General features: G+C 66.7%; 47 protein-coding genes. 8 read left to right on the top strand and 39 right to left on the bottom strand.

Annotated elements, in window-relative coordinates:
* Nucleotides 1-147 precede the first annotated feature (147 nt).
* The 25 genes from QMX79_RS05690 to QMX79_RS05570 form a co-directional block, all read right to left on the bottom strand.
* Nucleotides 148-1,302, bottom strand: a complete 1,155-nt coding sequence (locus QMX79_RS05690) for a YadA-like family protein (protein ID WP_282245253.1) — start codon at nt 1,300-1,302, stop codon at nt 148-150.
* 226 nt (nt 1,303-1,528) lie between these two features.
* On the bottom strand, nt 1,529-3,022 hold the full coding sequence (locus QMX79_RS05685; RefSeq protein WP_282245252.1) for a sigma-54 dependent transcriptional regulator: 1,494 nt from the start codon (nt 3,020-3,022) through the stop codon (nt 1,529-1,531).
* On the bottom strand, nt 3,019-3,396 hold the full coding sequence (locus QMX79_RS05680; protein WP_282245251.1) for a response regulator transcription factor: 378 nt from the start codon (nt 3,394-3,396) through the stop codon (nt 3,019-3,021). The genes QMX79_RS05685 and QMX79_RS05680 overlap by 4 nt, the downstream gene beginning before the upstream one ends.
* A gap of 14 nt (nt 3,397-3,410) precedes the next feature.
* Entirely contained in the window at nt 3,411-4,820 is a 1,410-nt protein-coding gene (rpoN, locus tag QMX79_RS05675; RefSeq protein ID WP_282245249.1) for an RNA polymerase factor sigma-54, read from the bottom strand.
* Between the two features lie 264 nt (nt 4,821-5,084).
* Nucleotides 5,085-5,717: a response regulator transcription factor gene (locus QMX79_RS05670; protein ID WP_282245246.1), complete on the bottom strand. Its 633-nt coding sequence runs from the start codon at nt 5,715-5,717 to the stop codon at nt 5,085-5,087.
* 57 nt (nt 5,718-5,774) lie between these two features.
* Entirely contained in the window at nt 5,775-6,359 is a 585-nt protein-coding gene (locus QMX79_RS05665) for a PilZ domain-containing protein (RefSeq protein ID WP_282245243.1), read from the bottom strand.
* A complete protein-coding gene (locus tag QMX79_RS05660) occupies nt 6,356-6,670 on the bottom strand; it encodes a hypothetical protein (protein WP_282245241.1) in 315 nt (104 codons plus the stop codon). Before QMX79_RS05660 ends, QMX79_RS05665 begins: the two co-directional genes overlap by 4 nt.
* Nucleotides 6,670-7,086: a flagellar export chaperone FliS gene (fliS, locus tag QMX79_RS05655; RefSeq protein WP_282245239.1), complete on the bottom strand. Its 417-nt coding sequence runs from the start codon at nt 7,084-7,086 to the stop codon at nt 6,670-6,672. The genes QMX79_RS05660 and fliS overlap by 1 nt, the downstream gene beginning before the upstream one ends.
* Nucleotides 7,087-7,187: 101 nt before the next feature.
* Nucleotides 7,188-8,546: a flagellar filament capping protein FliD gene (gene fliD / locus QMX79_RS05650; protein ID WP_282245237.1), complete on the bottom strand. Its 1,359-nt coding sequence runs from the start codon at nt 8,544-8,546 to the stop codon at nt 7,188-7,190.
* Nucleotides 8,547-8,743: 197 nt separating this feature from the next.
* The gene (locus QMX79_RS05645) at nt 8,744-9,964 is read right to left on the bottom strand and encodes a flagellin (protein ID WP_282245235.1); all 1,221 of its coding nucleotides are present in this window, start codon (nt 9,962-9,964) and stop codon (nt 8,744-8,746) included.
* A gap of 208 nt (nt 9,965-10,172) precedes the next feature.
* On the bottom strand, nt 10,173-11,414 hold the full coding sequence (locus QMX79_RS05640; RefSeq protein ID WP_282245233.1) for a flagellin: 1,242 nt from the start codon (nt 11,412-11,414) through the stop codon (nt 10,173-10,175).
* Nucleotides 11,415-11,610: 196 nt separating this feature from the next.
* Nucleotides 11,611-12,840, bottom strand: a complete 1,230-nt coding sequence (locus tag QMX79_RS05635; protein WP_282245231.1) for a flagellin — start codon at nt 12,838-12,840, stop codon at nt 11,611-11,613.
* A 193-nt stretch (nt 12,841-13,033) separates the two neighbouring features.
* Complete coding sequence (locus QMX79_RS05630; RefSeq protein ID WP_282245229.1) at nt 13,034-14,212, bottom strand: flagellin; 1,179 nt, start codon at nt 14,210-14,212, stop codon at nt 13,034-13,036.
* A gap of 247 nt (nt 14,213-14,459) precedes the next feature.
* On the bottom strand, nt 14,460-15,665 hold the full coding sequence (gene flgL / locus QMX79_RS05625; protein ID WP_282245227.1) for a flagellar hook-associated protein FlgL: 1,206 nt from the start codon (nt 15,663-15,665) through the stop codon (nt 14,460-14,462).
* Nucleotides 15,662-17,539 carry a flagellar hook-associated protein FlgK gene (gene flgK, locus QMX79_RS05620; protein ID WP_282245225.1) on the bottom strand — a complete coding sequence of 626 codons (1,878 nt, stop codon included), beginning with the start codon at nt 17,537-17,539 and terminating at the stop codon, nt 15,662-15,664. Before flgK ends, flgL begins: the two co-directional genes overlap by 4 nt.
* Nucleotides 17,540-17,547: 8 nt before the next feature.
* Nucleotides 17,548-18,774 (bottom strand): flagellar assembly peptidoglycan hydrolase FlgJ, encoded by a 1,227-nt coding sequence (gene flgJ, locus QMX79_RS05615; RefSeq protein WP_282245223.1) that lies wholly within the window; start codon nt 18,772-18,774, stop codon nt 17,548-17,550.
* Nucleotides 18,774-19,889, bottom strand: coding sequence for a flagellar basal body P-ring protein FlgI (locus tag QMX79_RS05610; RefSeq protein WP_282245221.1), 1,116 nt, complete (start codon nt 19,887-19,889; stop codon nt 18,774-18,776). Before QMX79_RS05610 ends, flgJ begins: the two co-directional genes overlap by 1 nt.
* Nucleotides 19,890-19,896: 7 nt before the next feature.
* Complete coding sequence (gene flgH, locus QMX79_RS05605; protein WP_282245219.1) at nt 19,897-20,589, bottom strand: flagellar basal body L-ring protein FlgH; 693 nt, start codon at nt 20,587-20,589, stop codon at nt 19,897-19,899.
* A 22-nt stretch (nt 20,590-20,611) separates the two neighbouring features.
* A complete protein-coding gene (gene flgG, locus QMX79_RS05600) occupies nt 20,612-21,397 on the bottom strand; it encodes a flagellar basal-body rod protein FlgG (RefSeq protein WP_068851734.1) in 786 nt (261 codons plus the stop codon).
* A gap of 105 nt (nt 21,398-21,502) precedes the next feature.
* Entirely contained in the window at nt 21,503-22,255 is a 753-nt protein-coding gene (locus QMX79_RS05595) for a flagellar basal body rod protein FlgF (protein WP_282245214.1), read from the bottom strand.
* Nucleotides 22,256-22,290: 35 nt separating this feature from the next.
* Entirely contained in the window at nt 22,291-23,514 is a 1,224-nt protein-coding gene (flgE, locus tag QMX79_RS05590) for a flagellar hook protein FlgE (RefSeq protein WP_282245211.1), read from the bottom strand.
* 31 nt (nt 23,515-23,545) lie between these two features.
* The gene (locus QMX79_RS05585; protein ID WP_282245209.1) at nt 23,546-24,226 is read right to left on the bottom strand and encodes a flagellar hook capping FlgD N-terminal domain-containing protein; all 681 of its coding nucleotides are present in this window, start codon (nt 24,224-24,226) and stop codon (nt 23,546-23,548) included.
* 26 nt (nt 24,227-24,252) lie between these two features.
* On the bottom strand, nt 24,253-24,660 hold the full coding sequence (gene flgC, locus QMX79_RS05580) for a flagellar basal body rod protein FlgC (RefSeq protein ID WP_214903342.1): 408 nt from the start codon (nt 24,658-24,660) through the stop codon (nt 24,253-24,255).
* Between the two features lie 3 nt (nt 24,661-24,663).
* Nucleotides 24,664-25,059 carry a flagellar basal body rod protein FlgB gene (flgB, locus tag QMX79_RS05575; RefSeq protein WP_282245203.1) on the bottom strand — a complete coding sequence of 132 codons (396 nt, stop codon included), beginning with the start codon at nt 25,057-25,059 and terminating at the stop codon, nt 24,664-24,666.
* Nucleotides 25,060-25,577: 518 nt separating this feature from the next.
* The gene (locus QMX79_RS05570; protein WP_282245200.1) at nt 25,578-26,522 is read right to left on the bottom strand and encodes a chemotaxis protein; all 945 of its coding nucleotides are present in this window, start codon (nt 26,520-26,522) and stop codon (nt 25,578-25,580) included.
* 106 nt (nt 26,523-26,628) lie between these two features.
* Between QMX79_RS05570 and flgA the strand changes: the two genes are divergently transcribed.
* From flgA to QMX79_RS05550, 4 genes are all read left to right on the top strand, one after another.
* On the top strand, nt 26,629-27,291 hold the full coding sequence (gene flgA, locus QMX79_RS05565; RefSeq protein WP_282245198.1) for a flagellar basal body P-ring formation chaperone FlgA: 663 nt from the start codon (nt 26,629-26,631) through the stop codon (nt 27,289-27,291).
* A gap of 81 nt (nt 27,292-27,372) precedes the next feature.
* Nucleotides 27,373-27,675 (top strand): flagellar biosynthesis anti-sigma factor FlgM, encoded by a 303-nt coding sequence (gene flgM / locus QMX79_RS05560; RefSeq protein ID WP_068851758.1) that lies wholly within the window; start codon nt 27,373-27,375, stop codon nt 27,673-27,675.
* Nucleotides 27,672-28,010, top strand: a complete 339-nt coding sequence (locus QMX79_RS05555) for a flagellar protein FlgN (protein ID WP_093532818.1) — start codon at nt 27,672-27,674, stop codon at nt 28,008-28,010. The genes flgM and QMX79_RS05555 overlap by 4 nt, the downstream gene beginning before the upstream one ends.
* A 61-nt stretch (nt 28,011-28,071) precedes the next feature.
* Nucleotides 28,072-29,301, top strand: a complete 1,230-nt coding sequence (locus tag QMX79_RS05550; protein WP_282245255.1) for an ATP-binding protein — start codon at nt 28,072-28,074, stop codon at nt 29,299-29,301.
* Between the two features lie 243 nt (nt 29,302-29,544).
* Here the strand turns inward: QMX79_RS05550 and QMX79_RS05545 are convergent, their stop codons facing one another.
* Complete coding sequence (locus tag QMX79_RS05545) at nt 29,545-31,302, bottom strand: EAL domain-containing protein (RefSeq protein WP_282245194.1); 1,758 nt, start codon at nt 31,300-31,302, stop codon at nt 29,545-29,547.
* 3 nt (nt 31,303-31,305) lie between these two features.
* Nucleotides 31,306-33,408 (bottom strand): PAS domain S-box protein, encoded by a 2,103-nt coding sequence (locus QMX79_RS05540; RefSeq protein WP_282245192.1) that lies wholly within the window; start codon nt 33,406-33,408, stop codon nt 31,306-31,308.
* A gap of 143 nt (nt 33,409-33,551) precedes the next feature.
* Here QMX79_RS05540 and QMX79_RS05535 point away from each other — a divergent pair, with 143 nt between their 5' ends.
* The gene (locus QMX79_RS05535) at nt 33,552-36,356 is read left to right on the top strand and encodes a bifunctional diguanylate cyclase/phosphodiesterase (protein WP_282245190.1); all 2,805 of its coding nucleotides are present in this window, start codon (nt 33,552-33,554) and stop codon (nt 36,354-36,356) included.
* 66 nt (nt 36,357-36,422) lie between these two features.
* Here QMX79_RS05535 and QMX79_RS05530 read toward each other — a convergent pair whose 3' ends face one another.
* The 6 genes from QMX79_RS05530 to QMX79_RS05505 all read right to left on the bottom strand — a co-directional run bounded on the left by QMX79_RS05530 (nt 36,423) and on the right by QMX79_RS05505 (nt 40,818).
* Nucleotides 36,423-36,704, bottom strand: coding sequence for a hypothetical protein (locus QMX79_RS05530; RefSeq protein WP_282245188.1), 282 nt, complete (start codon nt 36,702-36,704; stop codon nt 36,423-36,425).
* A 98-nt stretch (nt 36,705-36,802) separates the two neighbouring features.
* Complete coding sequence (locus QMX79_RS05525; RefSeq protein WP_068851775.1) at nt 36,803-37,993, bottom strand: methyl-accepting chemotaxis protein; 1,191 nt, start codon at nt 37,991-37,993, stop codon at nt 36,803-36,805.
* A 150-nt stretch (nt 37,994-38,143) separates the two neighbouring features.
* Entirely contained in the window at nt 38,144-38,758 is a 615-nt protein-coding gene (hflD, locus tag QMX79_RS05520) for a high frequency lysogenization protein HflD (RefSeq protein ID WP_282245185.1), read from the bottom strand.
* Nucleotides 38,755-39,894, bottom strand: coding sequence for a tRNA 2-thiouridine(34) synthase MnmA (gene mnmA / locus QMX79_RS05515; protein WP_282245183.1), 1,140 nt, complete (start codon nt 39,892-39,894; stop codon nt 38,755-38,757). Before mnmA ends, hflD begins: the two co-directional genes overlap by 4 nt.
* Nucleotides 39,891-40,352, bottom strand: coding sequence for an NUDIX hydrolase (locus QMX79_RS05510; protein ID WP_282245181.1), 462 nt, complete (start codon nt 40,350-40,352; stop codon nt 39,891-39,893). Before QMX79_RS05510 ends, mnmA begins: the two co-directional genes overlap by 4 nt.
* A gap of 1 nt (nt 40,353) precedes the next feature.
* Nucleotides 40,354-40,818, bottom strand: coding sequence for a hypothetical protein (locus QMX79_RS05505; protein WP_282245179.1), 465 nt, complete (start codon nt 40,816-40,818; stop codon nt 40,354-40,356).
* Nucleotides 40,819-40,912: 94 nt separating this feature from the next.
* Here QMX79_RS05505 and clpS point away from each other — a divergent pair, with 94 nt between their 5' ends.
* A complete protein-coding gene (gene clpS / locus QMX79_RS05500) occupies nt 40,913-41,242 on the top strand; it encodes an ATP-dependent Clp protease adapter ClpS (protein ID WP_068851786.1) in 330 nt (109 codons plus the stop codon).
* A 325-nt stretch (nt 41,243-41,567) separates the two neighbouring features.
* The gene (gene clpA / locus QMX79_RS05495) at nt 41,568-43,850 is read left to right on the top strand and encodes an ATP-dependent Clp protease ATP-binding subunit ClpA (protein ID WP_282245174.1); all 2,283 of its coding nucleotides are present in this window, start codon (nt 41,568-41,570) and stop codon (nt 43,848-43,850) included.
* Between the two features lie 77 nt (nt 43,851-43,927).
* Here clpA and QMX79_RS05490 read toward each other — a convergent pair whose 3' ends face one another.
* From QMX79_RS05490 to QMX79_RS05475, 4 genes are all read right to left on the bottom strand, one after another.
* Complete coding sequence (locus QMX79_RS05490) at nt 43,928-44,296, bottom strand: hypothetical protein (RefSeq protein WP_282245172.1); 369 nt, start codon at nt 44,294-44,296, stop codon at nt 43,928-43,930.
* Nucleotides 44,297-44,513: 217 nt separating this feature from the next.
* Complete coding sequence (gene infA, locus QMX79_RS05485) at nt 44,514-44,732, bottom strand: translation initiation factor IF-1 (protein ID WP_005409596.1); 219 nt, start codon at nt 44,730-44,732, stop codon at nt 44,514-44,516.
* Between the two features lie 99 nt (nt 44,733-44,831).
* Nucleotides 44,832-45,566, bottom strand: a complete 735-nt coding sequence (gene aat / locus QMX79_RS05480) for a leucyl/phenylalanyl-tRNA--protein transferase (RefSeq protein WP_282245170.1) — start codon at nt 45,564-45,566, stop codon at nt 44,832-44,834.
* A complete protein-coding gene (locus QMX79_RS05475; protein WP_282245168.1) occupies nt 45,563-46,693 on the bottom strand; it encodes a GNAT family N-acetyltransferase in 1,131 nt (376 codons plus the stop codon). Before QMX79_RS05475 ends, aat begins: the two co-directional genes overlap by 4 nt.
* A 193-nt stretch (nt 46,694-46,886) precedes the next feature.
* On the opposite strand from QMX79_RS05475, the gene QMX79_RS05470 reads away from it, so the two are divergent.
* Complete coding sequence (locus tag QMX79_RS05470) at nt 46,887-48,410, top strand: N-acetylmuramoyl-L-alanine amidase (RefSeq protein WP_282245165.1); 1,524 nt, start codon at nt 46,887-46,889, stop codon at nt 48,408-48,410.
* A gap of 78 nt (nt 48,411-48,488) precedes the next feature.
* On the opposite strand, the gene QMX79_RS05465 is transcribed toward QMX79_RS05470, so the two are convergent.
* Both QMX79_RS05465 and QMX79_RS05460 read right to left on the bottom strand, forming a co-directional pair.
* Entirely contained in the window at nt 48,489-48,791 is a 303-nt protein-coding gene (locus QMX79_RS05465; protein WP_282245163.1) for an addiction module antidote protein, read from the bottom strand.
* Nucleotides 48,792-48,846: 55 nt separating this feature from the next.
* Nucleotides 48,847-49,134 (bottom strand): type II toxin-antitoxin system RelE/ParE family toxin, encoded by a 288-nt coding sequence (locus QMX79_RS05460; protein ID WP_282245254.1) that lies wholly within the window; start codon nt 49,132-49,134, stop codon nt 48,847-48,849.
* Nucleotides 49,135-49,271 lie beyond the last annotated feature (137 nt).

The raw sequence follows: 49,271 nt of genomic DNA, 5'->3' as shown, positions 1-49,271 counted from the left end.
GATCGATGCCGGTACCCGGTAGCGCCGGCCGTCAGCCGGCCCACTGAGCCGACGGAGGCGGCGTGGGGCAGCAGAAGGCGCGTAGTGCCAATAGAAACGAAGACGCCCGGAACACCCGGGCGTCTCCGCGAACCCTGTGGGAAAGGGCTACCAGGTAAACCCAGCGCCAATGGCTACTGAGCTTTCGTTGCCGCTTGTCGCGCCGCCCACCGAACCGGTGAAGCGTTCGGTGAAGCGGCGCCGGAACGAGGCGGCAAAGGCATTTTCCCCCTCGGACCAGCCCACGCCCACGCCCAGGTAGTTTGCACCGACGTCCGGCATGCCCGAGCTCTGCACCAGTGCGGCCGTCATGGCGCCTTGACGGCTGATCCTACGATCCATCAGGCGCAGGCTTTCATCCATGCCGTTTAGACGGTCGTCAATGCCGGCGAAGCGGTCATTGGCTTCGGCCTTGAACTGCGCCAGATCCGCAGCCGCGCTGTTGGCCAAGCCCCCGACCTGGTTGATCTGCTGGTCGGTGTAGGTGTTGGCCGCCGTCAACGTATCGCCGGCCACTGTGTCGGTGTACGTGTTGGCTTCGGTCAAGGTCGCATCGGCCTGTTCGTCGGTGTAGGTGTTCGCCTCGGCCAACGTGGCGTCTGCCTGCGCGTCTGTGTATGCGTTGGCCGAGGCAAGCGTGGTCGCGGCCGACTCCTTCAGCTGGCTGACATTGACACCATCGGTATCGGCCACGCCGGCCGCCATGTTGGTGATCTTGCGTTCGGCACCGGCGGCACCGATGGACACCGTGTTGGCTTCACTGGCTACCGAGCCGGCACCGAGCGCGATGGCGTTTGCCGCAGACGAGTTGGCGCCCTGGCCGATGGCGATTGAGTTCTGTTGACCCGCTTGGGTACCCACGCCGAATGCCATGCCGCCTTCGCCCACTGCACTGCTGTTGACACCGATCACTACCGTGTCACGGCCAGACGCGGTGTTGTTGTAACCAATGGCCGTGGAGGCGAAGCCGCTTGCGTTCGCGTTGCGCCCGACGGCGGTTGCGAACTGATCACCTGCGCTTGAACCGCCACCGACAGCGGTGGCATTGGCGCCCGCGGCGGTTGCACCGTCGCCGCAGGCGAACGCGGCGGCGCCGGTTGCAGTGGGTGCAGCGCCACCGGTCTGGGTGCAGACGGTCTGCGCCAATACAGGCGAGCCCGTTGACAGGAACACGCCCAGCGCTGCGCCGATGATGAAGAGGGAACGGGCGAGGGGAGCGCGCGAAACACCACGCAAAGCAATGCGATACCAGGAACGATCCATGGCGGAGATCCTCGGGTGACAGCGCACCCGGCCGGTGCTTCCGGTCGAGCGAACTGCGTGAATCCCCCGATTCCCCGTGAGCCGGAGCGTGTTGGAAGCCCCTGCACGCGGCTGTTGGCGACGCTATGCCCGTGCCCGTCATGGCGAGGTGAAGGCGGTAGAGCCACGCCCTGCGTGGCTTTGCGGTGTTCGACGGGGAGCAGCCACGCAGGGCGTGGCGCTACGGTCAACCGGTCAGTTCGGCCTGGTCGCGCTCGATGCCGTACTTGCGCAGCTTTTCCACCAGCGTGGTGCGGCGCAGGCCAAGCAGCTGGGCCGCGTGGGCGACCACGCCCTGCGTGCGCTCCAACGCCTCGTTGATCAGGTTCAACTCGATGTTGGCCATGTGGTTGCGCAGGTCCAGGCCGGCGTCGGGCAGGGCAGGTGCCTTGCCATTGACCGCAGTACCGTTGGCCGCGGCGCCCGCTTCCGCCGCCGGGGCGTGGAACGAGAAGCTGCGCAGGTCCAGGCGGTCATCGCCGGCCGGTACCGGAGTGGCCACCGCAACCGGTGCTGCCACCGCGAAATCACCGCGATAGCGTGCCGGCAGGTCCTGCACGCGCACGTTGCCGCCCGGATGCAGCACCGCCAGGCGCTCCACCAGGTTGGTCAGCTCGCGCACGTTGCCCGGCCATTCGTAACTGGCCAGCGCCTGCAGTGCTTCGGGGCTGAAACGCACTTCGCCGCGCCCGGTGCGGGCCAGCTGGCCGGCAATGGTGGCCACCAGCGCCGGCAGGTCTTCACTGCGCTCGCGCAGGGCCGGCACGTCGATCGGGAACACGTTGAGCCGGTAGAACAGGTCCTCGCGGAACTTGCCATCGGCAATGCGCGATTCCAGGTCGCGATGGGTTGCGGCAATCACCCGCACGTTGCAGCGGATGGTCTGGTTGCCGCCCACGCGCTCGAAGCTGCGTTCCTGCAGCACGCGCAGCAGCTTCACCTGCATCGGCAGGCTCATGTCGCCGATTTCATCCAGCAGCAGGGTGCCGCCTTCGGCCATTTCGAAACGGCCCTTGCGGGCGCTCAGCGCGCCGGTGAAGGCGCCTTTTTCGTGACCGAACAGCTCGCTTTCCAGCAGGTCGGCCGGGATCGCGCCGCAGTTGATCGCCACGAACGGACCATCGCGGCGCGGTGAGCGCTGGTGGATCGAACGCGACACCACTTCCTTGCCGGTACCCGATTCGCCCAGCACCAGCACGGTGGTGTCGAAAGCGGCCACCTGCTCGATCATCTGGCGCAGCGCGCTGACCGCCGCGCCGTCGCCGGTCGGGCCCTGGTCCTGCACGGCACCGGCCTGGTGTTCGGCATCCAGCCGCTTCAGGCTGGCACGGCGCAGCAGCGCTTCCATCTGCGCATGCCGCAGTGGCGCTTCCAGCGGCCATACGTTGGCTTCATGCAGGCCGTGGCGCTGGGCGAACGCGGCGGCATCGCCGTCAATCAGCATCACCGGCGGCGGCAGCGCGCCCTGGCCAGCCCAGGCAAACAGCGCTTCGCTGCGCGCGCCCGGTTCCAGCCCGCCGATGATCACGGCCATCCAGTCGGTGGCGCGGTGGCGGGTGGTATCGAAATCGGCCGCGTCGGCAATCCAGCGGGGGTTGAAGTCCATGAATTCCAGCAGGCCAACGGTGCGCTCGGCACGCACGGCGTCGTTGTCCAGCACCAGGATGCGCGACTCGCTCATGGCGTCGGCTCCTTCAAGCCCTCCAGGATCGGCATGACCTCCTGGATGTAGGACAGCTTGCTGACGAAGTTGTCGGCGCCGGCGCGCAACGAGTGCTCGCGGTGCTCGACGTCGTCGAAGTGGCTGGCGATGACGATGTACGGGGCATCATCCTGCGACTTGATCAGGCGGGTGGCCTGCAGCCCGCCCATTTCGGGCATGGCCAGGTCCATCAGCACGACCTGCGGGCGCAGTGCTTCGGAGCGCTCGATGGCTTCCAGGCCATTGGCGGCGCTGCCGACCACATCCAGCCACTCGACCTTGCGGAAGTGGCGCATGGCGGCGTTGATGAAACCTTCGTGGTCATCGACCAGCAGGACGGTGAGCTTGTTCATGTCGTGTACTTCCTTCAGCCCACCCGGGCCAGTAGCGGGGTGCGGGCATTGTGCCGGCGGCGTTCCCGGGCCGGGGCGATGTCCAGTTGTTCGCGGTATTTTGCAACGGTTCGGCGTGCAATGTTCACACCCTGACGTGACAGAAGTCCCGCAATGGCTTCATCAGCCAGCGGACGACCCGCCGGTTCGGCATCGATCAGGCGCCGGACCATGGCCTTCACGGCCTGGCCGGAGACGCTGGCGCCTTCCAGGCGCACGGCGAAGAAGTGCTTCAGCTCCAGGGTGCCGCGCGGGGTCTGCAGGTACTTGCCGGTGGTGATGCGCGAAACGGTGGACTCGTGCATGCCGATCGCATCGGCCACTTCCTTCAGGGTCAGCGGCGCCATCGCCTCTTCGCCGCGGGTGAGGAAGCCGGCCTGGCGCTCGATGATGACCCGGGTGGTGCGCAGCAGGGTGTCGTAGCGCATGGACAGGCCACGGGTCAGCCAGCGGGCTTCCTGCAGCATGTCGCGCAGCGGCTGGGCGCTGTCGCCGGCATCGGCCAGGGCACTTTCGTAGGTGGCGTTGATGCTCAGGCGGCGGCTGGTGGCCGGGTTCAGGGCCACGCGCCACTGGCCGTCGGCGTGCCACGCCACCACATCGGGGATGACCGCGCCGGACGTATCCGGCAGCAGGCTGTCGCCGGGGCGCGGCTGCAGCGAGAGGATCAGGCGCACCGCTTCGTGGATGTCGGCCACTTCGGCATCCAGCTGGCGGGCCAGGGCAGGGTAGTCGTGCGTGGCCAGGGCTTCCAGGCCGTGGTCCAGCACGCGCAGGGCCAGGTGGCGGGCCGGCACGCGGCCGTGCAGGGCGCGCAGCTGGACCGACAGGCATTCGTGCAGGTCGCGGGCGGCCAGGCCGGTCGGGTCGCCGTGCAGGATCTGCTGGCGCACCGCTTCCACGCCGGCCGCGTCCACATCGCAGTGGGCGCTGGCCAGCAGGGTCAGCTGCTCCAGCGGGGCGTCCAGGTAGCCGGCATCGTCGCAGTGCTCCAGCCAGAAACGGGCCACGGCCAGTTCGCGTGCATCCAGTTCCAGCGACAGGCGCTGCAGGGCACGCAGCTGCGGGTCGCTGGATTCGTCGGCGGCAATGCGCTGCAGGCGGTCGTCGTCGCCGTCGTGCCAGCTGGCCCCGGCCACGTCCCACATCGCCGGCTCGGGCAGTTCGTCGAAGGCGGCCACTTCCACGGTGGTGCCGGCTTCGCCGGTCTCGGCGGTGTCGGGCGCGGGCGCTTCTTCCAGCTCCAGCAGCGGGTTGGTCTCCAGTGCGCGGCGGATTTCCAGCTCCAGCTGCATGCCGTCCAGCTGCAGCAGTCGGATCGACTGCAGCAATTGCGGCGTGAGGTGCAGCTGCTGACCCATCTGGGTCGACATCATCGGCTTCATGCGGTGTATCCCCGTCGCCCCGAGTCCCCGGTGCGTTATGGAACACATCTTGCTTGTGATCTCGTGGGGACGAAATCAGGGGGTTCCCTAGCGGGGTCGTCAGGTTCCCGACAGTGTGTGGGGAGATTCCTGACGGTATGTCTGGTTATTTGACGCTGCGCGCGGCGGGAATCGCTGTTTCCGGGGCCGGCGCGGGTGTGTCCGGTTCAAAAATCCGACGGCGATGGCCGGCGTGGCCAGCGGGTGTCGGGGAATCGACGCCGGTTATTCCAGCTCGTGCTGGTGGCGTGCCGCCAGCAGCAACAGGTCGTTGGCGCGGCGGCAGCCGAGGGATTCCATCATGCGCGCACGGTGGGTTTCCACCGTCTTGACGCTGATGCCCAGGTCGGCGGCGATTTCCTTGTTGCTTTCGCCCTTGCCGATCTGGCGCAGGATCTCGCGCTGGCGCGGCGAGAGCGCGGCAACGCCGACCGGCTTTTCCTTGCCCAGCATGGGCGCAAGCATCTTGGCCGAGATCTGCGGGCTGAGGAACACCTGGCCGGCATGGGCCGCACGCAGGGCCAGGTCCAGCTCCTGGGGGGCGGCATCCTTGACCACGAAGCCAACCGCACCGCGGTCCAGCGCGTCGCGCACGTGCACCGCGTCGTCGTGCATGGTCATCATCACCACGCGGGTGCCGGGCGCGCGTACCAGGATGTCGCTCAGGGCTTCCAGCCCGGTACGGCCGGGCAGGGACAGGTCCATCAGGATCACGTCGGGCGAATGCAGCAGCGCCATTTCCAGCGCCTGCTGTGCATTGCTGGCCTCTGCGGCGACCTCCACGTCGGCAAAGCCCTGGAGCAGGCGGCTGAGGCCGGCGCGGACCAGGGTGTGATCGTCGACGATGAGAACGCGCACGGGCAGAGGGGATGTGAAGAAAGGAAGTTCTTCACATTATCCTAGCGCGGGGCTTTATTAAAGACCGCGCCGCCGGGAATCCGCCACCTGGCGCCGGTGCAGGCGGAACAGGTGCCGCTCCAGGGCCATTTCCAGCCCGTCGCTCATGGGCTCGAAGCGCAGCCAGAGGAAACACGAGCCGGAACCGGTGGCCGCTTCGGCCAGCACGGCCACGGGCAGGTCGATATGGTCGGGCAGCCAGTCGCAGGGCTGCAGGCGGATCACGCCCAGGCTGCCGGCCGGCGCCCCGGTGCGGGCGCCCAGCTCAAGCCGGATGCCCCGGCGCGACCAGCGCAGCGGGCGCAGGTCCAGGTCCTGCGCGCTCTGCCGCACCAGGCGGCCGAGCAGGACCATGGTCAGGTCCAGCTTGGCTTCCAGGCGCTGCAGCTGGGTGCTGGACTCGCCGCGGTCGTCATGGCCGTCATCGCCCCGGGAATCCTCGACCAGGGCCACGCTGCGCAGCAGGGTTTCGGCGCTGCCCGGGCGGATCACGCTGCTGCCCAGGCGGAATTCGGCGGGCAGGGCGACATCGCAGCTCAGCGTTTCATCGAACAGCTCGCTTTCGGCCGGATGATGGATGTCGCTGGGGCGAAGGTCGCTCATGTCAGGGATTCTGCCCGGAGGTAGGCGAGGGACGCGCGAACGGCGCGTCGGTCGGCGGTGATGTGGGTGCCCGCTTCGTCGCGGCGGGCGGCCATGCGGATGCTGACCTGCTGCTGGCGGGCGATCAGCCCGCGCAGGGAACCGGCGTCGATGCGGGCATCGTGTTCGTCCAGGTACGCCCGGACCTGCTGGTCGTAGGCGTCCATCAGGCGCTGGGTGAGGTCGTGGTCTTCACCTTCGACGGCGCGCGACAACTCGTCCAGCGCGTCGTGCAGCGGTTGCAGTACGTCGGTGGCGAGTGCGGCGTGCATCAGGCGCCTGCCGCAGCGGGCTGGCGCTGGTCGTGCGGGATGGCATTCCACGCAGCATCGATCTCGGTCAGCAGCTGCAGGGCTTCTTGCAGGGCGGCGCCGTCGTTGTGCAGGTTGGCATCGGTCAGGCGCTGCATGACGTAGTCGTACAGGGCCGACAGGTTGCCGGCGATGTCGCCGCCGGCTTCGTGGTCGAGCGAGCCATTGAGGTGGCCTACGATGGCACAGGCCTCGCCGATCGCCTTGCCCTTGCGGGCCTGGTCATTGCGCTCAAGGCAGGCTTCGGCCAGGCGGATGCGCTCGCAGGCACCGGTCAGCAGCATGGCGACCAGCTTATGCGGGTCGGCATCGTTGACGGCGCTGGAAACGCCGACCTTGCGGTACTGCTCTGCGTACTGACGGCTGGAACCGTACATTGGAAATTTCTCCTCAGGGACCCACGCCAGACATCAGGTGGTGGGTGCTGCCATGAATATCGGCGGTGCGGTACGGAAACTTGAGCGCTGCCCGCGACGGATCAGCTGCTGGTCTTCTTCGCCAGCGCCTGGGTCAGGCTGTCGCTGGTGGTCTGCATCTGGGTGACCAGGGTTTCCATGGCGGTGAACTGCTTGGTGTAGCGGTCGGAAACTTTCTCCATGCGCGCATCGAGCGCGTCCAGGCGGCTTTCCAGGTCCTTGATCTGCTTGTTCAGCGAATTGGTGCGCTGGGTGAGGGTGCCGGTTTCCTTGTCCAGGTTGCTCTTGATGAGCGTGTCCATGGGCTTGGCGATGGCGCCTTCCTTGCCGAACAGGCGCGCGACGGCGTCCGGGTCCTTGCCGATGGCGGTTTCCATCTTGCCGGTGTCCAGGGTCAGGCTGCCGTCGGCGGCCATGGTGACGCCCATGTCCTTGAGGCCGTTGATGTTGGTGCTGAACTGGCTGCGCAGCTGCTGCTGCAGGCCACGCACCATGGCATCGCCGGTCAGGGCGGCGGCGGTCTTGCTGGTGGCGTTGTAGGCACTGGTGGACTTCAGCGCGGTGTTCATCGCGTTGTAGGCGGCGACGAAGGTGGCCATGTCCGCCTTGACCGAGGTGTTGTCGCGGGTGATGGTCAGCGTCTGGGTCTTGCCCGCCTCGGTACCGGCCTTGGTCAGGGTCAGGTTCACGCCCGGGACGATGTCGCTGATGGTGTTGGAGCTGGAGGTGCGGGTGAAGCCGTCCACGACCACCACGGCATCCTTGGGCTCGACGGTCTGGGTCATGCCCGAGCCGGCGGTGCCGTCGTAGGTAAGGCCGCTGAGGCCGCCGTTGCCGCCGCTGGCGGTGATCTTGACGGCGCCGGCCAGGCCGGTGTCGACGGCGCTGAGCACGAGGTGCTGGCCGTCGTCGGCGGTGATGACGCTGGCGGTGACGCCCTTGCCACCGGCCGCCTTGTTGATGGCAGCGGCGATGTCGGTGAGCTTGCTGTCTTCGTTGACGACGACATCGAAGGTCTTGTCGCCATAGGCCACGGTCAGGGTGCCATCACCCACGACCGCATCCTTGCCATAGGCACCGGAGCTGAGCTTCTGGCCCTGCGCCAGTGATTTGACTTCGACCTGGTGGGTACCGGCCGAGGCCGAGGCGGCGCCGTCGGAGGTGTCGATGCTGGCGGTGAAGTTGGAATCGGTGATGGTGCTGGTCTTGAACGACGGTTTGTCGGCGTTCTTGATCAGGCTGGCCAGGGTGGTCTGCAGGTTGGTCATGCCACTGGTGAGGGTGGCGAGTGCCGACAACTTGGCACTGGCGGCAGTGCCGGCGGAATTGATCTGGTTTTCCTGGGGCTCGCGCTCCTTGGCGACCAGCTGGGCCACCAGGGTGGGAATATCGAGGCCGGTACCAATGGTGCCAATCGCCATGTCTGCAGTCCTGTCTTCAAAAGTGGGCACGCAACCGCCTGCGCTTCCTGCAGGTGGTATCGGCCCGGAACGGGGAGGCTTGAGCGCCACCGCCATCCGGCGGGCGCGCTGATGCCAAAGCAGGTGCAAGCGCCATGCCAAGACCATGAAAAAACCCCGCCGGAGCGGGGTTTCCTGTTACGCACCCTCTGCAGGCATCAGCCCTGCAGCAGGCTCATGACGCTCGAGGGCGACTGGTTGGCCTGGGCCAGCATCGCGGTGCCGGCCTGCTGCAGGATCTGCGTGCGGGTCAGTTCGGCGGTTTCCTTGGCGTAGTCGGTGTCGCGGATACGGCTGCGCGAGGCCGACAGGTTTTCCGAGGTGGTGTTCAGGTTGGCGATGGTGGAGGTGAAGCGGTTCTGGATCGCACCCATGTCGGCGCGCGAGGAGTTCACGGCCTTCAGGGCGTTGTCGACGATCGCCAGCGAGCGCTGGGCACCGGCAACGGAGCTGATGTTCAGGTCGCCGACCGAGGTCTTGGTGGTCGACACGGTGCCGCTGTTGGCTGCGGTGCTGGTTTCGGTCAGGCCAACGTTGGCGGCGGTGACTGCGGTGGCGCCAGCGGTGACGGTGCCGCCGTAGGCGACGTCGAAGGCCTGGCCGTCCTTGATGCCGCCCAGGGTGATCACGCCGCTCTTGACCGAGGCGTAGACGCCGGTGGTGTCCATCTTTTCGTTGATCGCGGCGGCGGTGGCAGCGGTGATCGACTGGCCGGCCTTCACGTTGAAGTCGGCGATGGTGACGGTCTGCGCGGTGCCACCCTTGGGGGTGTAGGAGATCTGCAGGCCGCTGAACTTGGTGTCGGCGGTGGCGGCATCGGCGCCAGCCAGGCTGGTGCCGACGTAGTCGCCGGCGAAGAACCCGCTGCCGAGCTTGCTGGTGCTGGAGTCGACGATGCTGTTGATGCCGATGGTCTGGCCCGAGTCAGCGCCGACCTGGAACAGGGCGCCGGAGAACGAGCCGTCCAGCAGCTTGGTGCCGTTGAAGTTGGTCTGGCGCGAAACGCGGTCGATTTCCGAGGTCAGCTGCTTCACTTCGGCGTTCAGCGCTTCACGGTCGCTGTCGGAGTTGGTGGCGTTGGCCGACTGCACCGACAGTTCACGGATACGCTGCAGGTTGTTGCCGATTTCAACCATCGCACCTTCGGCGGTCTGGGCCAGCGAAATGCCGTCGTTGGCGTTGCGCACGGCCACGTCCAGGCCACGGATCTGGGTGCTGAAACGCTCGGAGATGGCCAGGCCGGCCGCGTCGTCCTTGGCGCTGTTGATGCGCAGGCCCGAGGACAGGCGCTGGATCGTGGTGGCCAGGCTGGAACCGCTGGTGGACAGGTTGCGCTGGGCGTTCAGCGACATCACGTTGGTATTGATGACTTGTGCCATTTTCTTGCTCCTGGTGGCGATGATGTCGCCGGTGGTAGAGGTGTTTCCCCTTGCGGGGAGGCCACGCGTTAGGTCATGCCATGGCTGAAATCATTAGCGACACTTTGTCAACAAGCTTTAATCAATTGATGCGGAAAATCGTGGAAAAATCCGGAACAAAAAACCCCGCCGAAGCGGGGTTTTTCGTAGTGCGTACCACGCGCAGGGATCAGCCCTGCAGCAGGCTCATCACGCTCGAGGGCGACTGGTTGGCCTGGGCCAGCATCGCGGTACCGGCCTGCTGCAGGATCTGCGTGCGGGTCAGTTCGGCGGTTTCCTTGGCGTAGTCGGTGTCGCGGATACGGCTGCGCGAGGCCGACAGGTTTTCAGAGGTGGTGCCGAGGTTGGCGATGGTGGAGGTGAAGCGGTTCTGGATGGCACCCATGTCGGCACGCGAGGAGTTGACCGCCTTCAGGGCCTTGTCGACCACGTCGATGGCCTGCTGGGCGCCCACCACCTTGGAGATGTCCAGGCCGGCGGCGAAGCTCTTGGTGGTCGGCGCGGCGGGGGAGGTGGTGAAGGTCGGGGCGGTCTTGGTGGCCGGGGTGGCGGCGGTGTCGGTCCAGGTGCCTGCGGTGACCACGAAGGCCTTGAAGGCGCCGGTGGCGTCGGTGCTGTCCTTGATCGCGGTCAGGTTGACCTTGGTGGGGTCGGTCTTGTCGACTTCGGCGTAGACGCCGGACTGGTCCATCTTTTCATTCAGCGCGGCGGCCACGGCCTTGGCGGCGGCGCCCTGCATGTCGGCGGCGGTGGTGCCGGTGGCCTTGACATTGATGGTGTCCAGATCGATGGCCTTGCCGTCCGAACCGGTCACCTTCATGCCGGTGATGGTCAGGCCAAGGCCGGCGGTCACGCCTGCTGCGGCGACGGTGAGCGAGTTCTTGTCGAACTGCGAGCCGCCCAGCGAGGAGCTGCTGGCGTTGACGATGCTGTTGATGCCGATGGTCTGGCCCGAATCCGCGCCGACCTGGAACAGGGCGCCGGAGAACGAGCCGTCCAGCAGCTTGGTGCCGTTGAAGTTTGTCTGGCGCGAAACGCGGTCGATTTCCGAGACCAGCTGCTTGACTTCGGCGTTCAGCGCTTCACGGTCGCTGTCGGAGTTGGTGGCGTTGGCCGACTGCACCGACAGTTCACGGATACGCTGCAGGTTGTTGCCGATTTCGACCATCGCGCCTTCGGCGGTCTGGGCCAGCGAGATGCCGTCATTGGCATTGCGCACGGCAACGTCCAGGCCGCGGATCTGGGTGCTGAAGCGTTCGGAGATGGCCAAGCCGGCGGCATCGTCCTTGGCGCTGTTGATCCGCAGGCCCGAGGACAGGCGCTGGATGGTGGTGGCCAGGCTGGAACCGCTGGTCGACAGATTGCGCTGTGCGTTCAGCGACATCACATTGGTGTTGATGACTTGTGCCATTTCCGTGCTCCTGGGTGATGCGGGTTGGGTGGGCTGCCGTGAGGGGCAGCGGGCGATGTGCCCTGCTTGAGATCAATAACGACACGCCGGGGGGAACCTTTAGGGGTCCACGGCAGAAAATGTTCGGGTGTCAATGGCTGGAACGAAAAAACCCCGCCGGGGCGGGGTCTTTCGTAGAGCGAATGCCGTGCAGGGATCAGCCCTGCAGCAGGCTCATCACGCTCGAGGGCGACTGGTTGGCCTGGGCCAGCATCGCGGTACCGGCCTGCTGCAGGATCTGCGTGCGGGTCAGTTCGGCGGTTTCCTTGGCGTAGTCGGTGTCGCGGATACGGCTGCGCGAAGCGGACAGGTTTTCCGAGGTGGTGCCGAGGTTGGCGATGGTGGAGGTGAAGCGGTTCTGGATCGCACCCATGTCGGCACGCGAGGAGTTCACCGCGGTCAGCGCCTTGTCGACGATCGACAGGGCCTGCTGGGCGCCGGCGACCTTGGAGATGTCCAGGTCGGAGGCGTAGTTGGTCTTGAGCAGGGCCTGCGCGCCAGCGTTGGTCGGGGCGTAGGCGGCACCCGGCAGGGCAACACCGGTGGTGGTGCCGACGCTGCCGAAGGTCACGTCAATGGCATTGAACACGCCCTTGTCGTCCACGTTGTTCTGCACCGAGGTGAGCTTGACCGCACCGGAGGCGCCGGCTTCGGCATAGACGCCGGTCTGGTCCATCTTTTCATTGATGGCGGCGGCGACGGCAGCGGTGGCGGCCTTCTGGGTGGCAGCCAGGTCGACGCCGGCCTTCACTTCGATGTCCGACAGCTTGTAGGAGTTGCCGTCGGCGCCCTTGATTTCCATGCCGGTGATCTTGACGTCGCCATTGGCGGCGCCCTGGGCAAGGGTGAACGTGCCGGTATCGAACTTGGCGCCGCCCAGCGCGCTGGCGCTGGCGTTGACGATGCTGTTGATGCCGATGGTCTGGCCCGAATCGGCGCCGACCTGGAACAGGGCGCCGGAGAACGAGCCGTCCAGCAGCTTGGTGCCGTTGAAGTTGGTCTGGCGCGAAACGCGGTCGATTTCCGAGACCAGCTGCTTCACTTCGGCGTTCAGCGCTTCACGGTCGCTGTCGGAGTTGGTGGCGTTGGAGGACTGGACCGACAGTTCACGGATGCGCTGCAGGTTGTTGCCGATTTCGACCATCGCGCCTTCGGCGGTCTGGGCCAGCGAGATGCCGTCGTTGGCATTGCGCACGGCAACGTCCAGGCCACGGATCTGGGTGCTGAAGCGTTCGGAGATGGCCAGGCCGGCGGCATCGTCCTTGGCGCTGTTGATCCGCAGGCCCGAGGACAGGCGCTGGATGGTGGTAGCCAGGCTGGAACCGCTGGTCGACAGATTGCGCTGTGCGTTCAGCGACATCACATTGGTGTTGATGACTTGTGCCATTTCCGTGCTCCTGGATACGAAGGTATTGCGGTTTTTTGGGGTGCCCCGGGGGAGGCAGTGGGCGATGTGCCCTGGTTGAAATCATTAACGACACCCCGCCGGGAACCTTTAGGGTCGACAGGGGGATTTTTGCGCTTGTCAACAAAAAAACCCCGCCGGGGCGGGGTTTTCTGTGATGCATCTACTGCCGGGATCAGCCGTTCAGCAGGCTCATCACGCTGGAAGGCGACTGGTTGGCCTGGGCCAGCATCGCGGTGCCGGCCTGCTGCAGGATCTGCGTGCGGGTCAGTTCGGCGGTTTCCTTGGCGTAGTCGGTGTCGCGGATACGGCTGCGCGAGGCCGACAGGTTTTCGGAGGTGGTGTTCAGGTTGGCGATGGTGGAGGTGAAGCGGTTCTGGATCGCACCCATGTCGGCGCGCGAGGAGTTGACCGACTTCAGCGCATCATCGATGACCGACAGAGCGCGCTGGGCGCCAGCGACGCTGGAGATGTTCACGCCGCTCACGGTGTCGCTGACCGCGGCATCGACCTTGGTCGCCGAAATGCCGGCGAAGGCCGGGGCCAGGTCGGCGTCGGTGGTAGTACCGGCGGTGAACTCGAAGGCCTGGCCCGACTTCAGCGAGGTCAGCGTCATCACGCCAGCCTTGTCCAGCGAGGCGTAGACGCCGGTCTGGTCCATCTTGTCGTTCAGCGCGTTGACCGTCTTCTTGGCAACGTCGATGGCCGATTCGCCCGCCTTGAAGGACACGTCGCCGATATCCACGTTGTTCACCTTCAAGCCGGTGACCTTGCCGTCTGCCGCTGCGGCATCGCCGTAGATGGCGCCCGTGCTCTTCTGCTCCGCGGCGTACTTGCCGCTGCCCAGCGTATCGGTGCTCGCGTCAACGATGCTGTTGATGCCAATGGTCTGGCCCGAATCGGCGCCGATCTGGAACAGCGCGCCCGAGAACGAGCCGTCCAGCAGCTTGGTGCCGTTGAAGTTGGTCTGGCGGGAAACGCGGTCGATTTCCGAGGTCAGCTGCTTCACTTCGGCGTTCAGCGCTTCGCGGTCGCTGTCGGAGTTGGTGGCGTTGGCCGACTGCACCGACAGTTCACGGATGCGCTGCAGGTTGTTGCCGATTTCGACCATCGCGCCTTCGGCGGTCTGGGCCAGCGAAATGCCGTCGTTGGCATTGCGCACGGCCACGTCCAGGCCGCGGATCTGGGTGCTGAATCGCTCGGAGATGGCGAGGCCGGCCGCGTCGTCCTTGGCGCTGTTGATGCGCAGGCCCGAGGACAGGCGCTGGATCGTGGTGGCCAGGCTGGAACCGCTGGTCGACAGATTGCGCTGTGCGTTCAGCGACATCACGTTGGTATTGATTACTTGTGCCATTTATCTCTTTCCTGTGGGCAAGTTCCGGCCGCGGCGTGCACCCGGAGTTGACGCAGAGTCCGCACCCGTGGCGGATGCAGCTGTTGCAGGAGAGATAACGGCGGTTGGCGCGAAGCCTTGAGAAAAAATACGCGGAAAACATCACCCGGGAGGGGTGATGGTCGGTGGTCGCGCGCGTCCGGCAGGGGCCGGAACACGCGCGAAAGCCTGCAGCGCGGGGCGTCTGGCGCCCGGCGTGCGCGCTATGTCAGCGGATCGCGTTGAACAGCGACATCTGCTGCATCTGGGTGAAAATCGTCTGCGCGGCCTGCAGGGAAATCTGTTCCAGCTGGTACTGGCCGATGGCTTCGGCGTAATCCAGGTCGCGCATGGCCGACAGGGTGGTCTTCAGGGTCACGCCGTTGGCCTCGCGCAGAGCGCCGGCATCGTCGATGGCCTTGAGCTGGGCACCGCCGGCGGCGCGGGCGTCGATGAACTTCTCCGAGGCACGGGCCACGTCACGGATGCCGGCCTGCAGGATGTTCTGCTGGCGGGCCACGGCGGTCGGGTCGTCGGCGGCGTTGTCCAGGGCGTTGATCATGCCGTCCAGGGTGGAGAAGATGTCGCGGGCATCGGCAGCGCCGATCCCGAAGCTGTCGCCCGCCTTGGGTTCACCTTCGATCCGCATGGAAACGCCTTCGAACGTGATGTCTTCGCCGGCCTTGAAAGCGCCGGTCTTGACCACGGTGTTGGTCGCATCGACCACTTCATAGGCGTCCGGCCCGGTGAAGCGCAGGGTGTAGCTGGCGCCATCCCAGCTGCCCGAGGCCGGGTCGCGGCCGAAGGTGGTGAGCACGCCGGTGCCGGTGTTGGTGCCGGCGGCGCTGCCGTCCAGGGTGCCATCACCGGTGCGGATGCGCAGGAAGATCTCGCTGCCGGGCAGGGCATCCTTGACGAAGGTGTCCGGCGCCACTTCCACCTGGCGCTGGGTCTGGTCGCCGTTGTAGGTGACCACGCCGTTGCTGAGCTTGAACGGCGCATCGGCGTCGTCGGTGCCGCCGAACAGGTAGCGGCCGGTGCCGTCGGTGGAATTGGCCAGCGACAGCAGGCCGTCGCGCACGCTCTTCAGTTCCGAGGCGATCGACTTCAGGTCGGCCGCCGACAGCGCCGGGTTGTTGGCCTGGATGGTCAGTTCGGTGATGTGGGCCATCATCTCGCCGGCCTGGGCCAGCGCGTTTTCCTGCAGGCCCAGGCGGTTTTCCACCACGTCGCCATTGCGGGCGAAGCGGTCCAGTTCGGCCACGGCGCGGTCCAGGCCGACCGCGGTGCCGGCGGCGACCGGGTCGTCCTTGGCGCTGACCAGTTTCTTGCCAGTAGCCAGCTGCTGCTCCAGGTGGTTCATCTTGCTCTGCTTGGCCATCATCATCGAGATGGACTGGTTGAACATCATCCCGGTGGAGATTCGGTTGTTCATCGCGAAACGGCTCCCAGGATGGTCTGGAACATGGTGTCGGCAGTGGAAATCAGCTGCGAGGCGGCCTGGTAGGCCTGCTGCAGCCGGAGCATGTCGGCGGCTTCTTCGTCCAGGTTGACCCCGGACACCGAGTCGCGCGAGGCCTGTGCCTGGTCGGTGATGACCTGCTGGGCCTGCAGCGAGTAGTCGGCTGCGCGCGCGGCCGAACCGACCAGGGTGGTCAGGCCGCCGAGCGCGCCGTTCAGGGTGACCGTGCCGGCATTGAAGCTCTTGGCGTCTTCCACCTTGGCCAGCAGCAGGGCGTTGGTGTTGTCGCTGGACCCGGCCGGGGTGGGGCTGATGTTGAAGCTGTCGCCGACCTTGGGCGCACCGTCCAGCACGAAGCTCCAGCCGTTGGCGCTGATGGTCTGGCCGGCGGTGTAGGTGAACGGGCCGGTGCCATCGATGGTGTATTCGGTGGCGCTGGTGAACACGATCGCGGCCGGGTTGCGCAGGTTCGCGTTGGTGTAGTCGCCCACTGCCACGCCACTGACCTTGCCGGTGCCGGTGTTGCCCAGGCCGGCGGCGGCCTTGATCGGCGCGGCGGCGGCAATGCGTGAGGTATCGGTGATCGCCACCGACAGGGTACCGGCGACGCCGGCGGTGGGCTGGAGCAGGAAGCGGTCGTTCTGCGCCGGGGTGCCGGACATCACCATTTCCACGCCGTTGAGCACCAGCGGGTCGGCCGCGGTGCCGGTGCCGGTCATCGGCACGGCAGCACCGGTATCGGCACGCGTGGCCTGCCAGGCACCGCCGTCGAACTTCAGCACGATGTTCTGGCCGTCCAGCTTGGACAGGTCGCCGAAGCTGGCGCTGAAGCTGGCGGTGCCGGTATTGCCGGTGTTGCCGGTAACGCGCGGGCTGCCGTAGTTGAAGAAGTCGCCGCCCATGTTGCCGTACAGGTCGACGCCCTGGTGGTGGGTGTCGTTGAAGTTGCTGGCCAGGCCCACGGCAAGCTTGCCCAGCTCGGCCTGGGTGGGGGTGAGCACCGAATCGCGGAACTCGAGCAGGCCGCCGATCTGGCCGCCCAGGCTCTTCGGGTCCAGGGTGATCTTCTGGCCCTGGGTTTCCATCGCCAGCTGCAGGCGCTCGGGCTGGTAAGGGTCGGTCACCGTGGTGACCTTGCTGGCGGTGGTGCCTACCACCACGGCCTGGCCGCCGGCGGTATAGACGTTCATGAAGCCGCCGTCCTGGATCACCGCGGTACCGCCGGTGTAGCCGATCAGGTTGGCCACCAGCTGGTCGCGGCGGTCGAGCAGGTCCGGTGCGGCGGTATTGGCGTTGCTGCCGATGGCACCGTTGAGCTGGGCGATTTCCGCTGCCAGCCGGTTGACCTCGGAGGCGCCGGCGATGAGGCCGTTGTTGACCTCGCCATTGAGCGAGTTGAGGCTTTCGTTGAGCTGCTTGAAGCGGCTGGCCAGGGTGCCGGCGTTGTCCAGCACGTTCTGGCGGTCGGCGGTGCCCGAGGCATTCGAGGACAGGCCGCTGACCGTATCGAAGAAGTTCGACCACACGCCGGAGACATTGGTGGCGGTATCGGAGAACAGCGAATCCACGCGGTCGGCCAGGGTGGACAGCTGCTTCAGCCGCGCCAGTTCGCCACTGCTGTCGAGCAGCCGCGAGATCGCCAGCTGGTCGGCCACGCGGCGCACGTCGGTGATGCGGGTGCCGTTGCCGATATCGCCATAGCCCAGGTTCTGCGGGCTGGCGGTGGCGAAGTCCACCTTCTGCCGGCTGTAGCCGGGCGTGTTGATGTTGGCGACGTTATGGCTGGTGGTGGCCAGTGCGCGCTGGAAGGCGAGCAGGGCGCTGGTGCCGGTGGAAAGTACGGACATGGTTTACCTCAACGACGGATTGCCCCCAGCCCGGCGGGGCTGGCGGTGCTGGCAAAGGTGCGGCCCAGGCGCTGGCTGGCATCGCCCACGGCGGCGATGGCGCGCTCGATGGTCGGGCCGCCGGCGATCGCGGCGATCTTGGCCGCGTAGCTGGGGTCGGTGGCGTAGCCGGCCTTCTGCAGGCCCTGGGCGAAGCCGCGGACATCGCCGCCGGCCTGCAGCGCGTTCTGGTAGCGCGGGCTGTTCTTGAGCAGTTTCACGTAGTCGGCAAAGCTGTCGCCAACCGAGGTGTAGGCACGGAAGCTGGCGGTTTCGTTGCGGCGCACGCCATCCACGTACTCGTGGGTGCCGCTGGTGGCGCGTTCGCCACTCCAGCCGCTGGCCTTGATGCCGAACAGGTTGTGCGAGCTGCCGCCGCCATTGCGCTGCACCAGCTTGCGGCCCCAGCCGGTTTCCAGCGCGGCCTGGGCGACCAGCGCCTTGGCATCCACGCCCAGTTCGCGCGCGGCCTGCTGCGCGTGGCCCCAGATGCTGGCCACGAAGCCTTCGGGGGTATGTGCGCCCAGCTGGGCGGCGGCGGTGCTGCCGGCCAGCGTGTCCACGGCACTGGGGCCGGTGTTGGCGGCGGCGGTGGTGCCGACATCGCGCCAGCGGTCGTCGGCCATCGCCCAGTTGTCGCTGGACGGATCGGTGGCGGGCGCGGCCCCATACGGATCGCTGCGGCCGATTGCTTCATGCATCTGGCTGCTTTCGCGGCCGGCAATCAGGTCCAGGGCGCGTTCCATCGGTTGCAGCACCGCCGACGGCGCCTGCCCGCCGAGCTGCTGCAGCAGCTCCACTTCGCTTGGTGCGGACGGCGCTGCACCGGACGCGGGCAGGGCCATCGGCGCGGCGGCCGGCGCGTTGAGCCGGTAGGCGCGCAGCGCCGCGGCCGGATCGAGACGGGTGTCGGTGGGCTTGGTGGCCTCGGTTTCGCCGCCGCCGAGCTGGCGCGAGATCATCGCCGACAACCCCAGGCCGCGGCCCTTGGTCATCGCTTCGGCGATCTTCTGGTCGTACATGTCGCGGAACATCTGGTTTTCGCCGGGTAGCAGCGAATCGCCGAAACTGGCATCGCGCATGCTCTTGACCAGCATCTGCGCGAACTGGCCTTCCAGCTGGCGCGCGACCTTGTCGACCTTGGCCGGGCTGTTGGCCTGGGCCGGATTGAGCTCCAGTGACGGTTGGATGCGCATCAGATCACCTCGAGTTCGGCACTCAGCGCGCCGGCCTGCTTGAGCGCCTCCAGGATCGCGATCAGGTCGCCCGGGGCGGCGCCCACGGCATTGACCGCGTGCACGATCTCATCGAGGGTGCTGCCGCCGTTGAACTTGAACATGCGGCTGCCGTCGTTGGTGGCGGTGATGGTGGACTGCGGCGTGGCCACGGTCTGGCCACCGGCGAAGGCATTGGGCTGGCTGACGTTGGTGTTTTCGTTGATCGTCACGGTCAGCGAACCGTGCGAGATGGCGGCGGCGCCGACCCGTACCTGCGAACCGATCACCACGGTGCCGGTGCGCGAATTGACCACCACCTTGGCCGGCGCGGTGCCGGGGGTGAGTTCGAGGTTCTCGATGCGGGCCAGCAGGCCGATGCGTGCGCCGGGGTCCTGGGGCGACTGCACCGCCACGGTGACGCCATCCACGGCGCGCGCGGCGCCATCGCCGAATGCGTTGTTCAACGCGGCGACCATGCGCGACACGGTGGTGAAGTCGTTCTTGTGCAGGTTGAGCGTGATCTCGCCGCCGGCGCTGAACACGTCGGGCAGGGCACGTTCGACGGTAGCGCCGTTCGGAATGCGGCCGACGCTGGGCACGTTGACCGACACCCGCGAGCCATCCTTGCCCTGTGCGCCAAAGCCACCCACCACCAGGTTGCCCTGGGCGATGGCGTAGACCTGGCCGTCGGCACCCCGCAGCGGTGCCATCAGCAGCGAACCGCCACGCAGCGACACCGCATTGCCGATCGACGACACGGTGATGTCGATCGGCTGGCCCGGCTTGGCGAACGGCGGCAGCTCGGCGTGGATCGCCACGGCGGCCACGTTCTTCAGCTGGGGGTTGACGTTGGCCGGCACGTTCACGCCCAGCTCGCCCAGCAGGTTCTTCAGGCTCTGCACGGTGAAGGGGGCCTGGCTGGTGCGGTCACCGCTGCCATCCAGGCCGACCACCAGGCCGTAACCGACCAGCGCATTGCCGCGCACGCCGCCGACCTGGGCCAGGTCCTTGATCCGCTCAGCCGAGGCCGGCGCAGCAACGAACAGCAGGGCCATCAACGCGACGGCAACACGGGGGAACCGGGAAAATTTCATATGCATCTCAGAACGGCACCAAAGCCGAATTGAAGAAACGACTCAGCCAGCCCATCGCATTGGACTGGGCCACCGGGCCGCGGCCGCCGTAGACGATGCGCGCATCGGCCACGCGGCTGGAGGGAATGGTGTTGTCCGGGGAAATGTCCGCCGCGCGCACGACGCCCTGCACCTGCACCAGCTCATCACCCTGGTTCAGCCGCAGGTTCTTGGCACCCTGCACGACCAGGTTGCCGTTCGGCAGGCGCTGCATCACGGTCACGGTCACGCTGCCCTGCAGGCGGTTGCTCTGCGCGCTGGTGCCCTTGCCGGTGAAGTCGCGCGAGCCGGTCGCGCTGGCGCCCAGGATGTCCTTGCCGCCCAGGGTCACCGGCGCACCGAACAGCGTGGGCGTGCCCAGCGCGAGGTTGGATTCCTTGTCGGTGCTGGTGTTGGCGGTGGTCTGCGCGGTGGTGCTTTCGGTCAGGGTGATGGTCAGCAGGTCGCCGACATCGCGTGCGCGGCGGTCGGAATACAGCTGCAGGCCGGGGCCCGAGGCGTAGATCGCCCCGGCCGTGGCCGGTGCGCTGGGCGCGACCACGGGCACGACCGGCGCCATTGCCGGATACGGGCGCACATCGCCCGCGATGACGCAGCCGCCGAGCAGGGCGGTCACGGCGCTGGCGAGCAGCAGGCGAAGGGTAGGGCGCAGAGGCGACATGGCAGGTTCCCGGTTCAACCGATCAGACGTTGTTGTTGAGGTAGCCGAGCATGGAGTCGGTGGTGGAGATCGCCTTGGCGTTCATTTCGTAGGCGCGCTGGGTTTCGATCATCGACACCAGCTCTTCGACCACGTTGACGTTGCTGCCTTCCAGCGCACCCTGCACCACGCTGCCCAGGCCGTTCAGGCCGGGGTTGCCGTTCTGTGCGGGGCCGGAGGCGGTGGTTTCCAGGAACAGGTTCTCACCGCGTGCCTGCAGGCCGGCCGGATTGACGAAGTCGGTCAGGGTCAGCGCGCCGATTTCCACCGAGGCGGCGTCGTCGGCCATCTTCACGCTGATGGTGCCGTCGGTGCCGATGGTGAGCGACTGCGCGCCTTCGGGAATCTGGATGCCCGGCTGCACCGGGTAGCCGCTGTTGGTGACCAGTTCGCCCTGCTGGTTGCGCTGGAACGAGCCGTCACGGGTGTACGCCGACGAACCATCGGGCATCTGCACTTCGAAGAAGCCGCGGCCGTTGACCATCACGTCCAGCGCGCGGCCGGTCTGCTGCTGGCTGCCCTGTTCGAAGTTCTTCGAGGTAGCCACCACGCGCACGCCGGTACCCAGCTGCAGGCCGGTCGGCAGCTGCGTCTGGGCAGACGAAGAACCGCCAGGCTGGCGCACCTGCTGGTACAGCAGGTCTTCGAAGCTGGCACGGTCCTGCTTGAAGCCGGTGGTGTTGGTGTTGGCGAGGTTGTTGGAAACCACCGACATGCGCGTCTGCTGCGCATCCAGTCCGGTCTTGGCGATCCACAATGCCTGGTTCATGGCCTTGTTCCTGTGTTGATGCGGGTGGCCACGCGGGGTGGCCGTTGTCCTGGCTGATGCATGGCGCGTGCCACAACCGCGCCGGGATTACGTCGGGGGCGCCGGTCAGCTGCCCAGGCGCAGCAGGGAGTTGGCGCTGCGGGCGTTTTCGTCGCCGTGCTTGATCACCTTCACCTGCATTTCGTACTGCCGCTGCAGCTGGATCATCTGCACCAGCGCGCCGGCGGCATCCACGTTGCTGCCTTCCAGCTGGCCGCTGTCCAGCGACTTGCCCTGGGCCTGCACGAACGGCTGCTGCGGGTCGGTGTTGCGCATCAGGCCGTCCAGCCCGCGCTCCAGCCGCGCATCCTCGGCGGCGACCACGCGCAGGCGGCCGATCACCGCCATGGTCTGCGGGCCTTCCCCCTGCGGGATGATCGAGATGGTGCCGTCGTTGCCGATGTCCATCGCCTGGTACGGCGGAATCGCGATCGGGGCGCCGTTCTCGTCCAGCACCGGATGGCCGCCGGCGGTTACCAGCTGGCCATTGGGCGTGATCGACAGCGATGCACCGCGGGTATAGGCCTCGCCGCCCCCGGTGGGCGCCTGCACGGCCAGCCAGTTGCCGGCGTCCAGCGACAGGTCCAGCGCGTTGCCGGTGATGTGCTGGGCACCCTGGCGCCGGTTGAAGCCGGCATCCACGTGCAGCGCGTCCACGCGCGAGGCGTAGCCGGCACCCTTGATCGGGAAGGCCTCGGTGTTGGCGAGGGCTTCCTTGAATCCGGGGGTATCGGTGTTGGCCAGGTTGTGCGACAGCGTGCCCTGCGCCTGCAGGGACGCACGTGCACCGGTCATCGCGACGTAGAGCGCCTTGTCCATCGTTGTATTCCCGTGCTGCTGCGATCAGTGGCTCATCAACGGATGTTGATGATGGTCTGGGTGATCTGGTCCATCGTGGAGACCATCTGCGAGTTGGCCTGGAAGTTGCGCTGGGCGGTGATCATGTTGACCAGCTGCTCGGTCAGGTCGACCGTGGAGGACTCCAGCGAACCGGCCTGGACCTTGCCCAGGTTGGAGCTGTCGGGTGCGCCGGTACGCGGGGTGCCGGAGCTGAAGGTTTCCACCCACAGGTTGTTGCCCTTGGCTTCCAGGCCCTGCGAGTTGTTGAAGGTGGTCAGCGCGACCTGGCCCAGCGGCTTGTCGTCGCCGTTGGTGTAGCGGGCGTAGACCACGCCGTCTTCGGACACGGTAATCTCATTGAGCTTGCCGGCCGCGTAGCCGTCCTGCTGGGTGTTGCGCAGTGCGAACTTCTCGCCGTACTGGGTCGACCCGGTGACATCCAGGGTCATCGCCAGGGTGCCGGCGCCGGTAGTCGGGGTGAACGGGTCCATCACGATCTGGCCGTTGGCCGGGTTGGTCAGCGCGCCGGCATCGTTGAAGCTCAGCGTGGTCGGGGTGCCCACGGCCTGGCCGTCGACGTAGTTGTAGACCTGCCATTCGTTGGCGGTGGCGGTCTTGACGAAGTACGAGGTCTGGGTGTGGCTCACGCCCAGCGAGTCGTACACGGTGATGCCGCCGGTGGACTGGTTGTAGCTGTTGGAATCGGTCGGGTCGAAGGTGGCCAGGGTCGGTTGCTTGGCGTTGGCCGGCAGGGTGAAGGCCACGTTGACCTTGCCGGTCTGCTTGGGCGGGCTGTCGGTGGTGAGCAGCTGCAGGTCGGTGAGGCGGCCGCTGTCGAAGCTGGTGCCGTCGGCATTGGGCGCGAACACCTGCAGGCGTGCACCCTGCGGGTTGGTCACATAGCCGGCCTGGTCGGTCTGGAAGTTGCCGGCGCGCGAATACACGCGGGCGCCGTTCATGTTCATGGTGAAGAAGCCCTCACCGGAGATCGCCATGTCCAGGCTGCGCCCGGTCTGTTCGTTGTTGCCCTGCGAGAACTGCTGGGCCACGTTGGTCAGGCGCACGCCCGAGCCGACCGCGTTCTTGGACAGGCCGTAGCTGGTGGCCGAGAACAGGTCGGCGAACTCGGCGCGCGATTCCTTGAAGCCGGTGGTGTTGACGTTGGCGATGTTGTTCGCGGTGACGTTCAGGTCGGCATTGGCGGCATTGATGCCGGACAGCGAAATGTTGAAGCCCATGGGGTTCTCCTTGGATGCGTGACGAAGGGACTCAGCTGACGCGCAGCACGTAGTCGATCGGGGCCGTGCCCAGGCCCTTGAGGTTGAGGTACAGGCCGTCCGAGCCGACGGTGACGCTTTCCACCGGTGCTTCGACGTAGGTATTGATCTTGGTCTGGGTGCCGGCACTGTCGGTGTGGGTGGCGGCGATGGTGTAGCTGCCGGCGGCCATGCGGTTGCCGTTGGCATCCTTGCCATCCCAGTCGAAGGTCACTTCGCCGGCTTCCTTGGCTTCCACGCTGAGCTGGGTGACCTTCACGCCGTTGGCGTCGGTGATGTCCACGGTGACGTAGCCGGCGCCGGGCGCGGCGACCATGCCGCTGGTATCGCCTTCGGCCTCCAGCTGCCACTTGGTGGAGGGCACCAGTACGTCGTGGCCGACCAGCGCGGCGCCGCGCAGCACCTGGTCGCCGGCCATCGATTCCTGGAAGCCCTTGACGGTGCTGTTGAGGTCGTTGATGCCCTGCACCTGCGACAGCTGCGCCATCTGCGCCACCATCTGGGTGTTGTCCATGGGCTTGAGCGGATCCTGGTGCTGCAGCTGCTCGGTCATCAGGCGCAGGAAGTCGGCCTGGTCCAGGGTGTCCTTCTTCTTGGTGGTGCTGCTGTTGGGTGCGTTCAGGCCCAAGGCGCTGTAGATGTCGGTGTTGCCGACGCCGCTGGTGCTGCTCATGACGGTATGTCCTGCAATAAGAAGGGTCAGCGACCCATGGTCAGGGTGGCCAGCGCCAGTTCCTTGGCGGTGGTGAGCATCTCCACGCCGGCCTGGTAATTGCGCGAGGTCGAGATCAGGTTGACCATCTGGGCAACGGGGTCGACATCGGGCTGGTAGATGTAGCCATCGCCATCGGCCAGCGGGTGGCCGGGTTCGTAGCGCTTGATCGGCGCGGCGTTGCTCTGGCTGATTTCCTTGACCTGGACGGTGGTGATGTTCGGGTCGGTGCGGCTGGTGACCGACTGGAAGATCGGTTCCAGCGGCTTGTAGACGGCATCGGCCGAGCCGGCGATGGTGTCGGCGTTGGACAGGTTGGAGGCCAGCGTGCTCATGCGCACGGACTGGGCCTGCAGCGCGGAGCCGGCGATATCGAAAATGGGCAGGTTGCTCATGGCTTATTGCCCCGTGATCGCGGTGAGCATGGAGCGCACCTTGGATTCGACGAAGCTCAGCGAGGCGCGGTATTCCAGCGCGGCGCGGCCATAGGCGGCGCGCTCGGCATCGGGATCGACGGTGTTGCCGTCGATGCTCGGCTGCACGCCTTCCTTGGTGATCTGGAACGGGTTGAGCCCACCACCGATGGTGAAGTGCTGCTCATTGGTGGTCCGCATGAGACCGTTGCTGTCGGCACCCTGGGCGTTGCGCAGGGCGGCATCGAAGTCCAGGTCCTGGGCCTTGTACCCGGGGGTATCGGCATTGCTCAGGTTGCTGGCAATCAGCTTCATCCGCTGCTCGCGCAACGGCATGGCCTGGGCATGGACACCCAGATAGTCGGAAATCAGGTTGGGCATGGCGCTCTCCCACGGGACGATGTGGGGGAGGGTGCAAGGTGTGTGCCAGAACGTGGGATGGGCCCGTAACGGTTACTCGCCCATGGTTGATTGATCCGGATCCCGATGGGCCCGTAATGGGTATGTGCCCATGGTTGATTGATCCGGATCCTGATGGGCCCGTAACAATTCGTAGCCCCGGCCGTTGGCCGGACACCGCGCGCAGCGCGGCCCAAGTATCCGGAGGCGTTTACGTAAGGGTTGCGACCAACACCCCGGCGTTTATACGTTCCGAAGAAGCCCGTCAGGCGTTCATGACCCCGGAACGAAGAGCAGCCGGCCAACGGCCGGCGCTACCGCTTCGGACGCTTTAAACGCCGGAGGGATGACCGGAACCGCGGTTTGCCGTGCCCGGACGCTTGGGCCGCGCTGCGCGCGGTGTCCGGCCAACGGCCGGGGCTACGAATTGTTACGGACCCATCAGGATCCGGATCAATCAACCATGGGCCCAGCAACCGTCACGGGCCGTTTCCGGCGCCTCAGGCCGCCAGGGCGACCTTCCGGAGGCGGTCGAGTACGAAATCGGCCAGTTCGTGCGGGGAATACTTCGCCACGAAGGCGTTGGCGCCGACCCGTTCGACCATGGCGTTGTTGAATACGCCCGAGAGGGAGGTGTGCAGCAGCACGTACAGGCCGGCCAGGCCCGGGTGGCGACGGATTTCCGTCGTCAGGGTGTAGCCGTCCATGGCCGGCATTTCGATGTCCGAAATGACCATGGCGTAACGCTCGGCCGGGTTTTCGCCGGCGGCGTGGATCTGCAGCAGGTGGTCCAGCGCCTGCTTGCCGTCCGAGAGCAGGGTGGCACCCACGCCCAGCTGGTCCAGCACGCTGCGGATCTGCTGGCGGGCCACGCGCGAGTCGTCCACCACCAGTACCTGCAGCTGCGGGGCGTCGGCCGGCAGCGCCATCGAGGGGTCCAGGACCGCCTCGCCACGCACCTGGGCGATGTCGGCCAGCACGCTTTCCACGTCGATCACCTGGATAAGCTCACCCTGGAAGCGGGTGACGGCGGTCAGGTAGCTCGATTCGGCGCCCAGCTCCGGCGGCGGGTGGATGTCCTCGACCGCGATGTTGACGATGCGCTCCACGCCGCTGACCAGGAAGCCCTGGATAGAACGGTTGAACTCGGTCACCACCAGGTAGCCCGGCGCCTTGTCAGCGTCCGGCTCGCGCTCGGGGTGGCCGATCGCCAGGCCCAGGTCCAGCACCGGCACCGAGCGGCCGCGCACGTCGGCCACGCCGGCGAACTGGCTGGGCAGCCCGGGCACCTGGAACAGGTCCGGCCGGCGCAGGACTTCCTGCACCTTGAACACGTTGACGCCAAAAAGCTGACGTCCGCCTAGGCGGAACAGCAGCAGGGCCAGGCGGTTGTGGCCAGCCAGGCGCGTGCGCTGGTCGATGCGGTTGAGCAGGTCATGTGACATGGGAGTGGTATCGGCGCCAACCGCGTTCACTTGAGCGGGCAGATGACCGCGTGAACGGCACGGCGCTTGCATGGTGCTGCGCATGTGCCATGCCCCCGGAGCCGCCATGCGTATCCTTCTTATAGTTGTCACGCTGATCGCCTTGGCAGGTGCGTCCCCGCACGCCCGGGCCGCCGGCGGCTGGCAGCCTGTAGACAGCATCCGCGCCGCCGCGCTGTCCACGTTGCCGGCGGGCAGCGAAGGCGACACGACCCTGGATTCGGCGCTGCGCCTGCCGGCCTGCGGCCAGGACCTGCGCGCCCAGCCCACCGGCACCAGCACCGTGGAGGTCAGCTGCCCCGACGCGGGCGGCTGGCGCCTGTTCGTGCCGGTGAAGGTGCGCCGCAACCAGACCGTGCTGATCCTCAATCGTGGCATTGCCGCTGGAGAAACCATCGGGGTGGCCGATATCACCACTGCACAGCGTGACGTGGCCCGCATTGCCGGTGCTGCCCTGGCCGATCCGGCCGTGGCGGTGGGGCGGGTGGCGCGGCGTACGCTGAGTGCCGGCAGCCTGCTGTCGGCCAACGACCTGGTCGCCCAGCGTCTCATCCGCCGCGGCGACAGCGTCGCACTGGTCTCCCGTTTTGGCGGGGTCGAAGTCCGGGTGGCGGGCAAGGCACTGGCCGATGCAGGTGAAAATGAACGCGTATCCGTGGAAAATCTGTCGTCACGCAAGGTGGTCCAGGGCACGGTGGCGGCCAGTGGCGACGTTTTTGTGACGCGCTGACCACTCCAGCACGCAAAATCTCCTAAAGATGCCGGCCCCCGTGCCGTTATCCCTTGTGAACCGTAACTCCCAGGACAACCCATGAGCCAGAAAATCGACGGCAACCTGCAGGCGACCGCCCATCTGCGCAGCATTGCGCCGGGCAACAAGCCCAGCGTGAGCACCGATGCCCCGGCGCGGCCGGTGGAAGCGGCCGACAGCCTGAAGCTGACCGGCGAGGCCACCAGCCTGCAGGCCCTGCAGCGCGAACTGAGCACCGCCCCGGCGATCGATGCCGGCCGCGTGCAGGCCGTGCGCGAGTCGCTGCAGAACGGCACCTACAAGATCAACCCGGACGCGATCGCCTCGCGCATGCTTGAGCTGGACCAGCAGCTGCAGAAATGAAGCTGGCCATGAGCGAGCCTCTGCAGCGCCTCAGCGATGCCCTGGACGTCGAACGCCAGGCATTGGTGGAGCATGACGTCCAGTCCCTGATCCGCGCCACCAGCGCCAAGCTCGATGCGCTGCGTGCGCTGGAGCAGGTGTTGCCGGTGGGGCAGAACGAACGCCTGCAGGAACTGGCCGAGCGCAACCGCGCCAACGGCGTGCTGCTGGCGCGCCGCCGCCGCGAGGTCAACTGGGCGCTGCGCCAGCTGGGCCGCAGCGAAGCCTCCTCGGCGTACGACGCCAAGGGCCAGGCCAACACCCTGCATACGCGCCGGCCGCTGGCCGTCGCCTGAGCGCCACGCCGGATCGCGCTCCAACACGGATATAGTGGGCACCTGTTTCAACTGCCCCGATGTGACCGTGACCGTGCCCACCACTTTTGTCACCGCACCGCTGCCGCCGCAGCCGGTTCTGCTTGCGCTGTTCGAGCGCATCAACGAAGGCGTGCTCCTGTTCCGTGATGACGGCAGCGTCGCCGTGGCCAATGCCGCCGTGCGCGGCATGCTTGGCCAGGCCGAGATCGAGGCCGGCGTGGATCCCGCGCAATGGCTGCGCCAGCTGCTGCCACCCGATGCCCTCGAGCACGCCCGCCTGCACGGCCACTGGAACGGCAGCCTGCCGGTGGGCGAGCGCATGGTCATCGCTCATGTCTACCAGCAGGAAGATGCCGGCAAGCGCCACTATCTGGCCCTGTTCCGCCGCATCGAAGGCCAGGAAGACTACGAGCGCGAGCTGCAGCAGCGCCACGCCGAACTGCGCCAGGCCTACCTGCGTCTCAACGGCACCCAGGAAAAACTGCTGCAGTCGGAAAAGATGGCCTCCATCGGCCAGCTCGCCGCCGGCGTGGCGCACGAGATCAACAACCCCATCGGTTACGTGCACTCCAACCTGGGCAGCCTGCAGGAATACCTGCGCAGCCTGTTCACCGTGATCGAAGCCTACGAACGCGCACTACGCGCGCCGGACCCGAAGGCGCTGATTCCCGAAATCGACGATATCCGCAACCGCTTCGATATCGACTTCATCAGCCGCGACCTGCCGCAGCTGATGGCCGAATCCCGCGAGGGCATCGAGCGCGTCACCCGGATCGTCCGCGACCTGAAGGACTTCTCCTATTCCGGCCGCGACGAGTCGTGGAAGCTGGTCGACCTGCACTCGGGGCTGGAATCGACCATCAACATCATCTGGAACGAGCTCAAGTACAAGGTCGACCTCAAGCGCGAGTTCGGCCAGCTGCCGCTGGTGGAATGCCTGCCGTCCGAGCTCAACCAGGTGTACATGAACCTGCTGCTCAACGCCGGCCACGCCATTGCCGAGCGAGGCACCATCACCGTGCGTACCGGTGTCGATGGTGACTACGCATGGGTGGAGTTCGAAGACACCGGCGGCGGCATTTCCCCGGACCTGCGCCAGCGCATCTTCGACCCGTTCTTCACCACCAAGCCCGTGGGCAGCGGCACTGGGTTGGGGCTGTCGATTTCGTACAGCATCATCAACAAGCACCACGGGCGCATCGACCTGGAGAGCACCCCGGGTGTGGGGTCACGGTTCCGGTTGGTATTGCCGATCAAGCAGCCGCGGTAAAGCGTAGCGCCGATCGTTTCCATACGTTACCGGGCGTTGTGGGGTTCACGGCAGTCGTTTGGGAACCGACCCTACCAGCATCCGCCCACGACCATCTGTCGGGGGGGAGGGCGGCGGGTAGCCCACGGAGGGACTGTCAAAAACATGGATGTTTTTGACAAGCCTCCATGGATGGATTCACGGCGTGTCCCGGAGTGGGCTGCCCGACGCCCTCCCCGGCACGGATAAACGGAAACGCTGCTTTTAGTCGCCTTCCGGCGCCGGTATCGCAACCGGCTGTGATGTATTGGCGCGGCGTTGTTCTTCGTGCGTGCGGAACGCCTGGTGGATGTGCTTGCGCAGCTCGTCGTCGTTCCACGGCTTGGTCAGGAAGCGGTAGATCGCGCCCCGGTTGATCGCGTCGGTCACCGTGTTGAGGTCCGTGTAGCCCGACAGCACCAGCCGGATCGTGTCCGGGTACAGCATCTTCACCCGGCCCAGGAACTCCGTGCCGCTCATGTCGCTCATGCGCTGGTCTGACAGGATCACCTGCACATCGTTGATCGCCAGCAGGTCGAACGCATCGCGCACGTTGCCCGCCGCCAGGATCCGGTAGCCATCGCGGCGGAACAGACGCACCAGCGAACGCAGCACGTTCTCCTCATCGTCCAGCAGCAGCAGCGTCCGGTCCGGGCGTGTTTCAGCGAACGCCTCCGGACGCAGGTAGCGCCGGCGCAGCGTCATGCCCGCCGCGTCGGCCGACATCGGCTCTCCAAACAGATAGCCCTGGAACACGTCGCAGTCGTTGCGGCGCAGGAAACCCAGCTGGGCCTGCGACTCCACCCCGTTGGCGATCACCGTCATGCCCAGCTGGTGGCCCATGGCGATGATCGCGCGCGCGATGGCCGCCTCGCGGTTGCCGGCCGGCGCGCTCTTGATGAAGCTGCGGTCGATCTTCAGCTTGTCCACCGGATAGCGCACCAGCGCGCTCAGGCTCGAATCGCCGGTACCGAAGTTGTCCAGGCTCAGGCTGATGCCTTCGTTGCGCAGGTTCACCAGCGTTTCGTGCACGAAGTTGACGTTGTTGGTCAGCGCACTTTCGTTGATCTCCAGCGTGAGCATGTGCGCCGGCACCCCCGCGGTCTGCATCAGCGCCATCACCTCGGCGAAGAAGTTCGGACGCAGCAGCTGCAGCGTCGACACGTTCACCGCGATGGTGAAGTCATCGAAGCCCAGGTCGCGCCACAGCTTGGCCTGCTTCAGCGCGCCCTCCAGCACCCATGTGCCGATCTGCACGATGATGCCCAGCCGTTCGGCCGTGCGCATGAAGCGCTCCGGCACCAGCATGCCCAGCGTCGGCGACTGCCAGCGCAGCAGCGCCTCCATGCCCACCACGTGGCCATCGCGGGCGCTCACCAGCGGCTGGTAGCGCAGCTTCAGTTCGCCATTGGGAATGGCGTCCACGATCTGGCGCGCGATGATGCTCTCGCTGTGCGCACTGGACGGCGTGTTGACCGCATGGATGCGCACCGCATTGCCGCCTTCGCGGGCGGCCTGGTACAGCGCGTCCTCGGCATGGTCGAGCAGGCGTGAGGTCTCGGTTGCATGTTCCGGGCACAGGCTGACCCCGAGCTTGCCGGTCATGAACAACGTGTACGGCAGGACCGAGAGCGGCAGCTCCAGCTGCTGGCGGATCTCTTCGGCCAGGTCGTCTGGCAGCGGCAGGTCGGCGGTGCGCGGTACCGCGATCAGGAACTCATCGCTGCCATGCCGCCACAGTTTGCCGCGCCCACGCAGGTGGTGCTGCAGGCGCTGCGCCACCAGCACCAGCGCCTGGTCGCCGACTTCGGCGCTCATGTTTTCGTTGACCGATGCGAAATGGTCGATATCCACGTGCATCAGCATCAACGGCGTGCCACCGGAGGCGGCCTCGGCCACCATCGCCTGCAGCGCGGGGTTGCCGGCGCCCAGCCGGGGCGGCGCGTCCTCGATGCTGACCAGGGGCAGGGAAGGGTTCCACATGACTCAGTATTCCAATGTATCGGGGGCGGCCACGCCATCGCTGCGGTAAGGCAGGAACAGGTCGACCAGGGTGCCGGCGCCATGCGCCGACTCGATCTTGAGGGTGCCGCCGGCGCTCTGCGCGCGTTCGCGCATCACGATCAGGCCCAGCCCGCGGGGGCCATCGGGGTCGAACCCTTCGCCGTCATCGCGCACCTGCAGGTGCAGGCCATGGTCCTGCACGTCCTGCAGCGTCAGGTGCACCTGGCTGGCGCGCGCATGGCGCAGCACATTGGTCAGGCTTTCCTGGGCGATGCGGAAACAGGCCTGCTCGATCTCACCCTGCGGGCGTCGCGGCAGCGCCGCGATGTCGGCCAGCAGCTCGATCGGCGAGGAACGGAACAGCACCCCGGCCTGCCAGCGCAACGCCGCCTCCAGGCCCAGTGCATCCAGCTGCGGCGGGCGCAGCAGGGTGGAGATGTCGCGCAGCTTGCCCACGGTGGCGTCGGCCAGGTGGATGATCTGCTCCAGGTCCTCGCCGCGCCGCTGCGGATCGGCCTCATCCTGCGCCGCATACGCCGACAGCTTCATCGCGGTGATGGCCTGGCCGATGTCGTCGTGCAGGTCGCGCGAGATCGCGCGGCGCTCGTCTTCCTGCAGCGAGAACAGCCGCCCGGCCATGGCCTGCAGCTCGCGGTTGCTGGTTTCCAGTGCCTCGCGGATACGCTCCGGCTCGCTCAGGTCGCGCACGATCAGCAGCTTGCAGTTGCGGCCGCCATAGCGCACCTCGCCCACCGCAAGCCCGGCCTGGAAGCGCTCGCCGCCCTGGCGGCGCATGCCGATCACTTCACTGCCGCTGCTGGGCAGCGGGATGCTGGCAAACAGCTGCGCGCGTACCCGGGCGAGGTCGGTGGCCACCACCAGCGCCGACAGCGGCTCGCCCAGCAGGGTGTGCTGGCCGTAGCCGAACTGCGCGGCAGCGCACGCGTTGGCATACAGCACGTGTTCGTCCGACAGGATCACCACGCCGTCGGGCAGCACCCGCACCAGCTCGCGGAACTGTTCCTCGCGTTCGCGCAACAGCCGGCGTGACTGCTCACGCTCGGTCACATCCTGCAACGTGCCCAGCACGCGGGGCCGGCCGGCGTCATCGGTGCCGCTCTCGGCACGCAGGTGCACCATCAGCGCCCGCCCGTCCATGGCCAGCAGCGGCAGCAGCAGGTCGATCTGCACCCGGTCGCCGCGCATGTCCTGCAGCAGCTGTTCGGTCAGTGCGGCGGTGGTCGGGTCGGCGGGGACCAGCAGTTCCTCGAAGCGGTGCCAGCGCCGTGCTTCGGGCGGGCGCCGGCCCAGCAGGTGGTAGACCTGGTTGGAGTAACGACCCAGCCCGGTGGACGGGTCGACTTCCCAGGCGCCGATCCGCGCCATTTCGTGCGCTTCCTCGACACGGGTCAGCGCCTGGTCGCGGCGCCGCAGCGCCTGGTCTTCGCGGGTGCGGTCGATGGCGATCAGCAGGCGCGCCGGGCGCCCGGCGTAATCCAGGTAGTTGCTGCGCATCTCCATGCGCCGGGGCGTGCCGTCCTTGAGCACCAGGTCGGCGGTGATCACGCACAGCTGGTCCGGTTGCGCGCGGATCTCCTCCAGCTTGGCGGCCAGCGCTGCTTCATCCCCGGGCGGCCACAGCGCGGTCATCGACATGGCGGTGAACTCGTCCCGGCTCCAGCCGAACAGGCTGCTGGCGGCCGGGTTCACGTCCAGGATCTCCAGGGTGTCCAGGTCGTAGACCAGGATCGGGCCGGGGTTGCCTTCGAACAGCTGCCGGTGGCGCTGTTCGGAGTGCTCCAGCCTTACATGGGTCTGCAGCACGTGCTGGGCCAGCGGGCGCAGCAGCAGGTAGATCACCGCGCCGCTGAGGATGACGAAGAATGCCCCCTTTGCCGTCTGCCAGCGCGCGGCCGTGGCCAGGTCGGCGGTGAGCACCTGCACGGCGGCATCGCTGCACAGGATCCATACCAGCGCCAGCATCAGATAGCCGAGCACCACCCGCCAGCGGTCGCGGCGCAGGGCCTGGGCGAGCGGGTGGTCACGACGGTGCGGTGCGGGCGGGCCGGGTGGGACGACAGGCATGGGTCGCGACGGGATGGGGTTGGGTAGGCGGTCCATAGTAGTGGCTGGGACACCCCGGGCGCACGCAAGGCTCAACTATCGACCAGAACAGCCGCTAACGATTGCGTTCCCGGCTGTCGGGTGCGTTATCGGAGTCATACCGCGTGGACCAAGGCATCATCGCGAGTCTGCTGCAGCACCCCTTGGCCTCGGCCCTGGTCATCCTGGACCGGACCGGGCGTCCGCTCGCCGCCAACCCGGCCGCGCGCGAACATGGGTTGCCGGCGACCGTGGCGGCCTACGGCGAGCTGCTGGAAGACCTGCGGCTGCTGGCCGCCGATGGCGGGCTGGTGCCGTGCCAGCTGCCGGGCGGGCCGCGTGGGCGCTTCGATGGCTGGATGCGCGCCGTGCACGACGCCGACGGCAACCTGCTGGCCTTCACCCTGAGCGTGCCCGAACCGGTGGCACCCTACGCGGGCAGCCGCTGGGAAGTGGCGCTGGACCATGCCGGCCATGGCCTGTGGGACTGGGACCTGCCCAGCGACGCGGTGAGCCGTTCGCAGCGCTGGCATGACGCGCCGGCCGGCGCGGACGAACACGCGTCGGCCGAGGCCGGGCAGGCCCTGCTGGCCCCGGTGCATCCCGACGACCAGGCGGCGGTGCGCGCGGCGCTGGACGCGCACCTGCGCGGCGAGGGGGAGGTGTACACGGCCCAGTACCGCCTGCGCCACCCGGAAGGGGACTGGCGCTGGGTGCTGGATCGCGGCCGCGTGGTGGCCCGTACCGTCGACGGACAGCCGCTGCGCATGGTCGGCACCCACACCGACATCCAGGCACAGAAACAGATGGAAGCGCTGCTGCTGGAGCAGCAGGTGCACCTGCGCGAGGCGCAGCGCATCGCCAGCATGGGCAGCTGGTCGTGGGACCCGGACAGCCGCCAGTTCTGGTGGTCGCCCGAGTTCCGGGCCCTGCTGGGCGTGGGCGACGCCCCGTTGAACAGCCGGCGGCACTGGCTGCGCCTGCTCGAACCGCGTTCGCGCGGCCTGCTGCGGCAGGCCTGGCGGCGCATGCTGCGCGATGGCAAGCCCAGCACGCTGGCGCTGGAGCTGCCGCGCGGAAACGACGGCGCGCTGCACCTGCGGTTGTGGATGCAGCCGCTGCTGGGCCCGGACGGGCGCATCCAGCGCCTGCTCGGCCAGGTCCAGAACATCACCGAACAACACCAGACCGATGCGCTGATCCGCTGGCGCACCGAGCTGCTCAACCGGGTTTCGGCGCTGGGCCGCATCGGCGGTTGCGAGATCGACGTGGCCACCCGCCACATGCAGTGGACCGAGGAGTGCTACCGCATCCACGGCCTGCGCAAGGAACCGATCAGCCTGGACCAGGCGCTGGCGCTGTACACGCAGGATTCGCGCGACGCCTTCGAGGCCGCATTGGCGCGCATTGCCGCCGGCGGCCTGCCCGAACAGCTGGACCTGTGCTTCTACCGCCAGTCCGGGCTGCGCATCTGGGTGCAGGTACTGATCGAGCTGGACCATCGCGATGGCCTGCCGACCCGCTTCGTGGTGCTGTTCCGTGACATCACCCGCGAACGCGAAGCCAACGAGCGGATCGAGCTGCTGGCCCATTACGACCTGCTCACCGGCCTGCCCAACCGCATGCTGCTGCGCGAGCAGACCGCCGACGCCATCGAGGAAGCGCGCGATCGCGGCGCACCGTTGGCGATGCTGTTCATCGACCTGGATGGCTTCAAGACCATCAACGACACCTTCGGCCATGCCACCGGCGATGCGCTGCTCAAGGCCGCGGCGGCGCGGCTGCACCAGAACCTGCGCAACGCCGACCTGTTCGGGCGTTTCAGCGGCGATGAGTTCATCGTGGTGCTGCGCGACCTGGCCGACCCGGAAGATGCCGGGCACGTGGCGCGCAAGCTGATCGTCTCGCTGGCCGAGCCGCTGCAGCGCGGTGACACCACCTTGAAGGTGGGCGCCAGCGTGGGCATTGCGATGCTCGACGAAGGCCGCACGGATTTCGATTCGCTGCTGCGCGCGGCCGACGCGGCCATGTACGCCGCCAAGGAGGCCGGGCGCAATACCTACCAGTACTACAGCCAGGACGCGCTGCTGCGCATCCAGCGCAAGCTGGAGATCGAGCACGCGCTGCTGGGCGCCATCGAGCGCGAAGAGTTCAGCCTGGCCTACCAGCCACTGCTGCATGCCGCGCAGGACCAGCCACCGGCCATCGAGGCGCTGCTGCGCTGGCACCGCCCGGGCATCGGCTACTGCAGTCCGGCCGAGTTCATTCCCATTGCCGAGAAGTGCGGCGAGATCGTGCGCATCGGCGACTGGGTGCTGGCCGAGGCCTGCCGCCAGGCGGCGGTGTGGGACCGGGCCGGGCTGAAGTTCGACCGGATCGCGGTGAACGTGTCGGCCGTGCAGCTGCGCGACCGCGGCTTCGCCGAACGGGTGATCGACATCTGCCACGCCCATGGCTGGGCGCCGCAGCGGCTGGAGCTGGAGCTGACCGAATCGGCCCTGATCCGTGACACCGACGTGCTGCGCCACTGCTTCGATGTGCTGGAGCGGCACGGCGTGCCCTTGGCGGTGGACGATTTCGGTACCGGCTTCTCCAACCTGCACTACCTCAACCGTTTCCCGGTGGGCCGCCTGAAGATCGACCGCAGCTTCGTGCAGGGCATGCTCCACGATGCCGGCACCGCCGAGGTCACCCAGGCCATCGTGCACCTGGGCCATGCCCTGGGCATGAAGGTGGTGGCCGAAGGCGTGGAAACGGAGCAGGAAGAAGCGATGCTGCGCCGCCAGGGCTGCGATGAGATCCAGGGCTACCTGTACTCGCGCCCGCTCACCCCGCGTGACCTGGCGCAGTGGCTGAAGCTCGGTGGCGGACAGCTGCAGGCACTGCCGACCGTGGTCGGCGAATCGCCACGGGTTCCGGTCGCGCCGTAACCGCCCGCGGGCGTTGCATTTGCTAGAGCATCAGCAGGTCCGGTCATCAACCGGACCTGCTTTTTGCTATGCGGCGCCAGCAGATCCGGACGCGTCCAGCGCGGTCCCGCTCAATCCCAGGTCCCAGGCCAGTCCCGCCAACGCGGGATCCAGCGGCGCTGCCGCCGGGGCGGTTGCCATCATCCCAGCCAGTTCCCATTGCGCCTGCTGTTCCAGCACCGCCAACAGCGCACGGCCGCTCTTCGGCGCCACGGGCGCCGGGGCAGGGTGGATGACCTCGCCCACGGCGTCGGGCGACGCGCCGTTTCCGGCAGGTATCAGTGGGCTGGGGGCGGCGTTCAACAGCATGCGGCAGTCTTCAACAGTGGGGTCAGGGTGCTACACGCACGAAAGCCCCGGCAATGCCGGGGCCCTCGTGGAATGCCGTTGCCGGCATCAATCACGGATCAGAACAGTTCAACCGCACCGGCTGCCATGCTCTGCTGGCTCACCGGCTTGTGCGGCGGGCGTTCCCATTCGCTGCGCATTTCGCGCAGGCGGTTGCCGGTACGCTGCAGGGCGGTGGCCACTTCGGCATCGAACACGCCGCCGTTACGGTGCAGCAGTTCCTGCAGGCCCACCGCTTCGCGGTTGATCGAGGTCAGGCGGTCCAGGTGGGTGTGCACGCCGCCCAGGGCCTGGGTGGCGATGTCCTCGAACTGCAGGGCGCGCACGGCTTCGGCCACGCTGCTGTCGATGGCGCGGCCGCACTCGGAGATCTCGCGCATGCCTTCGCCCAGCGACGCATTGATCTGGGCCACGTTGTCGAGCATGGCGGCCGCTTCGTGACGCGCTTCGCGGGAGCGGTCCATGTCGCGCGAGGCCATGTTGGAGACCGTTTCGCGGACCTTGGCGATCGCATCCTTGGAGCTGTGCGCCAGCTTGCGGATCTGCTCGTTGAAGGTGGTGGAGCGCTCGGAGAGGTTGCGCACCTCGTCGGCGACCACCGCGAAGCCGCGGCCGGCTTCACCGGCGCGCGCCGCTTCGATGGCCGCGTTCAGCGCCAGCAGGTTGGTCTGGTCCGCGATGGACTTGACGTCTTCCAGCAGCGCGAAGATGCCATCCAGGTGCTGCGCCATCTGGTCGATGTGCTGCACGGTGTTGCTGCTCTGGCCGCTGACCTGTTCCAGCGCTTCCACCAGCTGTTCCATGCGGTGGCTGGCGTGCTGGGCGAAACGGGCCACGTCGACGCCGGCGCCACCGTCTTCACCGGCGCGATCGACGATGCGGGCCAGTGCCTGGCTCTGCTGGCGGGACTTGCGGTTCATGGCATCGAAGCTGCCACCCAGGCCGGCCACGGCCTGGCGGATCAGGTCACGGGCGCGTTCGATTTCGCCACGCGAGCCGTCGATTTCGTTGCCGACGAACGAGCGCAGCTCGGTCAGCAGCTGGTCCTGTTCCCGCATCATGCGGGCATGCTCGGGCGAGCGCTGGGTCTGGGCGCGGGCGGTCCACCACGCGAACCCCAGCCAGCTGAGCGTCATCGTGGTCAGGATCGCCCAGCGCAGGGCGGCCGGCCATTCGAAGCCGATGGCGAAGGGAAGCAGGAGGGTCAGGACCAGGGGGGCGGCCAGACTAGTGAAGAGGCGTGAGTACATGGACGTTCTCGGGGAGGTGCACGGAGGATGTATCGGCCGTACCCCCGTTTGCTTTAGCCACGGCGCACTTTTTTGTGCGCCGGTGGGTGACGACCGTTGGTCGTCAGCCCGTCCCGGTAGGTGACGACCGTTGGTCGTCACTCCTTTCCGTCAGCGCAGCTGACGGTCAACCGCTTCGATCATCGCCTTGCGCGAGATCAGGAAATCCCAGTACTGGCCGCCGGTCTGGCGCCACAACACCGCCGAACGCACCGCCGCCAGCAGCAGCGCGCGGATCTCGGCCACCACCCCGGCCTGGGCCAGGTAGTGCGGGTTGCCCTGGACCATCACCCGCGGCTTGAGGTGGCTGATGGTGTCGGCATACAGCCCGCCCAGGCTGGACAGCACGTCCGGGTGGGCGCTGTCGTTCAGCTCGGCGGCCTGGCGCTGGGCGCTGGCGATGCCCTGGCTGACCTGCGCGACCACCGCGTGCTCGCGCACGAAGCGGCGCTCCAGCTGCAGCACGGCCAGGGCCAGCCGCGGCAGGATCTCGTCCTGGCCCTGGCTGCGGAAATAGTTGTGCAGCAGGCGCAGGCCCGGGGCCAGGTTGGCGGCGCTGCCGTAGATGGCCTGCGGGCTGTCGGCGTCGATCCGGAACACGCTGTCGATGGCGGTGCGGACCACGCTGGCCTCGGAATGGCCGGTTTCGGCGATGCGGCGCACCTGCTGCAGCGCCTGGGCGATGCCAGCCAGGGCAAGGACGCGGTCGTCGATGGAAAAACTCATGCAGCAGATACCTCGAAGGGGGAAGGGGCGGTGCGCAGGCGCTGCTCCAGCGGCGCATCGGTGGCGGCAATCACCGCGCCACCCAGGCAGACCTCGTCGTCATACAACACCAGGGATTGCCCGGGGGTGACGGCACGCTGCGGCCGCGCGAAACGCACGTCCACGCTGCCATCGTCGCGCACCCGCACCGTGCAGGGCTCGTCCGGCTGGCGGTAGCGGGTCTGCGCGGTGCACTCGAACTGCCGGGCAGGCGGTGCCCCGGCGATCCAGTGGGCGGTTTCCGAATGCAGCCGGGTCGACTGCAGCCAGGGGCTTTCACGGTCCTGGTCCACGTACAGCACGTTGCTGGCCACGTCCTTGCCCACCACGTACCACGGGGCCGCCGGGCGGCCACGCACGCCGCCGATGTTCAGGCCCTCGCGCTGGCCCAGGGTGAAATAGAACACCCCGGGGTGCTCGGCGATGCGGTTGCCGTCCGGGTCTTGGATCTCGCCGGTGCGCGCCGGCAGGTAACGGCCCAGGAACTCGCGGAAATCGCGTTCGCCGATGAAGCAGATCCCGGTCGAGTCCTTCTTGGCGTGGGTCGGCAGGCGCGCATCGCGGGCGATGCGGCGCAGGTCGTTCTTCTGCAGGTCGCCGATCGGGAACAGGGTGGCGGCCAGCTGGGCCTGGCCCAGCTGGTGCAGGAAGTAGCTCTGGTCCTTGCTGCGGTCGGCGCCGCGCAGCAGCGCCCAGCGCCCGCCCACCTGGGCGATGCGGGCGTAATGGCCGGTGGCGATCCGCTCTGCACCCAGCTCGCGGGCCGCATCCAGGAAGTGCTTGAACTTCACTTCGCGGTTGCACAGCACGTCCGGGTTGGGGGTGCGTCCGGCCGCGTATTCGGCCAGGAAGTGTTCGAACACGCCCTGCCAGTACTCGCTGGAGAAGTCGCGGAAGTGGAACGGGATGTCGAGCAGGCCGCACACGGCCACCGCATCGCGGCGGTCGTCTTCGGCACGGCAGTCGCCGCTGCCGTCGTCGGCCCAGTTCTGCATGAACAGCCCGGCCACCGGCTCGCCCTGCTGGACCAGCCGCCAGGCGGCCACGGACGAATCCACGCCGCCGGAAACGCCGACCATGATGCGCGGGGTGCTCATGCAACCTCCTTCACGATCAACAGCGGGTGGCGCTGGCCGGCCAGGAAGTCGGCAACGACCTCCCAGACCAGTGGACTGCGCAGCCGGGACGGCTCGGCCTGCAGCTCGGCCGGGTCCAGCCACAGCGCGCGCAGGATGCCGGTGTCCAGCGGGCGGGCAGGGTCATGCGAGATCGGCTCGGCCGCGTAGGCGAAGCGCAGGAAAGGCGTGCCGTCGGGCGCGGTCCACTGGTAGGTGCCGATGAAGGCGGTCAGGCGGACGGTCCAGCCCGATTCTTCCAGCGTCTCGCGCACGGCGGCGGCGGCCAGGCTTTCGCCCGGCTCCAGGTGCCCGGCCGGCTGGTTCAGCACCGCGCGGCCGTCGATGGCTTCTTCCACCAGCAACAGGCGCCCGTCCCGCACCACCACGGTGGCCACGGTCACATGCGGCGCCCAGCGCAGGTCCTGCACTTCGTTCACGTCAGTATTCGTCCGTTCCAGTCAATTCAAGTTCCATCGCATCGGCGGTGTTCATCGCCGCCTCGATGGCCTCGCTCAGCGCATCGGCGCTGGCGTTGGCATCCACCTTCACCACGAACATGGCCAGCTGCTCCTGCTTGACCCAGCCGCCCAGCTTGGCGTCCTGGGAGTCTTCCAGCAGGCGGTTGGCCACTGCGGCGGAGAACTGCTTGCCCGGCGCGTTGTAGCCCGGCGACCAGATCTCGCGGATGCGGTGCTTGCCGTACTCTTCCACAGCCGAGCGCACGAACACCAGCTGGGTGCGGTCGCCTTCGACATCGAACACCAGCTTGTAGTCGCCGTCCTCGTCGATCTCATAGGGGTACTTCAGCGTATCCAGCACGCGGCCGACGGCCTTGTCGGGCGTTGCGGCCTGGGCCCCGAACACGGTGGCGGTCAGCAGCAGCGCGGTGGCGATCCTTTTCATGAAATCCCTGTGAAAGTATGTATCCATGAGTGGATTGTGACGGGGGCAGGGGGCCAACGTCCAATCCGGCCGGTGCGGCGTCTATAATGTCCGGATGCCCCGCGAGCCCTCCCAAGAACCCCACCACGACCACGGCGTAGCGCTGGAACCGGCCCGGCCGGAGGTCGCGCCGCCGCCGTTCTACCAGGTGATGCTGCTGAACGACGACTACACCCCGATGGATTTCGTGGTGACCGTGCTGCAGCACTTCTTCTCGATGGATCTGGAAAAAGCCACCCAGGTGATGCTCAACGTGCACACCCGTGGCCGTGGCGTGTGCGGGGTGTTCACCCGCGAGGTGGCCGAATCCAAGGTCGCCCAGGTCAACGAGTTCTCGCGCATGAACCAGCATCCGCTGCTGTGCACGATGGAAAAAGCCGGCTGACACGGCGTTCCCGGCGCCCTCCGGTTGATTGATCCCGATCCCAATGGGTCCGTAACAATTCGTAGCGCCGGCCGTTGGCCGGCCCACGCATGGCCGTTCCCGCCCTTTATGCCCGTCAATCAGGGAAAGCGCCGGGGACCGCCAAGGGGGCGGGGCGCCTGCAATCGGTCGATGACGTCGCCATCACGGGTGGGCAGCCAATGCTGGCGGTGTCTGGGGCATGATCGCGCAAGTGATAACGCCATCTGAACGCACCGATCCAGTAGGGTGATGGAAATTGTGCAGGTAGGCCGCATATTGTTCTCAACTGCCGCCGGAGTAGAACATGTTCAGTAAAGACCTCGAACACACCATCGGTCAGTGCTACAAGCGCGCCCGTGAGGCCCGCCATGAGTTCATGACGGTGGAACACCTGCTGCTGGCACTGCTCGACAACCCGTCCGCCCAGGCCGTGCTCAAGGCATGCGGGGCCGACGCCGACCGCCTGCGCCAGGAGCTGGAGCAGGCCATCGAGGTCTCCGTCTCGCGCCTGGCCGAAGATGACGGCCGCGACACCCAGCCCACCCTGGGCTTCCAGCGTGTGCTGCAGCGGGCCGTGTACCACGTGCAGTCCTCGGGCAAGAAGGAGGTCACCGGCGCCAACGTGCTGGTGGCGATCTTCGGCGAAAAGGACTCCCACGCGGTCTATTACCTCAACCAGCAGGACGTGACCCGGCTGGATATCGTCAATTACCTCTCCCATGGCATCGCCAAGCTGGGCGAGGAGGGCGAAGTGCCGCCGTCGTCGGACGCCGAAGGGCGCGCCGAGGGTGGCGATGGCGAAGGCAAGGGCGATGCCCTGGCCGAGTTCGCCAGCAACCTCAACGAGGCGGCCCGCAACGGCCGTATCGATCCGCTGGTGGGTCGCCGCGACGAAATCGAGCGCACCATCCAGGTCCTGTGCCGCCGGCGCAAGAACAACCCGCTCTACGTGGGCGAGGCCGGCGTGGGCAAGACCGCCATCGCCGAGGGCCTGGCCAAGCGCATCGTGGAAGGCTCGGTGCCCGACGTACTGGCCGACGCGGTGATCTATTCGCTCGACCTGGGCGCGCTGGTGGCCGGCACCAAGTACCGCGGCGATTTCGAGAAGCGCCTGAAGGGCGTGCTCACCGCGCTGAAGAAGATGCCCAACGCGGTGCTGTTCATCGACGAGATCCACACCATCATCGGTGCCGGGTCGGCGTCGGGCGGCACCATGGACGCCTCCAACCTGATCAAGCCGGCGCTGGCCTCCGGTGAGCTGCGCTGCATCGGCTCCACCACCTTCCAGGAATACCGCGGCATCTTCGAGAAGGACCGTGCGCTGGCGCGCCGCTTCCAGAAGATCGACATCGTCGAGCCCACCGTGGGAGAAACCTACGAGATCCTGCAGGGCCTCAAGCCCAAGTACGAAGCGCACCACGGCGTGACCTACGCCGATGACGCGCTGCAGGCGGCGGTGGACCTGTCGGTGAAGCACATCGGCGACCGCCTGCTGCCGGACAAGGCCATCGACGTGATCGATGAAGCCGGTGCCCGCCAGCGCCTGCTACCCGAGGGTGAGCGCAAGCAGCTGATCGACATCGAGGAAATCGAAACGATCGTGGCCAAGATGGCGCGCATTCCGGCCAAGCAGGTCAGTGCCACCGACAAGGACGTGCTGCAGCACCTGGAGCGCAACCTGAAGATGGTGATCTTCGGCCAGGATCCGGCCATCGAGACGCTGTCCTCGGCGATCAAGCTGGCCCGTTCGGGCCTGGCCAATCCGGAAAAGCCGATCGGCAACTTCCTGTTCGCCGGCCCCACCGGCGTGGGCAAGACCGAGGTGACTAAGCAGCTGGCGCTGCAGCTGGGCATCGAGCTGGTGCGCTTTGACATGAGCGAATACATGGAGCCGCATTCGATCAGCCGCCTGATCGGTGCGCCCCCGGGCTATGTCGGCTTCGACCAGGGTGGCCTGCTCACCGAAAAGATCGTCAAGACCCCGCACTGCGTGCTGCTGCTGGACGAGGTGGAAAAAGCCCACCCGGACATCTTCAACATCCTGCTGCAGGTCATGGACCGTGGCGTGCTCACCGACACCAACGGGCGCGAAGCGAACTTCAAGAACGTGGTGCTGGTGATGACCACCAATGCCGGCGCGGCGCAGGCCTCGCGGCGTTCGATCGGCTTCACCCGCCAGGACCACGCCACCGACGCGATGGAGATCATCCGCAAGAGCTTCACGCCGGAATTCCGCAACCGCCTCGATGCGGTGGTGCAGTTCCAGCCGCTGGGCTTCGAGCACATCCTGCGCGTGGTGGACAAGTTCCTGATCGAGCTGGAAATGCTGTTGCAGGAAAAGCACGTCAGCCTGTCGGCCACGCCGACCGCGCGCGACTGGCTGGCCCGCCACGGCTTCGACCCGCTGATGGGCGCGCGCCCGATGGCCCGCGTGATCCAGGACAAGGTCAAGCGCCCGCTGGCCGACGAGCTGCTGTTCGGCAAGCTGGTCAACGGCGGCCGGGTCAGCATCGACGTGCGCGACGACGAACTGTTCGTCGAAGCGCAGGCCGAACCGGAGCGGCTGCTGCCGGCGACGGTCGAATGACCGCTAGGTCACGACCGTTGGTCGTGACGCCTTGAAAGCAAAAACGCCCCGGATGGGGCGTTTTTGTTGGGCGTCGCTCAGCGCTTGGCGCGCGATGCGAACGCCTCGGCGCTGATCGGTTCGAGCCTGGCGACATCGCAGCTGCCCGTATCGGTACGCAGCTTGCTGGCGCGTGCCCCGCACAACTGGCCCTCATTGCTGGGGGTGGCAAACTCGAGCTTTCGCGAGAAGCCGGCCTGGCTGCAGCTGTTCTGGAAATGGACGATGTAGTGATCGGTGCCGTTGCGCAGCAGGATGCTGCGATCGGCGCCCTTGCGGACCAGCTGCTGGTCGCTGGACAGGGTGATGCAATCGGAGCCGGCCGCGGCGGCGGGCGCGCTCTGCGCGGACGCCGAACCGGTAGCGCTGGAAACAACCAACAGGCAAAGCGCAATCAGGGTCTTCATGGCGGGGGCCAGTAGGTCACGGTCCGGAGTGGACCGTAGACCACAGTGCCCACCTTCGGCCGGTGGCGAATCTGCATCAAGGCAGGCTGACTGATGTCAGGGTGTCGTGGGGCAGGGTGACTGCCGGCACGGTGGGCGCAGCTGAATGGCGCCCACGCAAAAAGGCCAGCGCAGGGCCGGCCTTTGATCGCGTCTTCCGGAGAAGCCGCCCTTCCGCTTACTTCATGCGGTAGGTGATGCGACCCTTGGTCAGGTCGTAGGGCGTCATTTCAACCTTGACACGGTCGCCCGTCAGGATGCGGATGTAGTTCTTGCGCATGCGGCCGGAGATGTGGGCGATGATTTCATGCCCATTTTCCAGTCGAACGCGGAAAGTGGTGTTCGGCAGCGTCTCGCTGACGGTGCCTTCGAACTCGATGGAGTCGTCTTTCGACATGTAGTCCTGTGCAGTTCTATAAACGGCCGAGCTGGCCTTAAGAGCGGGCATTTTACGCGCATCTCCCCCGGGATGCAAAGATTGCGTTAACCGCCTGCCTCAGGCCAACGACGCGGCTGGAATCTCCCCAAACCGCGCGGTCCACGCCCCAGGCGCCTCGTCAGCAGCCACCTGCGCCCGGACCAGCCCCAGGAACCGTTCACGCGGCCAATGTTGGGCCCCCATCCGCAGCAGGTGCTCGTTCTCCACCTGCGCATCGATCAATGGCCAGCCCCACGACGACAGCCGATGGGCCAACCCGGCCAACGCCACCTTCGAGCCGCCGCTGGCCGCGCTGAACATGCTCTCGCCGAAGAACATCCGGCCGATGGCCACCCCGTAGATCCCGCCCACCAGCCGGTCGCCGTCCAGCACCTCGACCGAGTGGGCGAACCCCAGGGCATGCAGCGCCACATAGGCCTCGACCATGTCCCGGGTGATCCAGGTGCCGTCCTGCCCCGGGCGGGGGCTGGCCGCGCAGGCCTCGATAACCTCGCGGAAGCGGGTATCGGCACGCACTACCCAGCCGCTGGCGCGCAGGCTGCGGCGGAAACGCGAGGACAGGTGCACCCCATCGGTGCGGAACACCATGCGCGGGTCCGGTGACCACCACAGCAGCGGCTGGCCCTCCGAGAACCACGGGAAGATGCCGCCGGCGTAGGCATTGAGCAGGCGCACCGGCGAGAGGTCGCCACCGAGCGCCAGCAGCCCATCCGGGTCCCGCAACGCGGTTTCGGCAGGCGGGAAGGGCGCATCCGGACGGTCGTCCAGCCGCCAGGGCAGGTGCCGCGTCATGTGGATTCGATCGACTTGAAGGGGGTGTGCTCCACCAGCAGCTGCGCGTAGCGCTGCACTTCCTCGCGCTCCTGTTCGCACCAGCCGGCCAGCGCGCCGGCAAATGCCGGCTCGGCCAGCCAGTGCCGGCTGCGTACCGGGTGCGGCAGGAAGCCACGCGCCAGCTTGTGCTCGCCCTGCGCGCCGGGCTCGAAGCGGGTGAGCCCTTCGCGCAGGCAGTATTCGATGCCCTGGTAGTAACAGGTTTCAAAGTGCAGGCCGGGCAGGGTGGCGCCGCCCCAATAACGGCCGTACAGGGTATCGCCGCCGCGCAGGCACAGGGCGCCGGCTACCGGCTCGCCCTCCAGCATGGCCAGGAGGATCACCAGCTGTCGCGGCATCGTCGTGGCCAGGTGCTGCAGGAACGGCAGGGTCAGTGCCGGCGAATTGCCGTATTCGCTGAAGGTCTGCAGGTAGAAGTCGTGCATGGCCTGCAGGTCGGCGGCGGTGGCTTCATCGCCGTGCACGATCCGGTAGCTCACCCCGGTGCGGGCCAGCTTGGCGCGCTCCTGGCGGATGTTCTTGCGGTGCTTGTGGTCCATGGCGGCCAGGAAGCTGCTGAAGTCGGTCCAGTCGCCCGGGTTGTGCCACTGGAACTGGATGTCCTCGCGCAGCAGCCAGTCCGGGCCGAACGCGGCGTCGTCATCGGCCAGGTGGAAGTTCACGTGCGCCGACGACCAGCCCATGCGGGCCACTTCGCCGCGCAGGGTTTCCACCAGCGTGCGCGAGGTTCCTGCATCCCTGGCCAGCAGGCGCGGCCCGCTCACCGGCGAATACGGCACTGCGCCCAGCCACTTCGGGAAGTACGCCAGCCCGTGGCGGGCATAGGCGTTGGCCCAGGCGTGATCGAACACGAACTCGCCATGCGAGTTGTCCTTCAGGTAGCCCGGTACCGCCCCGATCAACTGGTCGCCGTCCCACAAGGTGAAGTGGCGCGGCCGCCAACCCCATTCCGCACGCAGGCAGCCGTGTTCTTCCAGCCCCTGCAGGAACGCGTAACTGACGAACGGGTTGCGGCCGTCGTGCAGCGCATCCCAGTCGGCGGCGGACAGGTCGGTGAGGCGATGTAGGAAGCGTATATCGGGCATGGCTGAAGGATAGGGCAGGCCGATGGAAAACGGGGTGTTTTAGGTGGCGTTGATCGGCTTGCGGTAAGCGATAGGAAAGTCGTTCAGTAGCGGCCGGGAAGCGTGCGTTGGGGCGCGTTCGTGTGGCCCTGAAGGGAGGAGATTTCGCTGGCGCATCCGGGGATGCGTCAACTACCTTCAAGGAGAAACGGAAATGGTAAGTAAAGGCCTACAGTTGTTCGCGGTGGGGTGCGGGATTCTGCTTGCTGCGGGTGTCGTTGATTCACAGGCTGCGCGCGTGCCTGGCGGCAATGGCCACCCCATCGAATCGAAAGATGAGGCTACGCAGACGACCTGGTACGTCGATGCCGAGCTGATCCACCTACTGGAGAAGGAAGCGTCCAGAGGCGTTTCGACGTACCTGCAGAGCAGGGATGTACTGCGAACGGTTGATGTAAAGGTCACCATCGACATGAGCAAGAAGCAGGTGCTGGCAGACTTTGGTCAGGGCTTTCTTCCGGGATCCGCCGAAGGGTATGCAGAGACGTTCCTGCACGAACTTGCCGTGACGATTCGTGTTTACGCAGAGAAGGCCGGGCTTCCCATCGTTGATGTGGACTTCCGGTTTCAGGGAAAGCCGCTCAAGCACTACTTCCCCGACGATCTTGCAGTGCCTCCGCAAGCCCGTATGAATCCACGGAATGCCACTGCGTTGGTTTCCGCCAGTCACGGACTCGTTCGGGTGTTTCCATCCAGGAGTTGGGAGTTTCAGCGCCCGGATGCGTTCGGTTTCAGGGAGGACATGATCACGCCAGCGTACGGAGATGTGTTGCAGTCGCTTCTTGTGGAGCGAAGTGGCTTGAGCGTCTATCGTGCGCGAAGCAGGGCGCAGGATCTGCACGAGGAGTCGGAGCGTCCTTGGGAGCAGATGTCTTCGAGGTACCACGTGAAGGCTGTGATGCCCGCGCGCACGGATATCTGGAACTCGCTGCCGAACGCGACCACGAATGATCGGGAGGTCAATGAAGACATCCGCACACGCCCTCTCTACGCGAATCACCTTGGCGTAGGGGCAATGATCAGCCTTCACACCAATGGTCACCCAATGGCGACGACCCGGGGCTTGGAGGTCTTCTATTACGGCGAAAAGCCGAACGATCGGACTCTTGCGGAGAGCGTGCTGTGCGGGATGCGCGAGCAGATCCGATCACGGCCGGGCTACGAAGACTTTCCCATTCGAGATCGCGCCAACGCGGGCCGACACGGCGAAAACAGGATTGCCACAATGCCGGCGGTACTTGTGGAGATCGCCTACCACTCGAACCCAGAAGACTCGGCGGCGCTACAGGATCCCGTGTTTCGGGAGGCGTCAATGAAAGGTGTGGAGAAGGGCTACCGGCTGTTTCGTGAGGGCAAGGACTGCACGCCGTTGGCGTTGAGGAAGATTGATCGCGTCACCGTCCCTGCGAGTGGTGCGGCGGAGACCGACGTTCATTTCGACGGCAATCCACAGTTCCCGGTGACGCTCAGTTTCACGCCGGCGTATTGCACCCAGCCGGGCGCCTGCAGGGCGGAAGTAAAGACGGTCACGGAAGCATCCGCGTCGCCCATCAAGGCGCGAATGACCTGCGAAGGGAGCGGTTACGGCATGGTGGACTGGAGCACGGTAATGCGCGATGCCGATGGCGTCACGTCGGGACCCGTGGAGCACTGGATGACCTGCCAGGGTGGTGGTTGATCCGCCGGCGCATCAGGAAGGATGGCTGAAAAGGTAAAGGCCGGTGCATTGCGCCGGCCCTCGGAAACAGAATGAAGTTTAGGCTGCGGTAGCATGCAACTGCACGCCGAGGGCGCGCGTCACCTTCAGGATCGTGGCGAAATCCGGGCTGCGCTCGCCGGAGAGGGCGCGGTACAGGCTCTCACGTGAAACGCCCGCGTCGCGCGCGACCTTGCTCATGCCTTGGGCGCGGGCAATATCACCGAGCGCCTTGGCGATGAATGCAGAGTCGCCGTCACTTTCCATGATGCAGGCATCCAGGTACGCGGCCATTTCCTCCGGGGTGCGCAGGTGCTCCGCAACGTCGAACTTTTCTACCTTTGTCTTCTTCTTGGCTGTCATGTCGCTGTAGCTCCGGTAGTTTCGTTGCGCGGTGCTCTTCTTCTTTCGTATGGCGTCATAAATTGCGAGCCAGCTCCTTCGCCTTTTCAATGTCTTGCTGCTGGGAGCCCTTATCGCCGCCTACCAGAAGAATAATGAGCCGGTTGCCTCGCTGTGTGTAGTAGACACGATAGCCGGGGCCTGCATCTACGCGAAGCTCAGCTATTCCGCCGCTTAGATTGCGGTGGTCCCCGGGATTGCCATGGGCAAGCCGGCGAATGCGGGCGAGGATCCTTGCCCGACCTGCGACGTCCTTCAGGTCATCCATCCATGCTGCGAATTGGTCGGTTCGCTGTAGCTCCATCGAAAAAGTGTAGCCCACAGGCTACATGATGTCTATCTCCCCACGTCCTGCGATCTCAAAACGAAGAAGGCCGGCGCGGGGGGCCCGCCGGGGGGGGGTCCGGCGGCGCGGCGTATTATGGGATCGACCCCGGAGCG

Source organism: Stenotrophomonas sp. PS02300 (assembly GCF_029959395.1).
GTDB classification, from domain to species: Bacteria; Pseudomonadota; Gammaproteobacteria; order Xanthomonadales; family Xanthomonadaceae; genus Stenotrophomonas; species Stenotrophomonas maltophilia_AD.
This window is presented reverse-complemented; position numbering and strand designations above follow the sequence as displayed.

Coding starts and splice junctions, on each gene's coding strand:
- QMX79_RS05465 (WP_282245163.1), bottom strand. CDS start 48,791: ATGACAGCCAAGAAGAAGACAAAGGTAGAAAAGTTCGACGTTGCGGAG.
- QMX79_RS05610 (WP_282245221.1), bottom strand. CDS start 19,889: ATGAAATTTTCCCGGTTCCCCCGTGTTGCCGTCGCGTTGATGGCCCTG.
- QMX79_RS05630 (WP_282245229.1), bottom strand. CDS start 14,212: ATGGCACAAGTAATCAATACCAACGTGATGTCGCTGAACGCACAGCGC.
- QMX79_RS05685 (WP_282245252.1), bottom strand. CDS start 3,022: ATGAGCGAGTCGCGCATCCTGGTGCTGGACAACGACGCCGTGCGTGCC.
- flgA (WP_282245198.1), top strand. CDS start 26,629: ATGCGTATCCTTCTTATAGTTGTCACGCTGATCGCCTTGGCAGGTGCG.
- fliD (WP_282245237.1), bottom strand. CDS start 8,546: ATGGCGATTGGCACCATTGGTACCGGCCTCGATATTCCCACCCTGGTG.
- QMX79_RS05490 (WP_282245172.1), bottom strand. CDS start 44,296: ATGAAGACCCTGATTGCGCTTTGCCTGTTGGTTGTTTCCAGCGCTACC.
- QMX79_RS05470 (WP_282245165.1), top strand. CDS start 46,887: ATGGTAAGTAAAGGCCTACAGTTGTTCGCGGTGGGGTGCGGGATTCTG.
- QMX79_RS05645 (WP_282245235.1), bottom strand. CDS start 9,964: ATGGCACAAGTCATCAATACCAACGTGATGTCGCTGAACGCCCAGCGC.
- flgH (WP_282245219.1), bottom strand. CDS start 20,589: ATGTCGCCTCTGCGCCCTACCCTTCGCCTGCTGCTCGCCAGCGCCGTG.
- flgG (WP_068851734.1), bottom strand. CDS start 21,397: ATGAACCAGGCATTGTGGATCGCCAAGACCGGACTGGATGCGCAGCAG.
- QMX79_RS05555 (WP_093532818.1), top strand. CDS start 27,672: ATGAAGCTGGCCATGAGCGAGCCTCTGCAGCGCCTCAGCGATGCCCTG.
- QMX79_RS05505 (WP_282245179.1), bottom strand. CDS start 40,818: ATGAAAAGGATCGCCACCGCGCTGCTGCTGACCGCCACCGTGTTCGGG.
- flgE (WP_282245211.1), bottom strand. CDS start 23,514: ATGGGCTTCAACATTTCGCTGTCCGGCATCAATGCCGCCAATGCCGAC.
- QMX79_RS05545 (WP_282245194.1), bottom strand. CDS start 31,302: ATGTGGAACCCTTCCCTGCCCCTGGTCAGCATCGAGGACGCGCCGCCC.
- flgJ (WP_282245223.1), bottom strand. CDS start 18,774: ATGCGCATCCAACCGTCACTGGAGCTCAATCCGGCCCAGGCCAACAGC.
- infA (WP_005409596.1), bottom strand. CDS start 44,732: ATGTCGAAAGACGACTCCATCGAGTTCGAAGGCACCGTCAGCGAGACG.
- aat (WP_282245170.1), bottom strand. CDS start 45,566: ATGACGCGGCACCTGCCCTGGCGGCTGGACGACCGTCCGGATGCGCCC.
- clpS (WP_068851786.1), top strand. CDS start 40,913: ATGCCCCGCGAGCCCTCCCAAGAACCCCACCACGACCACGGCGTAGCG.
- flgK (WP_282245225.1), bottom strand. CDS start 17,539: ATGTCCGTACTTTCCACCGGCACCAGCGCCCTGCTCGCCTTCCAGCGC.
- fliS (WP_282245239.1), bottom strand. CDS start 7,086: ATGTACGGTTCCAGCCGTCAGTACGCAGAGCAGTACCGCAAGGTCGGC.
- QMX79_RS05585 (WP_282245209.1), bottom strand. CDS start 24,226: ATGAGCAGCACCAGCGGCGTCGGCAACACCGACATCTACAGCGCCTTG.
- QMX79_RS05635 (WP_282245231.1), bottom strand. CDS start 12,840: ATGGCACAAGTCATCAACACCAATGTGATGTCGCTGAACGCACAGCGC.
- hflD (WP_282245185.1), bottom strand. CDS start 38,758: ATGAGTTTTTCCATCGACGACCGCGTCCTTGCCCTGGCTGGCATCGCC.
- clpA (WP_282245174.1), top strand. CDS start 41,568: ATGTTCAGTAAAGACCTCGAACACACCATCGGTCAGTGCTACAAGCGC.
- QMX79_RS05680 (WP_282245251.1), bottom strand. CDS start 3,396: ATGAACAAGCTCACCGTCCTGCTGGTCGATGACCACGAAGGTTTCATC.
- QMX79_RS05540 (WP_282245192.1), bottom strand. CDS start 33,408: ATGCCTGTCGTCCCACCCGGCCCGCCCGCACCGCACCGTCGTGACCAC.
- QMX79_RS05570 (WP_282245200.1), bottom strand. CDS start 26,522: ATGTCACATGACCTGCTCAACCGCATCGACCAGCGCACGCGCCTGGCT.
- flgM (WP_068851758.1), top strand. CDS start 27,373: ATGAGCCAGAAAATCGACGGCAACCTGCAGGCGACCGCCCATCTGCGC.
- flgB (WP_282245203.1), bottom strand. CDS start 25,059: ATGCCCAACCTGATTTCCGACTATCTGGGTGTCCATGCCCAGGCCATG.
- QMX79_RS05690 (WP_282245253.1), bottom strand. CDS start 1,302: ATGGATCGTTCCTGGTATCGCATTGCTTTGCGTGGTGTTTCGCGCGCT.
- flgL (WP_282245227.1), bottom strand. CDS start 15,665: ATGAACAACCGAATCTCCACCGGGATGATGTTCAACCAGTCCATCTCG.
- QMX79_RS05665 (WP_282245243.1), bottom strand. CDS start 6,359: ATGAGCGACCTTCGCCCCAGCGACATCCATCATCCGGCCGAAAGCGAG.
- QMX79_RS05525 (WP_068851775.1), bottom strand. CDS start 37,993: ATGTACTCACGCCTCTTCACTAGTCTGGCCGCCCCCCTGGTCCTGACC.
- QMX79_RS05460 (WP_282245254.1), bottom strand. CDS start 49,134: ATGGAGCTACAGCGAACCGACCAATTCGCAGCATGGATGGATGACCTG.
- QMX79_RS05530 (WP_282245188.1), bottom strand. CDS start 36,704: ATGCTGTTGAACGCCGCCCCCAGCCCACTGATACCTGCCGGAAACGGC.
- mnmA (WP_282245183.1), bottom strand. CDS start 39,894: ATGAGCACCCCGCGCATCATGGTCGGCGTTTCCGGCGGCGTGGATTCG.
- flgC (WP_214903342.1), bottom strand. CDS start 24,660: ATGAGCAACCTGCCCATTTTCGATATCGCCGGCTCCGCGCTGCAGGCC.
- QMX79_RS05660 (WP_282245241.1), bottom strand. CDS start 6,670: ATGCACGCCGCACTCGCCACCGACGTACTGCAACCGCTGCACGACGCG.
- rpoN (WP_282245249.1), bottom strand. CDS start 4,820: ATGAAGCCGATGATGTCGACCCAGATGGGTCAGCAGCTGCACCTCACG.
- QMX79_RS05475 (WP_282245168.1), bottom strand. CDS start 46,693: ATGCCCGATATACGCTTCCTACATCGCCTCACCGACCTGTCCGCCGCC.
- QMX79_RS05640 (WP_282245233.1), bottom strand. CDS start 11,414: ATGGCACAAGTCATCAACACCAATGTGATGTCGCTGAACGCACAGCGC.
- QMX79_RS05595 (WP_282245214.1), bottom strand. CDS start 22,255: ATGGACAAGGCGCTCTACGTCGCGATGACCGGTGCACGTGCGTCCCTG.